The sequence below is a fragment of the Pseudomonas sp. genome, from assembly GCF_050739775.1.
Classification (GTDB): domain Bacteria; phylum Pseudomonadota; class Gammaproteobacteria; order Pseudomonadales; family Pseudomonadaceae; genus Aquipseudomonas.
Map to the genome: position 1 here is coordinate 1 of NZ_JBOICA010000004.1, position 56417 is coordinate 56417.

Below are 56417 nucleotides of genomic sequence, written 5' to 3' on the forward strand. Positions count from 1 at the left end.
AACGCTCAGCCCTGCCGGTACGTCTGGAGCGCGAAAGGTGAAGACATTTTGCGCAAGATCCAGCGTGCCCGAGAGGTCATGGCGGGTACGCCCGTAGAGAATGTTTTATCTGAGACAGAACACTAGCGCGTGATATTGGTTCTGGTGGAATGCGGGCTGGTCATTGCTATCAAAATAGCGAAAGGCAAGCGTATCGCCCAACGCTGAGCGTTCCATCACCACCAGGCTTATGCCCAGACGATTGGGTTGCGCCAATCCGTCAATACCCAGGTTCTTTATTCCTGTCGCCAGCAAGCCATTGTCATACAAGAACATCTGTCCAAAGATGCCCTCACCGTTGGCCCGTGGGTATTGATTGGCATTGCGATAACCAATACTTGCTACTCGTCCCTCTTCATCGTATTCGACACGATGTACCGTGATTTCCGAGCGTACTGACGAATCTGTAGTTTCCGCGAACCCCATTGCTCCAGTGTTTGTACTTAAACCGACCATCGCCCGCTGTTCCTTGCGAAACTCGATGTAATGCACCTTGCCCTGATCCGCTTTTTCAAGCTCGCTGAAGGTCTTCTGCAGCACCAGTTGGTTGTTGTGGTCACGCAACTCGGCTTTCTCGATAGCGCCGTCTTCACGGTAGAAAATGCTTTGTACCGCAGCGTTCTGATTGTCCTTGTCATCGCGCAAATGCCCGGCACTGTTGACGCGCAACACGCGCCGCACCTTGTAGTGGCGCGATTCAACCTGATAGTGCGTTTCACGGCCACGACGCACGTTCTGGTCAATTTCACCGACGCCTTGCGGGATACCCCAACGGGAGCCAAGGTTGGCGTAATAGCTCACCTGCAGACGGTTATAGTCCCAGACCCAGATCGAAGCGCCCACCAATAGCCCTGCTGCGATGCCGCCGAGCAGGCGGCGAATCTTCTGCCTGCGCCGCTCGCGCCGGGCAAAGGCGTCATAGCCCAGCCCCGTAATGCCAGCCATTGCCTTGAAAAAGGCGACTTTCCAGCCATCACCACCCTTGCGCAGATCACCCGCGATCGGTTCGGTACGCACGTTACCCAACTGCCCTGACGCGTCAAGCCGAAAGCGCAATGCCGGAGCGAAACACTCCAGGCTCACCTGGGCCGGATCGTCGCTGGCATTGGGCTCGCCATCGAGCATCAAGGCCAGAATGCGCTCCGAACGACCGAGCGACTTGAAATAGCGAATTTCTTCGTTGACCCAGCGCGAGGACGCCGCCGAGGGGGAGCACAGCACTATAAGGTAGCGAGAGGCGCGCAACGCATCTTCGATCGAGCTACCGAGATCGGCAGACATCGGCAGTTCTTCGCGATCGCGGAAAATCGGAAACAGCGTTTTCGGCACAGGCCCGTCACGACCGGGACGCCCGATCAGGTCACGGGGAATACGGTAGGTTTCCAGGCGTTTGTGCAGGCGCTTGGCGATCCGCTGGTCGCGGGACGAATAAGAGATGAAAGCCCAATAGCGAAAATCGCTGTGCGTCTCGGTCATACGCTCACCCAGGCAGGCTGGCCTTTACGTTACCGACGCCAGCCGCGCCGACGTCAGCGTCCGATGCTGGATAGGCCTACAAGGCATGGCTTCATGCGAAGCCTCTGGACTGACGACAGGCCAGAAGAAGATTAGAAGACTGCGGCACATCCTGCTAGGCGAGGCGCATACGCAACGTACCCTACGCACCGTTTCAAGGGCTGACCTGATAGCCCTTGCCCTGCAGGCAGCTGGTGTAAGCCGTGGCGTTGCTTGACGCACTGGCCTGGCGTTGGGCCCGGCGCTCCTGGCGTTGATGCGCGCCACCGACCACGGCACCGGCTGCCGCCGTTTCCTTGGCGCGGTTCTGCCGGTACTCCTGCTTCACATCGTCGTCGACACGGTCATAGACTTCGTCATGCTGACGGCCACGCACCTCGGCCCCTACCGCACCGGCGGCGGCGCCGACAGCCGCGCCCCTGACCCGCCCGCCCGCCACGGGCGGCGCGGTCGAGGCGCTGTTGGCGACATTATGACAATCGTTGATGTCCAGCTGAATCTGCTGTGAGCTCTGGCCCTTGAGGGGCACCACGGTTTCGGCCCACGCCGGGGCGCTGGACAATGACACGAGCAGGCAAAGACCGAGTGGCGATAATCTGAACATGATGGGTTCCGTTTCTTGTGGGAGCACCAGCCCCTGCCAGGATAGCTCAGCGCGCGCTACCCAGTTCGTCCTGGGTCAGGATCGCCCGGGCAATGTCTTCATCGCTGGCTTGCAAGCCGGGGTTGTCCTGGCGAATACGCTGCATCATCGACTCCAGGTAAACGCCACGAATAGCGCCGCCACTGGCAATGAACGAAGAGGCATCGTCACGGGCCGGGATGACGCGTTTGTCATCCTTGAAGGTGGAATACAGCGAAGCGGATATCCCCGCCGAGGTGGCCACATCTTTGGCGTCCACATCGGCCAGAGCGATGCCCACGGGCAAGCAAAAAACGAGCGAAGAAGCCATCAGTAAACGACGCATGGTGGTGCCTCCGGAAATAGAGTACCTACGTCAAATAGGATACTCGCAGTGGCACCCAAGTTCCCTGCTCTCGCCAGCTCCGGATGCTCGCATGTGCAGTTTCAGGCAGGAGCACATTTGTACTCCAGCGTATTCAAGGAGCATTGACCACTACATAAGTGACACTGCTGCCCTGGTACTGGGGCTGGAACCAGGTCGATCCGCATTGCAGGTAAGCCGTGTTGTAGCGCACCACCTGCACACAGTCGGCCGGCATCTGCGAGGGCCGGAAAATCGCCCCGACCACCGCCGCGGTGGCCACCACGGTGGCGGTCACTGCCGCAGCGGCCGCTATCGGGTGATAGTCATCGTCATAGCCATAGCGCCCGCCGCCATCGACATCGATATCGACGTCACGGTGGTTGTCGATGTTGACGTTGCGCGTCCCGGTGTTGACGTAGGCACGGTTGCCGGCATTGATATGACGATTGTTGCTATCGATCTGGCGATTGCTGTTGACCTGGCGGTTACTGTTGGCGCGGTTGCCCGCTACGTTCTGCCGGGTATTGATCCGTTGGGCCCGTGGCGCCCCCGCCGCTGGCGCGCGGTTCACCGAGGCTCGGGCATGGCCCATGGCCCGAGGGCCGGCGTCAGCCTCGAACACCGGTACCAGCGTCAACAACGACACGCTCAACAGCGACAACAGCACAGTGCACGAGGCGATCCTGAACATGGCGGCGCTCCCCTACTCGCTGGCTTTCTTCAATGGAATGGCAACATCGCCCTTACCCGGCACGAAGGTGAACTTCACCTGTTTGCTGTCCGGCTTGAGGTTCCAGCTATACACCGCGGTGTACTCGGGGGCGCTGGCCTCGCTGGTGGTGGTGATGACCAGCTTGCACGGCAGCGGTTGCTCCTCACGGGTCAGCCACAGCTGCCAGTCGACATCAGCCTGGCGAAAGGCCAGGTGATCGCAGAGCTTGCCGTTGATGGTCGAGGGGCCGATATACAGCGCGCTCTTGATCCCGTCGATCTGGGCCTGGTCGCTGCCGAACAGGAACAGGTCTTCGAGGGGCAACTGGATGCCGTAGTAGGTCTCCAGGCGGTGCAGGGTTTCGACCAGAGTCGGCGGCGCCTCGACCGTGGTGTAGTACTTGAGATAGGGCGAGTACTGGGTCAGCTGCTTGCCGTTGTAGAAAAACTCCAGGGTGCGAGTATCGCCGTCGCTCCTGGCGTACAGGTGGTTATGACCGTCCACCTGCAGCACGTTGAGCGACTCGCTTTTGATCTTCTGCCCCGAGTCCAGCACCGTGTCACGCGTGGACTGGGCGCTGACCTTGAAGGTTTTGAGGCCGCGCAGGTACTCGCCCATGTCGATGAGCTTGTCGATCACCCGGGGGTTGCGCACGGTTTGCGCGTCATTCGCCGCAGGGGCCTCTTCGGCCAGGGCGAACAGCGGTTGGGCCGTCAACAGCAGGCAAAGAACACAGTTCACTGGTTTCATCTGCGCACTCCGTGCGGGTGAGCCGAGCCAGTTAGGTATAGCCCAAGTTCATCGCCAGCCCCTTGGATGACGGAAAAATCCGCGGGCTTGCTCACACGCCGACTATATTGACCTAGTCTCCGCCCGCAGCCTGAGCGCGCACCATGCTGGATACCGATCAGCTGATCATTTGCGAACATTGCGACTGCGTGTACCACAAGGTCTCCCTCGGCAAACACCAGAAGGCCTTGTGCCGGCGCTGTGGCGCCGTGCTGCAACGTTACAACGGCCTCACGCTGCAGCAGCGCCTGGCCTTGAGCATCACCGCCGGGGTGCTGTGGCTGCTGGCCAATTTCTACCCGGTGATGAGCATCAGCCTGCAGGGTTTTTCCAACAGCGCCACCCTCTGGGACTCCGTTCGCGCCCTGGCCACCGGACCCATTACCTTCATTGCCCTGGTGGCGGCGATCTCGATCATCATCGCCCCGATGTTCCAACTCCTGTTGCTGATCTGGGTGCTGTGCTTTGCCTTGGCCGGACAGCGTTCGCCGGCCTTCAGCCTGTGCATGCGCTGGCTGGAAACCCTGCGGCCGTGGAGCATGCTCGAAGTCTGCCTGCTGGGCGCCATGGTCGCGGTATTCAAACTGGCCGGCCTGCTCGATGTGCTGCCCGGTATCGGCCTGTTGGCCCTGGCGGCGCTGAGTCTGTTGATCATCCGCGTGGCCGGCCGTGATATCCGCGAATTGTGGGACGCCCTGCCATGACCCGCCCGCCGTTGGCCTCGGAGCTCAACCTGGTGCTGTGCCACGCTTGCGGCAAAGCCTGCGATGCCAGTCACGCGGCGCATCACTGCGACCGCTGCGGCGCCCCGCTGCATGCGCGCAAGCCCGATTCGCTGACCCGCACCTGGGCCTACCTGATCGCTTCGCTGGTGTTCTATGTGCCCGCCAACCTGCTGCCGGTAATGAACACGAAAATGCTTGGCAGTGGCGACGACAGCACCATCATGAGCGGGGTCATCGAATTCTGGTCGCACGGCGCCTGGGATATCGCCCTGATCATCTTTATCGCCAGCATCGCCGTGCCGGCGACCAAATTTGTCGCCCTCGGCCTGTTGCTGGTAACCGTACAGCGTGGCAGCAATTGGGCGCAGAAGGAACGCTCCAAGCTCTACCGCTTCGTCGAGCTGATCGGTTATTGGTCAATGCTTGATGTAATCGTCGTGGCCTTGGTCGCCGCCTTGGTCAAGTTCCAGGCCCTGGGCGACATCGAGCCGCGTCCGGGCATCCTGTTTTTCGGCCTGGTGGTGGTGTTCACCATGCTCGCCGCCATGAGTTTCGACCCGCGAATGATCTGGGAAAGCCGTCAACCCGAGGAGTGCACGGATGAAGTCAGCAGCCACTGAAGAGCCGCCTGTGCCAGGCCCATCGACGGTCAAGAGCCGACGCCTCAATGTGTCGCTGGTATGGATCGTGCCGATTGTCGCGGTGCTGGTGGGCATTTCGCTGGTGGTACAAAACTGGTTGCAACAGGGGCCGACCATCCAGATCACCTTCAAGACGGGCGAAGGCCTGACCGCCAACAAAACCGAGGTCAAGTACCGCAACGTGGTGATCGGCCACGTGACGACAGTGGAATTGAGCCACGACCAGAAAAGCGTGACTGCCACGGTGAATCTGGTCAAACAGGCCGATAACTTCACCCGCGAAGACGCGACTTTCTGGGTGGTTCGCCCACGCATTGGTGCTGGCGGCATATCCGGCATCGATACCCTGCTTTCCGGCGACTTTATCGGTGCCGATTCCGGGCAATCGGATAACCGCGCCAAGGTCTTCAAAGGGCTGGAGATGCCGCCACCCATCACTTACGGCGAGCCCGGCAAGCGTTTTACCCTGCACACCGACGACCTCGGCTCGCTCGGTGTCGGCTCACCGCTGTACTACCGCAAGATTCCAGTGGGTCAGGTGGTGGCCTATGAGCTGTCCAAGGACGGCAAGGGCGTAGACATCGAAGTCTTCGTTCACTCGCCCAACGACGTCTTTGTCACCAACAACACCCGTTTCTGGAATGCCAGCGGTATCGACGTCGAGGTCGGCGCCAATGGCTTTGCGGTGCGTACCGAGTCGCTGTCGTCACTGCTGGTGGGGGGCATCGCCTTCCGTACGCCGCAATACAACCCCGAAGACCAGGTGGCTGCCGAAGACAAAGTGTTCGAACTGTTCGAAGACGAGAAAACCGCCCTCGCCCCGCCCAACGGCAAGCCCCAGTACCTGGCCCTGCGCTTTGACCAGGCCCTGCGCGGCCTGAAAGTGGGCGCACCGGTGGAATTTCTCGGGGTGGAAATTGGCCGGGTGGTATCAGTCAACCTGGATTTCGATGCCGAGCAGCGTTCCTTCCCGGTCAATGTCGGTATCGTCATCTATCCGCAGCGCCTGGGCCGGGCACACACCAAGCTGATCAAGGCGCTCAATCACAATCCCGATGACGAACAGGCCGCCGCCCACATCCTCGGCACCTTTGTCGATAACGGCCTGCGCGCCCAGGCCCGCAGCGGCAACCTGCTGACCGGGCAGCTGTACATCGCGCTGGATTTCGACCCGAAAGCGCCAAAGGTGGCCTTCGATCCGACGGCACGGCCCATCACCATCCCTACCGTCCCGGGCAGCCTGGAACAATTGCAGGAACAGTTCCAGGCCATGGTCGAGCGCATCAACCGCCTGCCGATCGAGCGCATCGCCAACAACCTGGACGCCAACCTGGTGGAATTGCGCAAGGGCCTGGCGCAGTTCAACAGCCGCACCTTGCCCGGGGTTCAGGGCACCTTGCAGGAGGTCAGCAAGACCCTGCAGTCGGCCAACTCGACCCTGGCCGACGACTCGCCCCAGCGTGAACAGCTGACCCAGACCCTGGACGAACTGGGGCGCATGTCGCGCTCGCTACGTGAGCTGGCCGATTACCTGGGCCGCAACCCCGATTCCTTGCTGCGCGGCAGACCCAAGGACGCTCCGGCCGACACCCTGAAACCCTCGTCGCGCAATTGACCGCAGGAGCATCGACCATGGCGCACGCCGCAAAATTCGCACTACTGGGCCTGGCAATGTTGCTGGCGGCTTGTCGCAGCGACCCGATTCACTACCACACCCTGATTCCGCAGCAACCGGCGCCTGCCAGCACAGTCGATGTGCAACTGGAGCGGGTCAGCGTGCCGCCCCAGGTCGACCGCCCGCAGGTGGTGATTCGCCAGAGCAACAGCGGCCTGGCGATCCTCGAAACCGAATGGTGGGGCGCAAGTCTGGCCGATGAGTTGCAGAATGCCCTGGTCAACCAGTTCGCCACCCGCAGTGGCCAGTCGCGCCTGAGCTTGCGGGTTGATGTGCAACGCTTTGACTCGGTGCCGGGGCAGTACGCCTTGTTCGATGCCAGTTGGCGCCTGCGCGCGGCCAATGGCAACGGCGGTGCCGCGCTCAACTGCCACAGCGTGATCCAGACCCCGGCCGGGGCAACCATCGATGACCTGGTGCTGGCTCATCAGCAGAACCTCAAGCGCTTCACCGAGCTGGTCAGCCAGACCGCCCGCAGCGGCGCCAGTCGCTGTCCGGCAGCGCGCTAACTCATCCACGTACAAGGAATCTGTCATGGCCGACAATCGACCGATACAGTTTGGAAACGGCAGAGAACTGCTGGATGTCTTGATCCGTGCGGGATTGATCGCGGTACTGGTGATGTTCTGCTTCGAGATTTTCAAACCCTTCCTGAGCCTGATGTTGTGGGCAGTGATCCTGGCGATCACCCTCTACCCCTTGAACCAGCGCCTGAGTGGCTGGTTCGGCAATCGCCCCGGCTGGTCTGCGGTGCTCTTGGTGATTGTCGGCCTGGCCTGCCTGATCGGCCCTTTGAGCCTGCTCGGTACCTCGGTGGCCGAGTCGGTCAGGCTGGGAATCCATGGCTTCGAGGACCACGTCATCGAGATCCCGGCGCCGCCCTTGAGCGTTCGCGACTGGCCCTTGATTGGCGCCCCGCTGTACGGCATCTGGGCGCATGCCAGTGAAGACCTGAGCTGGGCGCTGTCGCAGGTAGCCCCGCACCTCAAAGGCGTGAGCAAGACTTTGCTGACCCAACTGGCCGGCATCGGTTCGGGAATCCTGGTGTTTGTGCTGGCCCTGATCGTGGGCGGCGTGATCATGGCCAAAGGTGAAAGCGGCCATCGCACCGGCGTCGCCATCGCCACCCGCATCTCCGGCCCCCAGCGTGGCCCGCAACTGGCCGCGCTGTGCACCGCAACCATCCGCGCCGTGGCCCAGGGCGTAGTCGGCATCGCCTTCATCCAGATGCTACTGGTGGGCATAGGGTTAGTGGTCATGGGCGTACCCGCTGCCGGCGTACTGGCCTTGCTGGTGCTGCTGCTGGGGATCACCCAGTTACCGACCCTGCTGATCACCCTGCCCATCGTCATCTACGTATTTGCCCATGACGGCGTAGGCGTCAGCACGGTCATCTTCGCAATCTGGACCCTCCTCGCCGGCCTCTCCGACAACGTCCTCAAACCCTTGTTGCTGGGGCGTGGCGTAGCCGTACCGATGCCGGTAGTGCTGATTGGTGCCTTGGGCGGCATGTTGACCAACGGCATCATCGGCCTGTTCATCGGCCCGGTGTTACTGGCGGTGGGTTACGAACTGTTCATGTCCTGGGTAGCGCAGCCGATAGCTGCAGATAGCCAAGCCGAAGTGCACCCACAGGACAACGTCTAGACAATCAAAGCAAGAGCGGAGTGAGGGCGCAAAGGTGATTCAGCTCCACCCAAGCAAACGGATATGCTCACAAAATGTAGCGCTAGTGAAGGCCTCATCGCGGGGCAAGCCCGCTCCCACAGCAAGCGTCGCTCAATGAAACGGAAAGATAAAATTCATCCACGCAGCCATGCGCAAAAGGATCTTGCGCATCGCCGCAATATGATGAAAGTGCTTACTGTACAGCGCCGCCTGACCATAAGCCCCCCCAGGCATCTGCGCACTGTACTTGGCAAACTCAGGATCAGTAATCTCAATGACCACCGGCACCCGCCCCGCCGGCGGCGAACCGGTAAAGCCGATCAGATTCCCCGACGGCTGCACCTGCCCTTCAGCGATCACCGCAATGACATTCTTCACCCGGCCCTTGAACACCTTGCCAGGTATACCGTCAAAGGCCACCTCCGCCTCATCGCCCGGCACCAACCGTAGTAAACTGTTCTGGCGCATCCAGGCAGCGAAGTAATGGCCTTCCTCGGGAATGAACACCATCGAAGGCCGCAGTGGCAACTTGCTTGCCATCATCCCCCGACGCAGCGACACATGCGTCACATACCCCTTGCTCGGCGCACGGACCACCGTATTGTCCAACTCGAACTGGGCGTTATCGATCTGTGCCTGCAAGTCGTCGACCTGGGCAATAGCTGCTTCCTGCTCACGGCGGGTGCCGAAGTTGCGCTTGATCAGCTCATTGATCCGGTACAGGTCACCCCTGGCCGCCAACTGTTGGGCCTTGAGCGACTGGAGCCGGTACTGAAACGGCGCAGGATCGATGCGAAACAGCACATCGCCCTCTTTCAGCGGCTGATTGCCCAATACCGGCACATCAATCACCTTGCCAGTGACCACAGGAATCACCGGCACCGAAACAAAATAGGTACGCGCCACTTCCGAATAGGGATGGTTGTAGTTCATGGTGAAGATCAACGCACCAATCAGCACCACGCCACCCAGCACCGCGGTAGGCACTGTCCATTTATTCAGAGGAATGCCAAACAGCTTGAAGATCGCCACACAGATCGCAGCGTAGGTGAGCACCAGCAGCAGGTCCATGGCCTAGGTCCCCCCGCCACACTCGAGCTTGGCATCACTGGGTCTGGCCTGAGCCGCCTCCAGTTGCGCCACCCGTTGCTGCAGTGCTTGTAGCTCGCGCTGCAGCTCAGCCGCTGAGGGTTGCCCGGCACTGCCTGTGCCAATGCCCCAGCCTCGGTCCTCGCGGTAGAGCATGGCCCAGATCCACAGGAACGGCCACAGCGCATGCAATGTGAACAAGCTGACCCAGCCGGTGGCATGAATAGCATCCTGATGCGGATGGTTACGGTGAACGGCGATCTCGTAGGGGATGTCGTGTAGCACGATGATGCCGTAGAACAGCACCAGACCGACGAAGATCAACAGACCCAATGCGAAGTAATCAAGCATGGCTGCTCCGGCTCGCACGTGGCATGGGTGCGATGGATTCAGTCTAGCCAATGAAACCTGCGCTACAGCAGGCTTTATCCAGTCGCTTCGACAGACGCGGCCTCGCGGCGCGCCTCAAGCAGTTGGACGAAACTCGACAGGTTCTGGGAGACGGTGCCACGCCGCCAGACCAGCCAAGTGTGTAAATAACGAAAATCTTCGGACAACGGCCAAACGCTGACCGTGGCGTAGCCTGGCATGCTCTGCAGCATGCTGCGCGGCATCAACGCAAGGCCCGCACCAGCACTGACGCAGGCCAACATGCCGTGGTAGGACTCCATCTCGTAGATCTTGCCCGGCACCGCCGCATCAGTGCTGAACCAGCGCTCGAAGTGATGGCGGTAGGAGCAGTTGGAACGAAAGGCATAGATGTTTTCGCCATTGACGTCCTGGGCACGGCTGATCGGCCCGTGGTTGAGCGGCGCGATCAGCACCATCTGTTCCTCGAACACCGGCACGCCGTCGAGGCTCGGATGCAACACCGGGCCATCGACAAAGGCCGCCACCAGACGCCCGGACAGCACACCCTCGATCATTGCCCCCGACGGCCCGGTGGAAAGATCCAGTTCGACCTTGCTGTACTGCTGGTTATAGGCAGCGAGCAAGGCCGGGATGCGCACGGCCGCGGTGCTCTCCAGTGAACCGAGGGAGAACGGCCCCTGGGGCTCTTCGCCCGCCACGGTTATCCGCGCTTCTTCAACCAGGGCGAGGATGCGCCGGGTGTAATCGAGAAAGTTCCAGCCCGCCGGTGACAGCCGCAGGCGGCTCTTCTCGCGGATGAACAACTCGACGCCAAGATCGCTTTCCAGCTGCTTGATACGCGTCGTCAGGTTCGAAGGCACCCGGTGGATGTGCTGGGCGGCAACGCTGATGCTGCCGTACTCGGCCACGGCTTTGAAGATTTCCAGCTGAACCAGGTCCACATCGTTCTCCATTCGTGAATGATAGGATCATTATTATTCAGTTTCCACAACATGCACAGCCCTCTACTCTGGCGCCGATCCCTACTTTCTTGCAGGACAGTGCCATGACCGCGTTTTCCAGCCATACCCATGCCGTGTCGATCAACCCCGCCAACGGCGAGGCCATTGGCCACTACCCTTACCAGTCCGAGGCCGACCTTGGTGCGGCGCTGGCACGGGCTGCGGCCGCTTTCGCCCAATGGCGGCGTACGCCAGTGGCCGAGCGCGCCCAGCTGATCCTCACCCTGGCCAGCGCCATCCGTGACAACGCTGCAGCCATGGCGCGGATGATCACCCTGGAAATGGGCAAGCCCTTGGCCCAGGCCCGTGGCGAAGTGGAGAAATGCGCCCAACTGTGCGAGTGGTACGCCGCTCAGGGCCCGGGCATGCTCAGCGCCGAAGCGACCCTGGTGGAAAACGGCAAGGCCCGTATCGAGTACCGTCCGCTGGGCCCGATTCTGGCGGTGATGCCGTGGAACTTCCCAGTTTGGCAGGTGCTGCGCGGCGCCGTACCGGCACTGATCGCCGGCAACACCTATGTGCTCAAGCATGCGCCGAATGTGATGGGCAGCGCCTACCTGCTGCTTGAGGTGATCAAGCAGGCCGGTCTGCCTGACGGTGTGTTCGAAGTCATCAACGTCACCCCAGACGGTGTTTCCCAGGCCATCAAGGACCCACGCATCGCCGCCGTGACCCTGACCGGCAGCGTACGTGCCGGCATGGCCATCGGTGCCCAGGCTGGCGCGGCCCTGAAGAAATGCGTACTGGAGCTGGGCGGTTCCGATCCGTTCATCGTTCTCAACGATGCCAACCTCGACGAAGCGGTCAAGGCCGCGGTGATCGGCCGCTACGCCAATACCGGTCAAGTCTGCGCCGCCGCCAAGCGTCTGATCATCGAACAAGGTGTGGTCGAAGCCTTTACCCAGAAGTTCGTCGAAGCCACCCGTCAGCTGGTCATGGGGGATCCGTTGTCGGAGCAGACCTACCTGGGCCCGATGGCCCGCTTCGACCTGCGCGACGAGCTGGATGAACAGGTCCAGGCCACCCTGGCTGAAGGCGCGACCCTGCTGTTGGGTGGGCACAAGGTAGACGGCGTGGGCAACTTTTACGCGCCGACCGTATTGGCCGATGTCACCGACCAGATGACCTCGTTCCGCCAGGAGCTGTTCGGCCCGGTAGCCTCGATCATTACCGCCCGCGACGCCCGCCATGCCCTGCAACTGGCCAACGACAGCGAGTTCGGCCTGGCCTCGACGATTTACACCCAGGACCTGGAATTGGCCGCCCAGCTCACCGAGGAACTGGACACTGGCGGCGTATTCATCAATGGCTACTGTGCCAGCGATCCGCGCGTCACCTTCGGCGGGGTCAAGAAGAGTGGTTTCGGCCGTGAACTGTCACACTTCGGCGTGCGCGAGTTCTGCAACGCCCAGACCGTCTGGCTGGACCGCCGTGGCTGAGTGACCATCGGTCAGGCCGTATTGGCGCTGGCGCCGGGGGCGTTGCAGGCAATGGGCTAAACTCTAGCTCGGGGGCTGGCAATGCAACGCGACCGGAGGTGCACCATGAGCCAGTACCAACGCCTGTTCCTGATGGTCGGTGGCGATATGCGTCACACCCCGGCACTGGAGCGCGCCGCCGCCCTGGCCCACGCCACCGGTGCCGCCCTGCATATCTGTGCCTTTATCGAGGAGGTTGACACCCTCGGCGTGATCAGCGGCGACGAGTTCCTGAACCAGACCCGTGAACAGGACACCCGTCAGTGGCTCGCCGACGAAGCCACCTTGCTGCATGACAACGGCATCCGGGTCAGCACTGACGCAATACTGACCCGTGACCTGATAAACGCTGTTCTGGCGCAAGTGAAGGAAATCGACCCGGACCTGCTGATCAAGGATGTGCAGCACGAGCCGGCCTTCAAGCGCCTGCTGTTCACCCCGCTGGATTGGCAACTGCTGCGCGAGTGCCCGTGTCCGCTGCACCTTGTCTCTGCTATGCACTGCCCGTTGCCCCGTGTCGTGGTGGCCGCCGTCGACCCGACTCACCCCGAACATCCCCATGACGACCTTAATGAAGCGGTGATACAAACCGCCAGCGATCTGGCACGCCAGTGCAACGCCGAACTGCATTTACTGCATGTGTGCGACAGCGCCCGCACCCATATGGCCGATTTCGGTGCCGGTACCGTGACCATGCCAGGCTTTGGCAGAGATGTGCGCAAGTCGATCCACAAGGCTTTCGAACACCTGGCTGTGCGTCACGGCGTGCCGCAGGAGCGTCAGCACTTCCTCTCGGCGCCGATTACCCGCAGCATTGCCGACTTCGTCGAGCACAGCCGCACCGACGTGCTGGTGATGGGCAATCATCCACGCAAACTGCTTGAACGCTTGACCGGCAGCACCACCGAGCATCTGCTCGATCACACCTTGTGCAATGTGCTGGCGGTCAAGGCCGTGACCTGAGCATCAGTCGTATTCGGCTTCGGCATGCTCGCCGAGCAGGCGCCGCTGGCGAGGCGTCGCAGCGGCGAGCACTGCCGGGTTGAACTGCCAGTGCAGGTAAGGCGAAAACTTCTGCGCAACCATGCGTCGGCCGTAGTGCACCTGCAGCATCGAGCGGCTGCGGCCAGCGCTGCGGTTGTCGCTGCCGCCGTGCCAGAGTTCGCTGCGAAACATCAGGGCATCGCCCGCCCGGCAGAGAATGCTTTGCGCTGACTGCCCCTGCCACTGCTGCTCCCCGGGCACAGGCTTGCGCCCTGCACGGTGGCTGCCAGGCAACACCTGGGTCGGGCACAGCTCGGCGTCGATGTCGTCCAGGTAGAACTGCACGGTACACACCTGCATCGGCAGCTCGAAGCCGGGGTCGGCCAGCAGTGCCGGAGGCAGCTCCATCACCAGATAGTCCAAGTGCAGCGGCATGCCCTGATAGCCAGGATGGCTGCGCCAGGCGGTCTGGCCGATGATGTGGCAATCCTCGCCCAGCGCCGCCTCAGCCAGTTCGATAACCCCCGGCAGGTCGAGATAGGCCAGCCACAACGGGTCGCGGTTGAACACACACTTGTAGTGCTCCAGCAAGCCGTTGTAATCCCAATGCATAGGCGTAAGCGTGCTGATCGCCGCTTGCAACTGGGCGACCTGTGAGGGCGCGAGCAATCCGGGCAATAGCAGGAAACCGTCACGCTGCAGCGCGCTCAGGCCCAGGCTCAGCAACGGTTGATCGTCCATGCTGGCGCACTACTCGCGCCAGTGCAAGTTGACCTTGACCGGTGCGCTGCCGTCGATCACCACCTGCTGGCGCAACTGTTGGCCATCAAGCGTGGCAACAACCTGGTAATGACCGGCCGGGACCTTGGCGTAGAGCATCGGGCCGATGTCCTGCAGGGTCAGCACCGGCTGGCCGCTGGCAGACTCAATGCGCAGTTCGGCACCGCTCTGGTACTTGTTGTCCGGCCCCGACGACAGGGTGATCTGCAGGTTGTAGCCGCGGGTCTGCTGCAAGGCCCGGGACTCATCGATGCCGATGCCGCCCTCCAGGTAGCTGATGCCATTTTGCTCCTTGGGCTGCAAGTGCACCGCAGACATATCGATGGGTTCTTCAGCGCTCGGTTGTGCCGCTACTGCCGGCACCACGCAGAGCATGGCCAAGGCCAGGGCGAAGCCGCTCAGAAGGCGTTGCTGATCGCTGTTCATGGCTTGTCCTCCACACAGGGACTGGTGCCCCTATTATCCCGTGCAATGCACAGCAGCGGCCCTGTGCCTGACACGCGGCTCAGCCCTGGCGCAACCAGTCGATAAAACGCGCGAACAGCTCCGACTGGGAGTTGATCTGCAGCTTCAGGTAGAGGTTCTTGCGGTGCATGCGCACGGTTTCGGGGGAAATACCCAGTTCGCTGGCCGTGGACTTGGCCGAATGACCACGCAGGATCATGTGCGCCACTTCCCGCTCGCGGTCGGTCAGCACCTGGCAGCCAAAGCTATCAAACGCCGCCTGGATACTGTTGTGCCCAGCATTGTTGCTGGTTTGCGCGAGTCCATGGCGGGCGAAGCGCACCAGCAACTCGCGGACCATCGGCTCGACCGCGCGCAACAGGTTAACTTGCTCGCCGTTGAGGCGCGAACCGCTGCAGCCCTGGAACAGGCTCAAGGATATCTTGCGGGCATCCCCCATGTCGGCAATGAAATAGCTGTCTTCACTGCAGCCAGTGCCCAGGTAATAGGTCTTGTAGTAGTCACTGTCGAAAAAGTGATCCGGGGCGATGTCTTCCAGGTGGTAAAAGCCCTCGGCCAAGCCGCTTTCCACCGCCAGGCAAAAAGGATCGAGCAGGTAGCCCGCAGCGAAATAGCGGTTGAGGATGGCATCGCGGTGCGGCTCGGGAATGCCCTGCTGATACAGCAACTGTGGCGCCTGACCCTGGCATTCGAGGCTGATCATCATCGATTCAACCGCCACCAGTTGGCTGATGGCGGCAGCCAGATGGCCAAGGCCATCCGCTGCTTCGATATGGGCAAAAGCGCTCTGCAGCGCTGCATGCCATTGCTGCAGAGCGCCCAAAGACAGGCAGATAGGGGTTTCAGGAGGTGCGTGGCTCATGCTCCGCAGTCTAACGGCTGGAGCATGAGCCTGCACGCTTGCTCTTACACTCATGTGCCGCTGTACAGGCCATCGCGACGCAGCTCATTGGCCGTCTCGATAATGCACTGACGCAAAATCTCGACAATCTCGTCCACCTGGGCATGGGTGATGATCAAAGGCGGCGACATCACGTTCAGGTGCATGATCGGCCGCACCAGCAAACCCTTGTCCTGGGCACGGCGGTGGATGCGTTCGCCGATGTTTACCGCGTCGGCAAACAATGCCTTGCTGCGCTTGTCAGCGACGAATTCGACGCAGGCCATCAGTTTCATGCAACGCACATCGCCTACCAGTGGCAGCTCGCGCAGGCTTTGCAGACGTCGCTCCAGGTAGCTGCCGACATCTTTGACGTGGGCCAGCAGGTGCTCCCGTTCGATGATCTCGATATTCTTCAGCGCTGCAGTGCAGCACACCGGGTGGCCACTGTAGGTAAAACCGTGGGTGAAGCAACGGCCCTTGCCCGGCTCGGCAATGACCTTCCAGATTCGATCAGAGAAGATGCACGCGCCCAGCGGCAGGTAGGCCGAGGTCAGGCCCTTGGCCGTGGTGATGATATCCGGTTGCACGCCAAACAGTTCTTCACTGGCGAAGAAAGTGCCCAGGCGGCCGAAGGAGGTCACCACCTCATCGGCGACGAAGAGGATGTCGTAGGTCTGGCAGACCTGCCACATGCGCAGGAAATAGTCCTTGGGCGGGATGATCACCCCGCCTGAGCCCATGATCGGCTCGGCAAAGAACGCCGCGACATTGTCGGCACCCAGCGAGAGAATCTTGTCTTCAAACTCGGCCACCAGGAAATCGAGGAACTCGGCCTCATCCATGTCATCTGGCGCCCGGTACGGGTTGGGATTGGACACGTGGTGAATCAGATCATGCGCGTAATCGAACTCTGGCACCCGGTCGGCAGCCTTGTTGCCGATCGACATGGTCAGGGTGGTGGAGCCGTGATAGGCGTTGTAGCGCGCGATGACGTGCTTCTTGTGCGGCTTGCCCCGGCAGTTCTGGTAGAACTGGATCAGGCGGTAAGCGGTATCGACCGCCGTCGAGCCGCCAGTGGTGAGGAACACGTGGTCCAGATCACCCGGAGCAAGCTGGGCGAGTTTTTCGCACAGTTCGATGGCGACGGTGTTGGCCATGTCCGAGAAGGGATTGGAGTAGGCCAGCTTGCGTACCTGGTCGGCGATGGCCAGGGCCATTTCTTCGCGGCCCAGGCCAATGTTGGTGCACCACATGCCGCCTACCGCATCGAGGAAGCGGTTGCCCTCGGTGTCACGGATATAAGCACCCTCCCCGGCAACAATGTTCAGCGCACCCTGCTCGCGGTGCTCGTCGAACATGTGATAGCCGTGCATATAGTGGGCCTTGTCGGCCTCCACCAGCGGATCATGGGCAAAGGGGGTTGCGACAGCGTTGTTTGACGTAGCCATGGTCTGTTCCTTGGCAATGGGAATTGAGGTAAGTCAGAAACCGGTCTTGACCGTGCTCCAGACCCGGGTGATCGCGCGCATATCCCGGGCGTCCTGGGTTTTCTGGGCAAACAGACGTTCGCGGGTGGCGTCATCGGGATAGATCGCCGGATCGTTGCGGATGTCCGCCTGCACCAATGTCGTGGCCGCTGCATTGCTGTTGGCGTAGCGGATATAGTTGGTCACCTGGGCCATGGTCTGCGGCTGCAACAGAAACTCGACGAAACGATGGGCGTTGGCGCTGTGCGGGGCATCCTTGGGCAGGTAAAGGTTGTCGAACCAGATCAGCGAGCCTTCCTTGGGGATGAAGAACGACAACTTGATGTCTTTTTTCGCTTCTTCGGCGCGGGCCTGGGCGATGGCGTAGTCACCCGACCAGGTCAGTGCCATGCACACATCACCATTAGGCAGGCTGGTGAGGTAGTTCACCGAGTCGAATTTCTTGATATAGGGGCGAATGTCCAGCAGCAGCTTTTCGACTGCCTTGAGGTCAGCAGGCGCAGCGCTGCGTGGGTCTTTGCCAAGGTATTTGAGCGCCAGCGGGATCACCTCGGTGGGCGCGTCCATCAGGGTCACGCCGCAGTCGGCAAAGCGCGAGACGATCTTGGGGTCGAACAGCATGGCCAGCGAACCGATCGGCGCATCGGGCATACGGGCTTTGATCTTGTCGACGTTGTACGTCACCCCGTTACTGCCCCAGGTATAGGGCGCCGAGTATTTCAGGCCCGGATCGTAGCCTTGCAGCGCCTGCACCACCTGTGCATCGAGGTTGTGCCAGCTGGGCAGTTGCTGTTTGTCCAGCGGCTGGAATACGCCGGCCTTGATCAGCGGCGGCACCAAGGAGGCGTTGAGCATGACCAGGTCGTAGCCGGAGCGGCCGGTCAGCAGTTTGGTCTGCACGGTTTCGTAGCCATCGAAGGTGTCGTAGATCACCTTGATGCCCGTGGCTTTTTCGAAATCGGCCAGGGTGGTTTCGCCGATGTAGTCCGTCCAGTTGTACAACCTGAGGGTGTTGCCGGTGCCCACTTCAGCGGCCAGGGTAGCCGTGGCAGTGGACGCCAGCAACAGACTGCACATCACCTTCAGTGCCTTGCGCATAGCAACTCCGTCGTGTGACTGCTCCGGGTGAGCCGATGGACTTACTATCAGGTGATTCGGTGGCGGCGACCATAACCCGAATGGGTGGGTAATCGCAGCCGCTACGCATCAGGCCAACGGATACAGCGCCTCGTCAAACTGCGACAACCGCACAAACTCCAGCGGCTGGTCGTCCGACAGGTGCTCAAGACGCTGCTGATAGCTGCGCAAGAAGTCCTTGCGCGCATCTTCACTGATGTACGGCACATGCCAGGCCACAAACGGCTCCAGCACATCGAAACCGACATAAGCCAGGGTGCCTCGCAAGATCGGCCGCAACATATCCTCCAGTGGCCCATGGATCGCGCCTTCGCCAAACATATGCTCGCGCCCGCCAAGGGTCACGGTAACCAGGGCCTTTTTGCCGACCAGCCCGCCCTGGTCGTAGAAACGCTTGCCGCCATAACAGACGCCAGACACCAGCACCCGGTCGATCCAGCCCTTGAGCATGGCCGGGGCCGAGAACCAGTAGATCGGAAAGTTCAGCACCACAAGGTCGGCCCACAACAGCTTGTCCAGCTCCTGCTGGATATCCGCGGCAAGCGAACCGCTCTTGACCCCCAGGCGCTGCTCCAGGGCATAGACCAGGTACTCGGGGTTTTCCCGGGAGCCGAAGTCCTCGGCGCTGGCCACCGGATTCCAGTTCATCGCATACAGATCACTGACCTGCGCCTGATGGCCCTGGGCCTGAAAGGTCTCCACTGCCTTATCACGCAGCGCGGCGGTGAAAGACTGCGGCTCGGGATGAGCGTGAACGATCAATACATTCATCAGGGTTTTCCTTAAACAGGTTGCAACGTAGAAGGGGCGGCGCGGCTGGCCAGCAGGCGATTGAGCCAGTCAGGGTCCATTTCCGGCTCCGAGGAGAACAACAGTCCGGTGTAGTCGCGATACGGCGGGCTGAAGATGGCATCGCGGCTGCCGTGATCCACCACCCGCCCGCGTTGCATCACCAGCACTTCATCGGCGATGGCGCGCACCGTGGCGACGTCGTGGGTGATGAACAGGTAGGCCATGCCCAGTTGCTGCTGAATGCGGTTGAGCAGTTTGAGCACACCTTCGGCGACCAGTTGGTCCAGCGCCGAGGTCACCTCGTCGCAGATGATCAATTGCGGTTCGGCGGCCAGTGCCCGGGCAATGCAGATGCGTTGTTTCTGTCCGCCGGAGAGTTCGCGGGGCTGGCGTTCCATGTACAGCGCCGGGTCCAGTTCGATCATCTCCAGCAGCTCGGCCACCCGTTTGCGCATGGCCTGGCCCTTGAGCCCGAGGTAGAAGGTCAACGGCCGACCAATAATGTCGACGATGCGCTGACGTGGGTTCAGGGCTGTGTCGGGGATCTGGTAGATCATCTGGATACGCCGCAGTTGCTCCTTGCTGCGCTGGCGAAAATCGGCCGGCAAGGCTTCACCGTCATACAGCACTTGCCCCGCCGTCGGCGGCAGCAGGCCGGTGATCAGCCGCGCCGTGGAGCTCTTGCCACTGCCGGACTCACCGATCACCGCCAGGGTCTGGCCGCGATGGAGCGTCAACGAAACATCGTGCAGGACCGGCTGCTGGCCATAACTGGCGCACGCCTGGCGCACCTCTAGCAAAGGTAGCTCCTGCGCCGGGCTAGGCTTGGGCTCGGTGCGAAAGCTTCGCACCGCCCACAGCGATTTGGTGTAGTCCTGCTGCGGCGCGTCGAGCATGCTGCGGGTGTCGGCCTCCTCCACCAACTTGCCGTGGCGCAAGACCATGATGCGGTCGGCCATCTGCGCCACCACCGCCAGGTCGTGACTGATGTACAGCGCTGCGCTGCCGTAGGTTTTCACCGCATCACGAATCGCCGCCAGCACTTCGATCTGGGTGGTGACGTCCAGCGCGGTGGTCGGTTCGTCGAAGATGATCAGGTCGGGATGGCAAGCCATGGCCATCGCGGTCATCACCCGTTGCAACTGACCGCCAGAGACCTGGTGCGGATAACGCTGGCCGATCTGTTCGGGGTTGGGCAGACGCAGCACCCGGTACAGCTGCACTGCTTCGGCCTCGGCCTGGGCACGGTCGATGCCAGCGTTCTTCACTGCGGTTTCAATATGCTGGTCGATCAAGCGGTGGGCCGGGTTGAACGAGGCCGCGGCGCTTTGCGCCACATAAGCGATGCGCAGTCCACGCAGCTTGCGCAAGGTTTCGGCACGGGCACCGACCAGTTCCATGCCGTCAAACAGCACTGAACCGCCGGTGATCCGGCAGCCATCGCGCACATAACCCATCGACGCCAGGCCCAGCGTCGACTTGCCGGCCCCCGACTCGCCGATCAACCCCAACACTTCACCGCGTTGCAGGGTCAGGTCGATGCCTTTGATCAAAGGATGCCAGGCGTCTTCATAATGCCCTTCGATGCGCAGGTCGCGGATTTCCAGCAGCGGCTTTTCACTACTCACTCGGGTCATGCTCAGCACTCCTTGAGGCCGCTGGATGCGTGCAGCACCCAATCCACGACGAAATTGACACTGACGGTGATCAACGCCACCGCCAGCGCCGGCAACAGCGGGCTGATATCACCGAAGGTAATCAGTACCGCGTTGTCGCGCACCATGCTGCCCCAGTCGGCGGTTGGCGGCTGGATACCCAGGCCCAGGAACGACAGCGCGCTGATGAACAGAAAGACAAAACAGAAGCGCAGGCCAAACTCGGCGATCAACGGTGCCGCGGCATTGGGCAGCACTTCGCGGCTGACCAGCCACCACAGCCCTTCCCCACGCAACCGCGCCGCCTCGACAAAGTCCTGGACCACCACGGTCATGGCCACCGCCCGTGACAGACGAAACACCCGGGTGGCATCCAGCAGTGCAATCACCAGCACCAAGGAGGTGGCCGTGGTACCGACCACGCTGAGGATCAGCAAGGCGAAGATCAACTGCGGGATGGCCATGAGAATATCCACCACCCGCGACAGGCCCTGATCGATCCAGCCGCCCTTGATCGCCGCCACCAACCCACAGAAGCCACCCAGGGCAAAGGCCAGAACGGTAGTCAGAAAGGCGATGCCCAGGGTGTTGCGGGCGCCATAGACCAGACGGCTGAACATGTCGCGCCCGAGGTTATCGGTACCCAGCAGAAACTCCCCGCCCCAGGGCGCGAAGCCCTCGCCCACCACCTGGGTCTCGCCATAGGGCGCCAGGACCGGGGCGAACAGCGCCACCAGCACATACAGGACAATCACCAGCAGGCCGAACTTGGCGCTCAAGGGCGCGCGCAGCAGTTGTTTGATCAGGCTCATGGCTTACCCCTTCGGATGCATCAGGCGTGGGTTGCTGGCAATCGACAGCACATCGGCCGTGGTATTGAGCAGGATGTAGGTCGCGGCAAAGATCAGACTGCAGGCCTGCACCACCGGGATGTCACGCTTGGCCACCGAATCGACCAGCAGTTGGCCGAGGCCGGGGTAGACGAACACCACCTCGACCACCACCACGCCGACCACCAGGTAGGCCAGATTCAACGCCACGACGTTGATGATCGGGGCCAGGGCGTTGGGCAAGGCATGGTGGAAGATGATCCGCGCCGGGCTGATGCCCTTGAGCCGCGCCATCTCGATATAGGGGCTGGCCAGCAGGTTGATCAGCGCCGCGCGGGTCATGCGCATCATCTGTGCGATCACCACCAGGCTCAGGGTCAGCACCGGCAACAGCGAACGCTCCAGCACTTCGGCAAAACTTGCCCCCGGGGCCAGGTTGGAGATGCTCGGCAGCCAGTTGAGCTTCACCGCGAACACCAGAATGAGGATGTAGGCGACAAAGAACTCGGGGAACGACACTGCACTCAAGGCGCTGGTGTTGAGCAGCCGGTCGAACCAGCTGTTGCGGTACAACGCCGCGAGCATGCCGAGCAGCAGCGCCACCGGTACCGAAACCAGCGCTGCCAGTACTGCAAGGCTGAAGGTATTGCCCAGGCGGCTGCCGATCAGTTCAGCAATCGGCCGCTGGTTGGCCAGAGACACGCCGAGATCACCGTGCAACAGTTGCCAGGCCCACTGGCCGAAGCGAGTCAGTGCCGGTACATCCAGGCCCAGTTGCGTACGTAGCGCCGCTACGGTTTCTGGCGTGGCGGCTTGGCCGAGCATGGCCTCGGCCACGTCGCCAGGCAGCATGCCCACGGCCAGGAAGATGATCACCGCCACCGCAAACAGCGACAACAGGCCCAGGGCCAGACGCTGCACAAGCAGTTTGTAAAGACTATTCACCGGACAGCTCCTCGAACAGACACAACGAAAGGTGGCACTGCAGGTTCAGCCCTCAGGCCTGCCACCAACGCTCGATCAGGCGCAGACCGTCCAGCTCGCCGTAGGGCGCGGTCACCCCGCCATGGGCGACGCGCTTGGAGCGGGCCGCCACGGAGCTGGCGAACAGCGGCACGATCGCCCCGCCATCGTCGCGGCACAGGGCCTGCATTTCGTTGTACATCTCCTGGCGCAGCGGCGCGTTCATCTCGCCACGGGCGGCATTGAGCAGCTGGTTGAAGCGTGGGTTGTCCCAGTGTGTCTCGTTCCAGGCCGCGCCCTTGGCGTAGCCGATGCTGAACATGCGGTCGGCGGTCAGGCTGCTGTAGAAGAACGAAGTGGTGAAGGGTTGCTTCATCCACACGTTGGTGAAGAAGCCGTCGGCCGGCTCGCGCACAACATCGATGTCGATACCGGCCTGCCGCGCCTGCTCCTTGAACAACACCGAAGCATCCACGGCGCCGGTGTAGGCCGCATCGGAGGCTTGCAGACGCACCTTGAGCGAATCGACGCCGGCCTGACGCAGGTAGAAGCGCGCCTTGTCCGGGTCGTAGCTGCGCTGCTCCAGAGCGTTATTGATAAAGCGGCTGCCGGGCTGGATCGGATGATCGTTGCCGATCTGGCCGTAGCCGTAGAGCACCGAGGCGAGCAAGGTCTCACGGTTGATCGCATGCTTGAGGGCCAGGCGGATGTTGTTGTCCTGGAACTGCGTGCTGTCGGTCAGCATCGGGAAGGTGTAGTGCTGGGCGGCTTTGGTTTCTTCGATGGCCAGGTTCGGGTTGCGCTTGAGCAAGGCCACGGTTTTCAGGTCGACCTTGTTGATCACATCGACTTGACCGGTGACCAGAGCATTGACCCGCGCAGCGCCATCGGCGATGGCCAGCAGCTCGGCACTGGCGAAATGCGCCCTGCCCGCTTTCCAGTAATCCGGGCTGCGCTCCAGGTCCATGCGCACGCCGGGCTCGAAGCCCTTGAGACGGTAACCGCCAGTGCCCACGCCAGACTGCCAGTCGGCTGCACCGTCCTTGGCCGGCATGATCGCCAGGTGATAGTCGGCGACCACATAGGCAAAGTCGACGTTGCCCGAATGCAGTTCGAACACCACGGTATCGTTGCCCTCGGCGCGAACCTGGGCGACGTCACCGAGCACGGTCTTGGCCGCCGACGTGGATTTATCGCCCAGGTGATGCTGGATCGAAGCCACTACATCGTTGGCGTCCAGGGTCTTGCCGTTGTGGAAGGTCACGCCCTTGCGCAGGGTGAAGGTCCAGATCCGTGCATCGGGGCTCAGTTCCCAGCGCTCGGCCAGTTCCGGAATGGCGCTGCCATCCACGCCGATTTCGCAGAGGGTGTTGTACACCGCCGAGAAGCCAACAAAGGTGAAGGTGTCGCTCCAGGAGCCCGGATCGTGCGAATCGGTGGTACTGCCACCGGCCAGGCCCATACGCAGCACGCCACCGGCTTTTGGGGTGGCCTCCTCGGCCCAGCCACGCATCGGCAAGCCAAGACTGAAGGCCCCGGCCACCGCTGCTACGGTGGCGCTATATTTGAGAAAGTCGCGACGCGGCAAGCCGCCGTCGTGCATCGCTTGAGTAATTTTGTTGTTGTTATCGCTCATGGCATTGCCCCTGTTGAAGCGCAGAGAAAAGGATTCAGCCGACTTCGCACGCATCGATGCTGCAAATATTTGTATTTGTCATCGTGACAATTACATTAGACTCAATCACACACCGCTGCCAAGCCCCCTTCAGGATGGATTTTTTCAAAGGACTCTACCGACCATGAGCCAGTCGACTCGCCTGATCACCGCCTCGTACATTCTGTCGTTCGTGGCTGCCAACGCCCCGCAGAAACTGCGCACCGAGACCATTGCCAAATGGGTCAAGACCCACCCCACGCGAGTGCGCAGCCTGGTCTCGCTGATGGTCAAGGCCAACATCCTCAAGTCCTGGCGCGGCGCCCACGGCGGCTTGACCCTCGCCCGTGCGGCCAGTGAGATCACCTTGCGCGAGGTATACGACGCGGTGCAGGAAAGCTCGTTGATCGCCGAGAAGATCGACAACCCCTTCTCCGGCCTGGAAGACCACTGCAAGGTGTTCGAGGTGTTCACCCGCCTGTTTGCGATGCTGGAGGCCAACATGCGCCTGGACCTCGGTGCGATTACCGCTGACCAGTTGTTTGTTGCGTTCGATAAGCCGCTGGAAAAGGCCGAGCAGGCCTGAGCCTGCCCGGAGTACCTCAGATCAGATCTGCATGGCCTTGATCTCGACGAACTCGGCCAACCCCTCCTCACCCCACTCACGGCCGTTGCCCGACTGCTTGTAGCCGCCGAACGGCGCCTGGTAGTTGAAAGCTGCGCCATTGATGAAGCATTGCCCGGTACGCAGTTGCCGCCCTAGTTGCAAGGCCCGCTCGCGGTCAGCCGCCCAGACGGCGCCGGACAAGCCAAAGGGTGAGTCGTTGGCCAGGGCAATCGCCTGGGCCTCATCGACATAAGGGATCAGGCACAGCACCGGACCGAAGATTTCCTCCTGGGCAATGCGCATGCGGTTGTCGACATCGGCGAACAGGGTTGGCTGCACATAGAAACCCCGCTCGAAGCCCGGTGCGCTGTCACCGCCACACAGCAAGCGCGCGCCCTCCTCCTGGCCGATGCGGATGTAATCCTGCACCGTGCGCCGCTGCGCCGCCGAACACATCGGCCCGAGGAAGCTCTGCGGATCTTGCGGATCGCCCATGACCAGCTTGCGGGTCTCATCCACTGCAATCTCCAGCGCCTCGTCATAGCGGCTGGCGGGCAGCAGCATGCGGGTCAAGGCGGTACAAGTCTGCCCGGAGTTGATCATCACGTCCTGCACACCATAACGCACGGCGGCTTCAAGGTCGGCGTCGGCGGTAATCAGCAACGGCGACTTGCCGCCCAGTTCCAGGCACACGCGTTTCACCGTCGGCGCAGCGGCCTGGGCCACGCGGACACCGGCGCCGGTGGAACCGGTGAACGACACCATGTCGACCTGCGGATGCCGGGCCAGGGCTTCACCGACTTTCGAGCCCGGCCCACTGACCAGGTTGAATACCCCGGCAGGCAAGCCGATGGCTTCGATCATCTCGGCCAGCAAGAAGGCGTGCAACGGGGTTTCCTGGCTTGGCTTGACCACCACCGTGCAGCCCGCCGCCAAGGCAGGGGCCAGTTTGCCGATCAACTGGTGCAGCGGATAGTTCCACGGGTTGATGAACGCGCAGACGCCAACGGCTTCGCGGTACACCAACGAATTTCCAACCCCACGCACTTCATCCATCAGGCCAGTCAGTCCAACGTATTGCTCAAGCCCGGCAATCGGCCCATCCACCTGGACGCTACGACACCACTGCACCGGCATGCCCAGCTCGGCGGTGATGACACTGGCCATTTCCTCGGCACGCGCTGTCAGTTGCGCGACCAAGGCCTGGAGGTAGCCCGCCCGCACGCTCGATGGCGTGCGCGACCAGTCGGCAAACGCTTGACGCGCTGCCGCTACCGCACGGTTGACGTCCTCTTCGTCACCCAGCGGCACGCGGCCGGTAACCGTTTCGCTGGCCGGGTCGATCACCTCGGCCATGCCCCGCCCGGACGGCACCTGCCAGGTGCCATCGATAAACAGACGCGAATATTCACGCATGGGCCTTGGCCTCCATCAGCTCTGCCGCGCAGCGGGCAATACGCTGGCAGGCATCCTGCAGCGGCTCGTCACCCAGCACCAGGCCCAGGCGAATATGCCCTGCCGCACTCGGGCCGAAGGCTTCACCGGCGAGCACCGACACGCCGTGGCGGTCCAACAACTGATTAGAGAATGCCTGGGCGCTGAGGCCGGTTTCGCGGATATCGACCATCACGAACATGCCGCCATCAGGCTTGAGCGCCTTCAGTCCCGGACAATCGGCCAGGCACTGGCAGACCAGGTCGCGGCGCTGGCGGTAGGCTTCGCGCATCGCCAGCAGTTCCGGTAATTGTTGCTCCAGGGCCACCACGGCGGCGTCCTGGATGAAGTCCGGCGAGCCGTAGAGCATGCACAAAGCGAGGTTCTCCAGATGCGCAGCCAAAGCCGTTGAGCCCACTACCCAGCCTACCCGCCAACCGGTCATGGCATGGGACTTGGACAGGCTGTTCAAGGTCGCCGTGCGTTCTGCCATGCCCGGCAGGCTGCCGGGGCTGATGTGTTCGCCTTCGTACAACAGCTCGCTGTAAACCTCATCGGAAATCAGCCACAAGTCATGGCCTATGCACAGTTCGGCCAGCGCCTCCCAGGTCGAGCGCGGCAGGCTCGCACCTGAGGGGTTGTGCGGGCTGTTCAGAGCCAGTGCGCGGGTGCGTGGGGTGATGCGCGCGGCAACATCCTCGGGGCACACACGAAAACCGTTCTCCGAACGCACCGGCACCGGTACCACGGTCGCGCCACAGGCGCCGAACACAGCTTCGTAGGTGACATACATCGGTTCGGCGACAATCACCTCATCGCCAGGGTTGAGCACGCATTGGGCAACACAGAACAGCGCGCACTGGGCACCCGCCAGCACCGTCACCTGATCAGCGCTGACCGGCTGGCCGCTGCGCTGCTGGTGACGCCGGGCAATGGCCTGGCGCAGAGCCAGTTTGCCGCGTACGTCCGAATAGTGCGTGTGGCCGTTGTGCAGGCTGTCGATGGCGGCCTGGACGATGGGCGCCGGAGTGTCGAAGTCCGGGTCGCCGACCGACAACAAGAGGATGTCCTGGCCTTGCGCTTGCAATTCGAGGGCGCGGTAGTGAATATCCCAGGCGGCGGCGCCGTCACCGGCAATGCGTTGGGTCAGATCGGAAAAGCGCATGGCAATCTTCCTGAATAGGGTTGGACGTCAGCGAGCACAGGCGTGCTTGAGCTCGATCAGGGTCACGCTGTTGCGGGCAAAACCTGCGCGCAGGTCCTGTTGCAGTTCATCGAGGCTGCGTGGCTGGGCCACGGTACAGCCGAACGCACGGCCCAGCCCGGCAAAGTCGGGGTTGCGCGGTAGCACACCAATGGGCTCGATATCCAGGCTGAGCATGTCGTCGCGGATCTGCCCCAGCGCATCGTTGTTCCACAGCAGCACGACCAGGGGACGGTCCAGCTCTTCGACGGCTGTGGCCAGTTCCTGAGCGGTGTACAAGAAGCCGCCATCGCCGACCAATACCAGGCCCGGACGATCCTCGGTGGCGAACATGCCACCAATACCCGCTGGCAAGCCGTAGCCCAGGGTGCCGTAGCCAGTGGGGTGCAGCCAGCTGCGCGGCGCCCGGCTGGCAAAGGCATAGTTGCCGGTGTAGGCCAGCTGGGTCATGTCGGTACTGATGAAGGCGTTGTCGGGAAGCTCGGCCGCCACCCGGTCGAGAATCGCCTGATGGACCGTCTGCAGCGGGCCATGCCCGGCCTTGACCGCCTGACGCAAGGCAGAGACCGAAGCGATAGCCGCCTCGGGGTCGCGCTTGATGTCCGGCAAGTGTTCCAGCAAAGCGCTGACGGTCAGCCGTGCATCGCCCTGCAAGGCCAGCGCACAGGGATAGAAATCGTTGAACTTGCGTGGGTCGATATCCACCCGCAGCAGCTCGCCATTGAGTTCCAGGCGTTCACGCCAGAAGTCGGTGTCGGCCATCTCGGTGCCCACGGCCAGGACCACATCGGCCTCGGCGATCAGCTTCCAGCCCGGCTCGACACACAGGCTTGCACCGGCGTTGAGCGGTACATTCGGGGCCAATAGGCCTTTACCGGCGACGCTGGTGAACAGCGGCGCTGCCAGCCGGGTACTCAGTTGTTGCAGCACATCGGCAGCCTGCAACGCTCCGCCGCCGGCGATGATCATCGGCCGTTTGGCCGCCGCCAGTTTGGCCGCCACCTGCTCCAGCACGTTGCTGGCTGGCAGGCCACGGCTTGGGCGGCGGACCACTTCATTGCTCCAGTCCCGCTTGACCGGCGCCGCCAGCACATTCAGTGGCACCGAAATATGCACCGGCCGCGGCCGCTCACTGTCAAACACCGCATAGGCGCGGGCAATCAGTTCCGGCAAGTCCTCGGCACTCAAGGCCACGGCGGAAAACGCCGTGATCGGCGCGGTCATGGCGCGCTGGTCCTGGGTCTCGTGCAGACAGCCCCAGCCCTTGCCCAGGCTTGCGGTGTGGTTGACGCTGGAAATCACCAGCATCGGGATCGAGTCGGCGTACGCCTGGCCGATGGCAGTGGCGGCATTAGTTACGCCTGGGCCGGTGATGACGAAACACACGCCGGGCTTGCCGCTGACCCGGGCATAGCCGTCAGCCATAAAGCCTGCGCCCTGCTCATGGCGGGTAAGGACGTGACGAATGCCGCTGCCGGGCAGGCCGCGGTACAACTCCAGGGTATGCACCCCGGGAATACCGAACACCGTGTCGACACCGTAGTTGGCCAACAGGCGAACCAGGGCCTGGCCGCCGGTCAATGGGCTGTTGTGCATGTTGTTCTCCTTACGCCTGGCCGAGGCGAATCAACGCATCGACCGCGGTGGTGCCCTGGGCACCGACCATTAATGGGTTCACATCCAGTTCCAGCAGTTGCCCGGCGTTTTCGCAGGCGTAGTCGGCCACGGCGCGGATTGCCGCTACCAGTGCATCCAGATCAGCGTGCTCGCGACCACGGAAGCCCTGGAGCAGACTGGCGCTACGCAGACCGAGTACGGCCGCGCGAATGGCACCGTCGGTGGTTGGCAATAGAAGGGTCTTGCTGTCCTTGAGCAGCTCGACGAGGATCCCGCCCGCACCGATCAGCAGGGCCAGGCCGAAGTCGTTTTCACGCTTGATACCGACGATCAGCTCGGCCAGCGGCGCGCTGGCCATAGGTTCGAGCAGCACCTGCTCGAACGGCACATGCGGCGCATAAGCGCCAATTCGTGCGCGCATCTGTTGCAGTGCACTGACCAGCGCTTGCGCGTCGCGCAGGTTGAGCGCCACGGCACCGGCTTCGGTCTTGTGCGGCAACTGCGCGCTCACGGCCTTGAGCACCAGTGGGTAGCCCACGGCCTCTGCGGCTTTGACTGCCTGATCAGCTGTGGTCAGCACGCCTGCCGGAACAGGCAAGCCGAACGCCTTCAGTGCCTGTTTGGAGTCCCACTCATTGAGCAATTCGCTGTCACCTTGCAGCGCTTGTGGACACACCGGCACCAGCGCCGACTCGCCGAGGTCGAGCAAGGCCTGACGCCTGCTTTGGTAGGCGGCGATACGCCCCCAGGCCGCCAGCCCATCCTCAACCCCTTGCAGCGCCGCAATGCCATGGCCATGCAGGCGCTCGCGGGCACTGGCCGGGAGCAGTTCAGGGAAGGCCGAAGTGACAAAGCCGATCTTACCGTGGCGCTTGAGCGCGGCGCTGTACAGCTCAAGCAGCAGGTCGCACTCCTTGCGCTCGCCGGTATATTCGGCCGGATAGTCGAGCACCAGCATGGCCGCGTCGGCCTCGCTACGCAGGGCGCTGTCGAGCATGCGCTCAAGCGCTGCACCGTCGCCCCAGATTGCCGTGGTGAAGTCCAGCGGGTTGACCAGGTTGGCGTAGGCCGGCAGTACCTGGGCCAGCTCATCGACCTGACTGGCGTCGAGTTTGGGCAGGCTCAGGTCGTTGCGTTCGGCGTAATCGGCAATCAGCCCGGCGTCGCCACCGGAACAGGCCAGGGCAATCAGGCTGCGGCCCTTGGGCAGGTTGCCGCAGGCCACGGCCTTGAGGGTTTCGGCAAAGCTCACCGGACCGCTGACGCGGATCACTCCCAGGCGCTGGAACAGACTGTCGTAGAGCGCATCGGAACCGGACAGCGAGCTGGTATGACTCAGGGCCAGCTCGGCACCGATCTGCGACACCCCGGTTTTCAGGGCGATGATCGGGATGCCCTTCTCCAGCGCCTTGTGCGCCGCACGGGCAAAGCCAGGCACATTCTTCAGACCTTCAAGGTGCAGGCCGATGGCAGTCACCCGCGGTTCATCCAGCAGCACATCCATCAGCTCGGCGATGCCCAGCTGTGCCTGGTTGCCGACCGAGGCCATGTAGGCCACCGGTAAGGAGCGGTCGCTCATCGACAGGTTGTAGGCGAAGTTGCCGCTCTGGGTCAGGATCGCTACGCCCTTCTCGACTGCCTTGCCGCCGTGCGCCACCGGCCACAACGCGCTGTTGTGCAGGTAATCGAGCAGGCCATAGCAATTGGGGCCGAGCAACGCCATGTTGCCGGCGGCGTTGAGCAGTTGCTGCTGCAGCGCCTGGCCTTCGGCGCCGGCTTCGGCAAAGCCCGAGGCATAGCAGATCGCCCCGCCGGTATCGATGGCGGCCAGTTCAGCGACGCAGGTGAGCGTCAGTTCGCGGTTGGTGGCGATGAATACAGCGTCCGGGCCGCAGGGCAGCTCGTCGACACTGCGCACACAGGGAATACCATCGATGCTGTCGTGCTGTGGGTTAACCAGCCACATCTGGCCTTGATAACCGCCTTCGGCACAGCGTTTGAACGCCCGCGCCATGCTGCGTCCACCGACAAAGGCCAGGTGGCGCGGCGCCAGCAGACGCTTGAGGTTGTCACGAATCGACTGCGACATAAGAGTTCTCCGACCCGATCAACGCAACAGGGGACGCAACAGTTCGCGGGAAATAATGTGCCGCTGGATCTCCGAGGTACCCTCCCAGATCCGCTCGATCCGCGCATTGCGCCAGATCCGCTCGACCGGGCCTTCATCCATCAGGCCCATGCCGCCGAAAATCTGCACGGCTTCGTCGGCGACCTTGCCCAGCACTTCGCTGGCAAACAGCTTGGCCATGCCGGCCTCGCCATCGGTCATGCTGCCCTGGTCCATCTTCCAGGCGGTGTGCAGGGTCAACAGCTCTGCGGCGCGGATCTGCGTGGCCATGTCGGCAAGCTTGAACGACACGCCCTGATAGGTGCCGATCGGCTGGCCGAACTGCTTGCGGTCCGCCGCCCATTGCAGCGACATGTCCAGCGCCCGCTGGGCCTGGCCGACGCAGTTGGCGGCAACCATCACCCGCCCGGCGGTGAGCCAGGCGTTGGCCACTTCCCAGCCCTTGCCCACTTCGCCCAGCACCTTGCTGGCCGGCACCCGGCAGTCGTCGAAGAACATCTCGTAGGTGTGATAACCGCGGTTGCTCACGCACTTGGGGCCGCGGCGGATAGTCATGCCGGGCGTGCCACGGTCGACCAGGAAGGCGGTTACCGCGTTGCGCTTGCGGCCGCTGTGCTCGTAGGTGTCGGTCACGGCGAAAACAATGGCGAAATCGGCGTGCCCGGCATGGCTGATGAAATGCTTGCTACCATTGAGGACAAAGTCATCACCTTCGCGCACCGCACGGGTCTTGATCGCATTGGCGTCGGAGCCTGCACCCGGCTCGGTCAAGGCAAAGCAGTCGACCTTCTCGCCCTGGATACACGGCAGCAGGTAGTCGTTGATCTGCTCATCCTTGCAGGCCATGAGAATCTTCGAAGGACGCGCGACAAACACATGCACCGCCCAGGACACCTTGGATAGCTCACGTTCGATCAGCGCCTGGGACAGGTAATCGAGACCGCCACCGCCGACTTCCTCGGGCATGTTGAATGCATAAAAGCCTGCAGCGATGGCCTTGCCGCGAATCTGCGCAGCCAGTTCCGGCGACACCTCGTCGGCGCGGTCCACGGCCTCCTCATGGGGCAGCAACTCTTTGGCGACAAAACTGCGTACCGCTTCCACCAACATTTCTTGTTCTTGGGTCAGTTGGAAATTCATGGAATGTTCCTGAAGAAGGTCGTGTAAGTTTTTATTTGCCAACAAATTTTGCGGCGCGCTTTTCGACAGATGCACGCAAGGCTTCGGCGCCATCCTCGCTGCGTCCACACAGCAACCCGGCGGCAAGCTCGGCCTGCAGTTGCTCGCCGAGGGTGCGCTGGGCGCCGTCACGGATCAGACGTTTGGTCTGGGCGAAGGCGAAGGTCGGGCCATTGGCCAGGCGCCCGGCCAGTTCCGCAGTGACGGCCAGCAACTGCTCATCGGCGCACACATCGCCCACCAGCCCGGCGGCCAGCGCACGCTCGGCGCCCCAGAGTTCATCGAGAAACAGCAGGCGCTTGGACTGTTCGCTGCCGATCAGCCGCGGCAGATGCCAGCTGGCACCGGCATCGGGGCTGTAGGCCATGCTGGTATAGCCCGCCTTGAACCGGGCCGACGCGCCTGCCACGCGCAAGTCGCAGCACAGGGTCAGGTCCATCCCGGCGCCGACGGCGGTACCGTTGATGGCGGCAATCGTCGGTTTGTCGAGGCTGTGCAGGCGTTGCATCAAGGCGTGGGCGGTCTCGGTCCAGCCATAGTTTTCCAGCGCGCCACGGGCCTCGGCTTCAGCCCATTCGGCCAGATCCGCCCCGGCACAGAAGCTACGCCCGCTGCCAGTCAGCACCACCACACGCACCGCGGGGTCGGCGTTACAGTCGTCGAGCAAGGCATGGAGCTTCTTCAGGCTGGGGATGTCCAGAGCGTTGCGCTGCTCGGGACGGTTGAGGGTGATCCAGGCAACGCCGGCTTCGACTTTGCTCAGCAGTGACGGGGAAGTAGTCATGGGAGGCCTCGAATTATTGTGGTTGGCGTGAGGGGTAGGACTTGAGGCCATACTAAACGACTGTTCAACAAGGAGACAATCGGAGATAAAAAGTGATGTAACAGATGAAGTTACCTATACATCTATTTGTTTTTATTGAAATTTAATGAACACACACATAGAACGAGCCGACTGCTGTTACAACTTCGCACAACTGGCCGCCCAGCCGCCGAAAGCAAGAGCGAAGCGAATTGTGCTTTTGATCTTGATCTGCTTTTGATCTTGATCCACCTGCCCCGTTAACCAGTAGGGCTGAGTGGAGGTGTCGTGAAGGGGCTAGCGCGTAGCGCCTTCGGCGTAGCCGAAGTTGCGAAGCGTAGAGTTGCTTGCAACTCGTAGCTCGCAATGCCCGTAGCGACACCGGAAGGAGGGGACCCGAAGCGCAGCGTAGGGCCCCTGGTGGGGCGAGAATTTTGCTTACTTTTTTTCGACTGAAAAAGTAAGCCGCCGTAAGGGCGGAAAGGTGACTCAGCGCCACATTGGCAAATGGATATGTCCACAAACCGGAGGGCCTCATCGCGGGACAAGCCCGCTCTCACCTCAGATTCTATGCCTACCTCAAGACACAAGCGGGTTTATCCGCGAAGGGGCGCAGCGCGGCCCAGAAGATGGGACCGCTGCGCAGTCCTTCGCGGATGAATCCGCTCCCACAAGATAGTCGCTCCCGCCGGGCCTGGGTGGGAGCGGGATGCGTTAAACCGACGGGGCCAACACCACCTGCCGTTTGCGATTGATGATGAAGTACGCCGCATAACACACTGCAATAAAACCAAAACCCCAGTACAACGAAGGCCGCTGTGTCTCATCCAACGCCAGGAACACAAACAGAGAGCTGCACAGAGTGATGCACAACAGCGGTACCAGCGGATACAACGGCGCCCGGTACTTGAGCTCGCTCAGCTTGCCGCCTTCGCGCAGAAACGCCTTGCGGAAGCGGTACTGTGCCAGGGCAATCACAATCCAGGTCACCGTCCCGGACATCCCGCTCACCGCCATCAACACCATGAACAGCGTGTCGGCAGCAACGAAGCTGGTCATCAACGACACCAGGGCAAAGCACAGGGTGATGCTCAGCGCCCGCAGCGGCACACCACGCTTGCTCAATGGCGACAGGCTCTTGGGCGCCATGCCGGTCTTGGACATCGCCCAGAGAATCCGCGTCGAGGCATACAGCCCGGAGTTGCCCACCGACAGAATCGCCGTGAGGATGACAAAGTTCATCAGGTCCGCCGCATAGGGAATGCCGACCATGTCGAACACCTGCACGAACGGGCTTTCCATCAAACCGGCCTGCTGCCACGGGACGATGGCCGAGAGCACCACGATCGCCAACACGTAGAAGATCAGCACGCGGAACACCACGTTGCGCACCGCGCGCGGGATGCTCTTTTCCGGCTGGTCGGTTTCACCCGCCGCCACACCCATGATCTCGCAACCCTGGAAGGCATAGACCACGGTCATCATCACCGCGAACACCGCCGACAAGCCGTTGGGGAACAGCGAATCGCCAATCAGGTTGCTCATCATCGGCGCCGGCGCGCCACTGGAAAGCGGGATGGCACCGAAGATCACCAGCACGCCAACAATGATGAAACCGAGGATCGCCGCCACCTTGATCCCCGAAAACCAGTACTCGGCCTCACCAAAGGCACGGGTGGCCAGGGCGTTGAGGCCGAACAGCACCACCACGAACAACGCCGACCAATACCAGATCGGCACCTCGGGGAACCAGCGCACCATCAGCATGCCCGCCGCGGTGAATTCCAGGCCGACGGTGGTGGCCCAGCTCATCCAGTACACCCAGCCGATCATGAAGCCGGTGGCCGGACCGATGTACTTGGTGGCATGGGCCTGGAACGAGCCGGATACCGGCATCTGCACCGACAGCTCGCCCAGGCAGACCATCACCAGGTACATCAGGAAACCTGCCACCAGGTAGGCCAGGATCGCACCCACCGGCCCGCCCTGATTGATGGTCACCCCCGAGCCCATGAACAACCCGGTGCCGATCACGCCACCCAGTGACAGCATGAAAATATGCCGGCTCTTCAAGGCGCGAGTGAGATGAATACCTTTACGGTCGATAGATTCGCTCATGTCGGCACCTCAACAGTGGCGCAGGGGCGAAAGGGACAGGCGATAACGCGGGGACGGATCAGCTTTACGGCAGTTCATTATTATTATCTCCAATAAGCTTCGAAGACCGCGTGCAGTGCGGTTAGCGTTGATTATTGGAAAGCGATGTAAGGTGCAGTTGTACGTAAAGATCGAAGATGTAAAAAGTCGTAAGATTTTTGTACATCAGTGCTGGAGCAAGCGCTCCAGTGTCTGCTGCGCCCGCTGCATCTGCACCTGTAGAGGCCCTTGCAAGCCGTCGATGGCGGTCATGTCACGCGCCATCGCGGCCTCCTCCAGGGCCCGCAACACTCGGGCCAGGCCACAGAAGCCGAGGGAGTCACTGCTGCCGGCCAGGCGATGGGCCAGATGGACAATTTCGGTGTAATCGCGCGCCTGCAGTGCCTCGCTCAAGGCGCTGCGGTGCTGGACAATCAGCGCCTGCAGCACCGCGAGCAATCCTTGCAGTTTCTGCTCACCCAGTAACTGGCGATGGGTCTGCAGCAGCGCCTGGTCAAGATCCAGGTCTTGCGCGCACGCCTCAGGCAGCGGCCCTTCTGCGGCCAAGGCCTGGCGCAGACTTTCCAGCTTCAAGGGCTTGGCCAGCACCCCGTGCATACCCGCCTCGAGAAAACCTTGCACCAATGCTGGCTGGACACTGGCGGTCAGCGCCAGGATCCGCGCATGACGGTTCGGTCCAGGGCTGTTGCGAATCTGCCGGCACAGCTCGACGCCGCTGATGCCTGGCAAATGCACATCGAGCAGGATCAGGTCGAAACGCCGCTGACTACACAGCGCCATGCCCTGCTCAGCCTCCTCGGCCAGCCAGACCCGGTGACCATCGCGTTTGAGCAGGCCGTGCACCACCTCGCGATTCAACGCCACATCCTCGACCACGAGGATATCCAGGGCGGCGACCACCTGTGTCGGCGCCAGCGCCAGGGGCTGCTGCTGCCCGGATGCCAGGCTCAGTTCGAACCAGAAACAGCTGCCCTGCCCCTCGACACTGTGCAGACCAATACGTCCTCCCAACTGCTCCACCAGGTGTTTGCTGATTGCAAGCCCCAGACCCGTCCCCCCATAACGCCGCGCCACGACTTCGCTGGCCTGGGTGAAGCGGTCGAATATTTTCGCCTGCACCGCCTCGGCGATACCGATGCCGTTATCGGTGACACTCACCCGCACCTGCTGCTGGCCGTTCTGCTCGCCCAGCACCTGGACCTGGACACTGACCTGCCCGCCTTCGGTGAACTTGATTGCATTGGCCAGCAGGTTGCTCAGCACCTGGCGCAGGAACTGCTCGGCACCCTGCTGACGCTCGGCCAGTTGCGGATCGATGTGGCACTCCAGGGTGCTGCCGGTGGCCAAGGCCTTGGGCTCAAGCAGGGCGATGACTTCGTCGCACAGTTGGCGCAGGGAGAAATCCACAGACTCGGGATGAGTCTCGCCTTCTTCCAGGCGGGCGAAGTACAGCACTTCGTTGAGGATGCTCAGCAGCCCCTCACCGGCCTTGTATAAGGCCTCCAGACGTTTGCTGTCCTGCGCCTGGAGCCCGGCACCGCGCAGCAGTTCGGCCATGCCGAGAATGCCATTGAGCGGCGTGCGCAGTTCATGGCTCATGGTTGCCAGGAAACGGGATTTGGCCAGGTTCGCCGCTTCCGCCTCATCTTTGGCGCGCATGAGGCTGGCGGTACGTCGCTCGACCATTTTTTGCAGTTCGTCGCGCTTGTCCTGCAAGGCCAGGCGGTCCACTTCGCGCCGCTCGATATCGCTGAGGATCGCTCGGCGCATGTCGTCCAGGGCATGGGCCACAGTGTCGATTTCGTCGAAACGGGCGCAGCGGCGCTTGTCCAGGCGCAGCGGTTCCTGCCAGTCACCGGCAGCGATGCGCCGGGCGAACTCGGCCATGACCTGCAGATGGCGGGTCACCAGGCGATAGAACAAACCCGACAAAGCCACCGCCAGGCCACAAAGGAATACGCTCATCCACAACAGGCTGGTCAACCCGGTGGCGAACAGACGCCGATGCACGGCGCCCAGGTCGATGCTCACTTCAAGCTCACCCAGATGCCGCAACGGCCCCGACGGCGGCTGGAAGTCCAGGGCAAAGCGCTCAATGCGCAGCGGTCCCGGCGGATTGGCTTGGCCCTGCAACAGGTTGAAATCGGCGCTGCTCAGGCGCACCCGAGCCACATCGGAAAAATCCACCAGGCCACGCAGTTGCACGCTGATCTGCTCCTGGTTGAGGTCCCAGAGGCTGCGCTCAAGGCTGGCCAGGTAGCCAACGCGGATCAGTGCCATACGCGCATCGATATCACGCATTTCCCGGCGGTACTCGAAATACAGCTGCACGGTACTGGCCAGCACCGTGAAGCACAGGCTGAACAACAGGATGAACAGCAACAGGCGGCGCAACAGGCCATCCGCATGCAGGCGGATCATCGTGCGTCTGCCGGCAGGTTGGTCATGTCGCGGTAGGTCACTTCGCTCTGCTGCAGCCAGCGTTCGATCTCGCCAGAATCCGTCATGCGCTGCAGCTGCTCATCAATTTTCGCCATGTGCTGACTCAACTCGGATTGGCGCGAGACGGCGACGCGCAGGTAATCGACGCTAAGGGCCGCAGGCAACGCCTGGATATCCTCGGCACCGGGCAGGTGTTCGATGAACAGCTGGCCGGTGCGCCGCTCCTGAATGACGAAGTCGATGCGCCCGAGAATCAGCTTGCCGAAGTTCTGCTGGCTGGATGACACCCACTCGATATTCTGGTGTTTGGCAACAAACTGGTCGAACTCAGGACCGTAGCTTTCGCCAAACAACAGGCCACCACGATAGCCGGCCAGATCTTGCAGGCGTTCGAATTTCACTGGCCGCTGGCGGTTGACGAACACCGCCACCTCTTCGCGCAACACCGGCACCGTGGAAAAACGCATGCCCTGGTCGCGCTGGTCACTGTTGTAGGCCAATACCACATCCACTCGGCCTTCAGCAGCGTCCAGCAGGCAGCGTTTCCAGTTGCCCAGCACGACCATCTCGACCTCGTAGCCCAGGCGCCCGAACAACTCGCGCACCACGGTCGGCGCCAGGCCGCGCACTTGCTTGCCGTCGCTCCAGGACACTGGCGGGTACACCGGATAGTCGCAATAGCGGATGCGCTCGCCGGCCTGCAGCAGCGGGGCCAGCAACAGCACTACCAGGCCCAGCCACCGCGCCATGGCGATCAGGCCGCCACGCTGGCGGTAAACAGGTAACCGGCGCCGTGAATGGTGATGATCAGCTGCGGTTCGGCCGGATCATCGTGCAGCTTGCGCCGCAGGCGACCGACCAGGACGTCGATGGAGCGGTCGTTGGGCACCCATTCACGGTTGCGGATCTGGTCCATCAACTGGTCGCGACTGAGGGTGTGGCCACTGTTGCGCAGGAACACACTGAGCAGCTGGAACTCTCCGTGGGTCAGCAGGGTTTCGCCGCCCTGCGGATCGATCAGGCGCCGGCGGTCGGTGTCCAGCGCCCAGTCGGCGAACTGCTTGAGGGCCTGGGTGCTGGCCGCTGGCGGCTTCGAGGCCTGGGCATGACGCACGCGGCGGATCAGGTTCTTGGCCCGCGACACCAGCTCGCGGGGATTGAGGGGTTTGATCACATAGTCGTCGGCACCACATTCCAGGCCGACGATACGGTCGATGTCGTCGTTGCGGCCGGTGATGAGGATGATGCCGACTTCCGAGCGTACCCGCAGCTCGCGGGTCAGGGTCAGGCCGTCCTTGCCCGGCAGGCGGATGTCGAGCATCACCAGGTCGACGCTGTGGCTGGCCAGGAAACTCTCGGCCTGCTCGGCGGTGTCGGCGCAGTGGACGTCGTAGCCTTCCTGGGACAGGTAGGCGTGCAGCAAGTCGCGAATAAGCGGATCGTCGTCGACGATCAGTACCCGAGGCGTCATTGCGTGTTGTCTCTTATAGTCGTTGTTATGTAACTCGCGACAGCAGCCTACCCATTACTGAACGACCGATCAACAGCCCTCGGTCAGGGTAAAGCGCCGCCGTCCACCGGCTTGCAGGCCATCGACCCAGGCCTCACAGATCTGCACGCCCTGCTCGGGCGTAAAGGTGCCGGGGTTGAGCCCGGACTCCAGCCACAGGCCGTCGAGCAAGGCACTGAGGCTGATGGCCGCCAGATCGGCATCGAAGGCCTGCCAGCCCTCCTCCCGGGCCAGATCGCTCAGCAGGCGGCCCAGTTCATTGCGGTACTCACCGTAGGAATGATCGTGCACCTGGTTGATCGCTTCGGCGGTCTTCACCGCGCCCCAGAATGCCAGCCAGGCATCGAGCAATTGCGGGTCAAGCAATTCAGCGCAGAACGAGGCGCGAAAAAACGCCGATAGCCGCTCGCGGGCATTGGGTGCGGCCTGGGCCATGGCCTCGCGGATCAGGCCCATGACCCGCCCGGTGACCGCCATGTAGGCTTCGGCCACCAGTTCGTCCTTGCCCGAATAGTGGTGACTGATCAGCCCCACCGAGACCCCGGCCTCGGCCGAGATCTTGCGAATCGAGGCGCCCTGGAAGCCGTGGCGCTTCAGACATACCAGCGTTGCTTCGACCAGGTTGGCCTTGCGCAACTCCGGGACCATACGGCTGTAACGGGCTTCCTGGGTCATAGGCGCTTCTCATGGCGTGAGGGATCTTGTTGAACAACTGTACAACAAGTCTTGCTCAGTCGCGATAATCCGGCGCCACTCGCTGTACCAAACGCAGCAACGCCGCCCATGCCAGCTGCATACCGTCCGGGTCGCTCAGCTCGCCCTCCTTCAACGCCCGCGCCGGTTCGTTGAACTGCCGCTCGGTATGGGCGCAGACCGCATCAGGCGGCAGCACAATCTCGCCGGCCGCTTGCGCCGCCAGCTGGATTTCGCAGGCTTTCTCCAGGTAATACATACGCAGGAAGGCCTGGCTGACGCTCTCACCCACGGTCAGCAAGCCATGGTTACGCAGCATCAGCACCGGCTTGTCGCCCAGGTCAGCAACCAGGCGCTGCTGCTCGTCCATGTCCAGGGCCACGCCTTCGTAGTCGTGGTAGGCAACCTTGCCGTAGAACTCCATGGAGATCTGGTTGACCGGCAGCAACCCGCACTTGAGCGCAGCCACCGCGCAACCGGCCTTGGTATGGGTGTGCAACACGCACTGGGCATCTTCACGGGCGCCGTGAATGGCACTGTGGATCACGAACCCTGCGGGGTTGACCGGGTATGGCGAAGGCTCCACGGCATTACCTTGCAGGTCGATCTTGACCAGCCTGGAGGCAGTGATTTCATCGAACATCAAACCGTAGGGATTGATCAGAAAGTGATGCTCGGGGCCGGGAATGCGCACCGAGATATGGGTGAAGATCAGATCGGTCATGCGAAAGTGCGCGATCAGCCGGTAGCAGGCCGCCAGTTCCTGGCGCAGGCGCAGTTCACTTTCAGTCGGATTCATTGTTGTTGTTCTCAGACAAATGGCTGGCCAGACAATAGGGCTGGACACCTGGCGGTGTCCAGCCACCGGGGATTACTTGCTGGCCCAGGCATTGAAGCGCTCTTCGAGCTCATCGCCGTGATCGACCCAGAACTCGACGTTCATCGCCAAGGCGCCTTGCAGATTCTGCTTGGAGGTCGGCACCCAACTGGCCAGCTTCGGATCGAGCTTGGCGGCAGCCTCGGTGTTGGTCGGCCCGTAGGGGATCGCATTGACGTAGCGCACCTGAGTGTCGGGCTGGTTGGCGAAGGCGATCAGGCGCTTGGCCTGGTCGACGTGCCTGGAGCCCTTGATGATCGCCCAGTAGTCCATGCCATACAGGCTGCCCGGCCAGACCACGGCCAATGAACTGCCCTCCTGCGCGGCGACAGCGATCCGACCGCTGTAGGTCGAGGTCATCACCACGTCGCCGGCGCTGAGCCATTGCGCCGGTTGCGCACCGGCTTCCCACCACTGGATGTAAGGCTTAAGCTCGGTGAGTTTGGCAAAGGCCCGGTCGACCCCCTGTGGGGTCGCCAGCACCTTGTAGACGTCCTCGACCTTGACGCCGTCAGCCATCAGGGCGAATTCCAGATTGTACACCGCGCGCTTGCGCAGCCCACGCTTGCCGGGGATCTTCTGCACATCCCAGAAATCAGCCCATGACACCGGCACCTGGGCCAGTTTGTTACGGTCGTAGGCAATCGCCACGCTCCACACCAGCACCGCTGAACCACACTCCTGAGCGGCATCGGGGATCAATTGCTCGGCGCGGCCGAGCTGGGTCCAGTCGAGGCGTTCGTACATGCCCTCATCACAGCCGCGCATCAAGTCCGGGGCCTCGATCATGACCAGGTCCCAGTCGACGTTGCCGGTGTCGGCCATCACCTTGATCCGGGCCATTTCACCGTTGTATTCACTCTGGATCAGTTTGCTGCCGTCCTGGGCGCTGAAAGGCTGGAAAATCGCCGCATCCTGGGCTTTCTGACCAGCGCCGCCATAGGCGACGACGACCATGTCCGGTGCGGCCTGGGCGCTGCCAAGTCCAAGGGCGAGCAGCCAGGGAGAAAGTTTGAGCAGGGTTGAAGTCATGCGTGGTTCCTCATGCTGGTACCGCGCCAGGCGCGGTCCGTTTTCTTGTTGTTGTGAGGTGTGCCCCAGGACTCGGGGTGAATCGAAAACTAGTCAATGCCAAGTAAAAAAACAAGTTGATTTTTTACTTGCAGTACACTTCTATAGAAAAATAAAAACAACATCCCGCTGGAGCCTGCACCGCATGTCGACCTTCACGCATCTGTTCGAACCGCTGCAAATCCGTGGCAAACGCCTGAAGAACCGCATCATGTCCAGCGGACACGATACCTCGATCCCCACCGACAACCTGGTCAACGACCGCCTGATTGCCTACCACAAAGCCCGCGCCGAAGGCGGCGTCGGCCTGATCGTGCTGCAGGTGGCCGGAGTGCACGACAGTGCGCGCTACACCTCGCATGTGCTGATGGCCACCGACGATGCCTGCATCGAGGGTTACCGCCAACTGGCTGAAACCTGCCATGCCCATGGCACGGTGGTGCTGTCGCAGATCTTTCACCCCGGCCGGGAAATCATGGAGTCCAGCGACGGCCTGCTGGCGGTGGCCTATTCGGCGTCGGCGGTGCCCAACGAACGTTTCCGGGTGATGCCGCGGGCCCTGGACCAAGCGATGATCGACGCAATCGTACAAGGCTATGCCGATGCCGCCCGGCGCCTGTATCAGGCCGGGCTCGATGGCGTCGAGGTGGTCGCCAGCCACGGGTACCTGCCGGCGCAGTTCATCAACCCACGGGTCAACCGCCGCACCGATGGCTACAACGGCGGGCTGGAGCAGCGCTTGCGCTTTGTGCGTCAAGTGATTGCTGCGGTGCGTGCCGCCACCTCGCCAGACTTTATTGTCGGCCTGCGCATCAGCGCCGACGAGCGCGATGCCGAAGGCCTTACCGAGGACGAATCCCTGGCTGCGGTACAGGTCCTGCAAGAGGCGCTGGACTATGTACATATCGTCGCCGGCACCTCGGCCTCCCTCGGCGGCGCGGTGCATATCGTCCCGCCCATGGCCATCGAGGCGGCGTACCTGGCGCGCGAGGCCGGCACCTTCAAGGCCAGCCTGTCGATTCCGCTGTTCGTCACCGGGCGCATCAACCAGCCCCAGGAAGCCGAACTGATCCTTGCCCGTGGCCAGGCCGATGTCTGCGGCATGACCCGCGCGCTGATCTGCGACCCGCAGATGCCGAACAAGACCGACAGCGGCCATGCCGAGGATGTGCGCGCCTGCATCGCCTGCAACCAGGCCTGTATCGGCCACTTCCATCGCGGCCTGCCGATCTCCTGCATCCAGCACCCGGAGACCGGACGTGAACAACAATTCGGTCAGTTGCAGCAAGCGCCACAGCGCAAGCGCATCATGGTCGCCGGTGGCGGCCCGGCCGGCATGAAAGCAGCTGCGGTGGCTGCGGCACGTGGGCATGAGGTCACCCTGTACGAGGCCAGCGCGCAACTGGGCGGTCAGGTGCTGCTGGCGCAATTGCTGCCGCGCCGTGCCGAGTTCGGCGGAGCGAGCACCAACCTGCAACGCGAAATGCAGCTGGCCGGAGTCGAGGTGGTGCGTAACACCCGGGTCGATCGCGCCCTGGTGGAACGTGAACAACCTGACCTGGTTATCGTTGCCACCGGTGCCGAACCTTACTGGCCGGCCTTCGAGCGCGCAGGTGATCTGCAGGTCGTCGATGCCTGGCAGGTGCTGCGCGATGAGGTCACTCTGGGGCGCTCGGTACTGGTGGTGGACTGGCGCTGCGACTGGAACGGCCCGGGTATCGCCGAACGCCTGGTCCGCGCCGGGCACCAGGTGCAGTTGGCAGTCAATGGCACCCACTGCGGCGAAAGCCTGCCGTTGTACGTGCGCGACCAGATGGCCGGTGAGCTGCATAAGCTCGGTATTCCCATCACCCCCTATGCCCGCCTCTACGGCTGCGATGACAACACCGTGTACCTGCAACACACCGCCAGCGGCGAGCCGATGATCTTCGAAAACATCGACACCCTGGTGTTGTGCCAGGGTCATCAACCGGTCGATACCCTGGTGGACGAGCTCAACGGCCTGGTGCAAGTGCAACGGATCGGCGATTGCCTGGCCCCACGTACTGCCGAAGAGGCCATTTACGAAGGATTGAAGGTCGCCTGGACGCTCTGAGCCTGTTTATACTCCGGGGCTTTGCAGCGTGCGGTCCGGAGCACCCCATGAGCAACAGCAGCAAGATGCCGCCCGCCGGCGCCGTTCCCAGCCAGGAAGGCGCCGCCGCCCCGCAGTTTCTCGGCACGCGCATTCGTGGCCTGCGTAAACGCAGGGGCATGACCCTGGCCGAGCTGGCCCGGCAGAGCGAATTGACCGCCGGCTACATCAGCCAGCTGGAACGCAACCTGTCCTACCCGTCGATTCCGGCGCTGTTCAACATCGCCCGCAGCCTGGGCGTGACCATCCAGTGGTTCTTCGCCAGCGAAGCCAGCACCGCCCCTGAAGACAACGGCTACGTGGTGCGCAAGAGCAGCCGCCTGAGCGTTCATTACGAAGATGGCATCGTTGACCAGTTGCTGACCCCGCAGCCTAACCGTGAGCTGGAGATGCTCCACTCGCGCTTCCCGCCTGGCACCTACAGCCAGCAAAGTTACAGCCATGAAGGCGAAGAAGCCGGTTACCTGCTGTCAGGCAGTTTCGAGCTATGGGTGGGCGATCGCTACTTTCAGCTCAACGAAGGCGACAGCTTCAGCTTTTCCAGCCAGGAACCGCACCGCTACGGTAACCCTGGCGAAGTCGATGCCGTGGTCATCTGGGTGATCACGCCACCGACCTTCTGACCCCTACGACAAAAACAATAAAGGCTTGCCATGAACGACCTGATTATTCGTGACCTGAACAACGGCCTGTTGACCCTGACATTCAACCGGCCAGACAAGCTCAACGCCTTGAACAGTGCCATGTACAGCCAGCTGGGCGACCTGTTGCTGGCGGCGAGCGATGACCCGCAGGTCGAGGTTCTCGTCATCACCGGCGGCGCCCAATGCTTCAGCGCTGGCAACGACCTGAAGGATTTTCTCGACCACCCGCCCAGCGACATGGACAGCCCGGTGTTTCGCCTGATGCGCATTGTCATGGCACTGGACAAGCCACTGATTGCCGCGGTCTCCGGTGCCGCTATAGGTATCGGCACGACCCTGCTGCTGCACTGCGATCAAGTGTTGGTCAGTCGCACGGCGAAACTGCGCATGCCTTTCGTGCCCCTGGGCCTGTGCCCGGAGTTCGGCTCCAGCCTGCTGCTGCCGCGCTTGCTGGGGCACGCCCGAGCTGCCCGACTGCTGCTGTGCAATGAACTGCTTACGGGTGAACAAGCGCTGCAATGGGGTTTGGCCAACGAGTTGCACGACGACGGTGAACAATGTCTGAGCGCCGCCCGGCAATTGGCGCAGCGCCTGCAAAGCCTGCCGCAGGAAGCACTGCGCGTCAGCAAACGGTTACTCAAGGATGCCCACCGGGAAGAGCTGGAAGCCACTGTTCGCCGTGAAGGCCTGCTGTTTATCGAACGCCTGCACACCCCGCAAGCGAAAGCGGCATTACGGGCATTGGTCAAGGATTGACGCCCTGGGACGGCCAGGTTGTTTTTAGCGAAAGTCTGTGCATTGCGTTTTCGTCTACTGGTCCGGGTCAGTGAGTTGTGCACGAACAAAATTTGTCGTGCTGCACTGGCCAAGCACCAACCAACTGCTAGCGTTGCTAGCAAGCCAACTGCCGAGTGTCCAGCTGATATGAACCCAACCCTGCGCTCTACCCTGCTTTGCGCCACACTCATTGCCTTGGCCGGTTGCGCCAGCTCCCGCGTCGACCCGAGCCAGTACTCCGGTTTTCTCAAGGACTACAGCCGCCTGAAGGAGGCCGAAAGTATCTCCGGTGCACCGGTAATGCGCTGGATCGACCCCAACCTCAAGACTGCCCGCTACACCCAGGCGTACATCGAACCGAGTCAGTTCTACCCCAAACCGCAGCCCACGGAAGTGATCTCGACGCAAACGCTGCAAGAAATCACCCGCTACTACGATACGGCACTCAAGCGCGAGTTGGGCGCTGTAGTACCACTGGCCACAGGTCCGGGCCCGAATGTGCTGGTGGTGCGCCCGGCAATTACCGCAGTCGCCACTCACACTGAAGGACTCAAGCCTTATGAAGTGATCCCGATCGCCCTGGTGGTGGCGGCCGTCAGCACCGCCGCCGGTGGTCGTGACCAGGATGTCGACATCGCCACCGAAGCTGCATTTCTCGACGGCGGCAACAACGCGGTGCTGGCCCAGGTGGTGCGCAAAGGCGCTGGCAAGGCGCTTGAGAACAAAACCACCCAGCTGACCGTGCAGGACGTAAAACCGGTGCTCGACGGCTGGGCCTCGGACATGCGCCGCAGCTTCGTCAAGCTCAAGAGCGAGTCGCGTTAGGCGCTCAACTGACTGTCGATGACAATGCTGCCGCTGAGCAGCTTGTGCACCGGACAGGCATTGGCCACACCCAGCAGGCGCTCACGCTGGGCCGCATCGAGATCACCGTGCAGTTTGATGACACGCTTGATCTCGGTGCGCATGGGCGTGGTTTTCTCTTCCTTGATAATGTCCAACTGCACATCAACATGCTGCAGCGGCCATTCTTTGCGCCGGGCATACATCGACAAGGTGATAGCGGTGCATGCTCCCAGGGCCGAGAGCAACAGCTGATGAGGATTGGGGCCAGCGTCGCGGCCACCGAGCGCCTGGTTTTCATCGGCCAGCCACTGGTTCGCACCAGCGCACAGGTTGACGGTATAAGGGATCTCACCCAGCTTGGCGTGGACAGTAGAATCGGTCATCTGCGGGGCTTCCATTGCGCTGGCCAAGCCAAAAGGGCCTGGCGCGAGTGTGTTCACACTAGCGTCAGACCCTGCGCAGGGGAAGGCGCAATCACGGCCTGCAGTGTCCTGCATTTAGAACAACGGCGAAGCAACCCGTGGTTCAGGCAAAGAAAGAATACAAAATCGCCGACAGGGTGATCAGGCCGATCAGCACCACAAAGACGTTGGACACCTTGCCCGAGTACTTGCGCAGCGACGGCACCTTGTGGATGGCGTACATCGGCATCAGGAACAGCAGGCACGCGATGATCGGCCCGCCGAGGTTCTCGATCATGCCCAGAATGCTCGGGTTGAGGGTGGCCACGGCCCAGCAGGTCAGCACCATGAACAGCGCGGTCAGTTGCTCCAGACGCTTGGCTGGCAGTTGCTTGCCGCGGCTGCGCAGGCTTTTCACGATCATGCCCTGGAAGCCTTCGCTGGCACCGATGTAGTGGCCCAGGAATGACTTGGTGATCGCCACCAAGGCAATCAGCGGTGCGACGAAAGCAATGACCGGTGTCTGGAAGTGGTTGGCCATGTACGACAGGATCGAGATGTTCTGTTGCTTGGCTGCCGCAAGATCTGCCGGGCTCAGGGCCAGCACGCAACTGAAGCAGAAGAACATGACCGTCAGCACCATCATCACGTGGGCACTGGCCAGGATCCGGTTGCTCTTCTGGTCGGCCTGCTCGCCGTAGCGGTGTTTCTGCTCAACGGCGAAGGCCGAGATGATCGGCGAATGGTTGAACGAGAAGACCATCACCGGGATCGCCAGCCATAAGGTCTTGAAGAACAGGTCCAGCGGCATGCCTTGCGACGCTTGGGCGAAGAAGGCGCCATTCCAGTTGGGGATCAGGCTCAGGGCCAGCAACAGCAACGCGGCGACAAAGGGATAGACCAACAGGCTCATGACCTTGACGATGATGCCCTGGCCGCTGCGGACCACGATCATCAGACCGCAGATCAGCAGCAAGGCCAGCAGCGCCCGCGGTGGCGGGGTCATATGCAACTGGTGCTGCATGAAGCTGCCCAGGGTATTGGTCAGCGCTACGCTGTACACCAGCAGGATGGGGAAAATGGCCAGGAAGTACAGCAAGGTGATCAGCTTGCCAGCGCCGACGCCGAAGTGTTCTTCCACCACTTCAGTGATGTCTTCGCTGGCGCCACGCTTGCCGGACAGCACGAAGCGGGTCAGGCCACGGTGCGCGTAATAGGTCATCGGGAACGCCAACAGCGCCAGCACCAGCAGCGGCCAGAAGCCCCCTACCCCGGCATTGATTGGCAGGAACAGGGTGCCGGCGCCAATGGCGGTGCCGTACAGGCCCAGGACCCAGGTGGTGTCGTGACGGTTCCAGGTTTTGCTTTGCGCGGGCGCAGCCGTGCTCGCACCCAGGTGGGTGGTGGTGTTTACATCAGTCATCGATATTGCCTTGTAGTTGTTTTTGTTGCTTATGAATAACTTGGAACGGTGGTAGCAGCAGTGCAGTAAACCTTTGTTGTGGGAGCGGATTCATCCGCGAAGAGACGCAACGCGTTCCCAATGGGACCGCTACGCAGTCCTTCGCGGATGAATCCGCTCCCACAAAAGCTTTTGGGTTTCAACACTCGACAAAAGCGACCGCCAGGCCGCCGCGCGAAGTCTCCTTGTAGTTGGCATGCATGTCGGCACCGGTATCGCGCATGGTACGGATCACCCGGTCCAGGGAAATGAAGTGCTCGCCATCACCGCGCAAGGCCATCTGCACGGCGTTGATGGCCTTGACCGCAGCAATTGCGTTGCGCTCGATGCACGGGATCTGGACCAGGCCGCCGACCGGGTCGCAGGTCAGCCCCAGGTTATGTTCAAGGGCAATTTCGGCGGCGTTTTCCAGCTGCATCGGGGTCGCCCCAAGCACTTCGGCAAGCCCCGCCGCAGCCATTGAGCACGCCGACCCCACCTCACCCTGGCAGCCCACTTCAGCGCCGGAGATCGAAGCGTTTTTCTTGCACAGGATGCCGACAGCGGCAGCGCTGAGCAGAAAGTCGATAACGTCGTTGTCGCAGGCATCGGGGTTGAACTTCATGTAGTAATGCAGCACCGCTGGAATGATCCCTGCGGCACCGTTGGTGGGCGCCGTGACCATGCGTCCGCCGGCAGCGTTCTCTTCGTTGACCGCCAGGGCGAACAGGTTGACCCATTCCATGGCGCTCAATGTCGAGCCGATCACGTTGGGCTTGCCCAGTTCCTGCAGGCTACGGTGCAGCTTGGCCGCGCGGCGCTTGACTTTGAGGCCACCGGGCAGGATGCCTTCGTTGCGCAGGCCGTTGTCGACGCACTCGCGCATCGCCGCCCAGAGTTTGAGCAAGCCACAGCGCACCTCGGCCTCGGAGCGCCAGGCCAGTTCGTTGGCCATCATCAGTTCACTGACGCGTAACTGGTGTTGCTTGCACAGCGCCAGGAGTTCAGCGCCACTGTCGAAGTCGTAGGGCAGCTTCACCTGCTCGGCGCTGTCGCCTGCAGCGCCAATCTGCGCAGCCTCGACGATAAAACCACCGCCGACCGAATAGTAGGTTTGCTGCAGCAGTGAACCGGTCGCGCTGCTGGCTTCCAGGGTCATGGCATTGGGGTGGTATGGCAGGCTTTCGTCGAGCAGCAGCAAGTCGAGATTGCAATCGAACGCAACGCCATGATGCCCATCGAGCAGCAGCACCCGACTGTCTTGCAACTGGGCGATGAGCGGCTCGATACGCTGTGGGTCGATCTGGTCGGGCCATTCGCCCATCAGCCCCAGCAGGCAGGCGCGGTCGGTGGCATGACCGACACCAGTGGCCGACAACGAGCCATACAGACGAACCTCCACTCGATTGACCTGCTCCAGCAGGTCCTGCTCGCGCAAGGCCTGGACAAAGGTCGCAGCCGCCCGCATCGGGCCTACGGTATGGGAGCTGGACGGCCCGATACCAATCTTGAAAAGGTCGAAAACACTGATAGCCATGCTAATGCCTGCACGCTCAAGCGACGAATGTCACCCTGCGGCGTTGTGAAAAAATTGAAGGATGTCGCGAAGTTGCGCGATACTGCCCGGTCACTGTGGCATTGACCAACGAAACTTTCTAAGCAAGCCTTTAGTAGAACTAAACGATGAGACGACAGATGAATGGCCAGATGTATGTCTGGTTGCATGTGTTTTCCTGTGCGGCACGCCACCTGTCGTTCACCCGCTGCGCCGAAGAACTGCACATCACTCCCGGCGCGGTGAGCCAGCAGATCCGTCAGCTGGAAGAGCGCTTGGGCTTTCGCCTGTTCCTGCGCCGCGCCCGTGGCGTAGAGCTGAGCGCCGAGGGGCAGCGCTTGGCGCAGACGGTCAGCGAAGCCTATGGCAGTATCGACGCCGAGTTGCTGCGCCTGGACGCCGGCGAGATTCGAGGCACCCTGCGCCTGCGCTCGATTCCCTCGTTCCTGGCCAAGTGGCTGACCCCGCGCCTGCCGCGCCTGCAACAACGCTACCCGGACATCCAGCTACGCCTGGTGGCCGAGGACAGTAGCCAGGCCCTGCATGAAGGCGATTTCGACCTGGCCATCGACCTTAACGACGGCAGCTACCCGGGCATGCATTCAACCCCGCTGCTCGATGAGCAGATTTTCCCGGTCTGCTCGCCGACCCTGCTACGTGGGCGTCCGCCCCTGCATGGCCCAGCCGACCTTGCGCACTATCCGTTGCTGCACGACATCACCGCCTGGCGGGGCAGTTCGGAGTATGCCGAGTGGGAGTTCTACCTGGAGGGCATCGCTGCCGGGGGGCTGGACGTGCGCCGCGGGCACACCTTCAACCGCAACCACCTGACCATCGAAGCGGCGATCGCCGGCATCGGCGTGGCCATTGCTCGGCGTACCCTGCTCAATGACGAGCTGGAGCGCGGCACCCTGATCGTGCCGTTCGGTCTGCCGATCGCCAACCACAAGCGCTATGTGTTGCTCTATCCGCCCGGTGGCCTGGCGCATCCGAGCGCCAGGGCGGTGCATGACTGGCTGGTTGAAGAAGCCGAAAGCTTTCGCACCTTGCACGCCCCTGCGCTGTAAACAGCCAGCATCAGTCGGCCTGACCGAGCGGCATGTGCTCGGCGGCAGCCGCGTCAGTGGGGGTCACCACCTGGCTCAGGTCAATGCGCTTGAACACCGGCTCTGCCCCCAGCCTTGCGTTGAAGCGGGTGTTGAAACTGAAGTCGTCTTCGGTCGGCACCGCCAGCGAGCGCCCATAGATTGGCGTGAAGGCAGCCGGATCGTAGCCCAGCAACTGCAACAAGGTCGGGAAGATGTTGTAGTGGCTGGAGCGGTCCTTGTTGCCTGCCAGTTGCGCTTGCCAGTCGAGGGTCTTGAGTCCTGCCCCCTGGATCACCACCAATGGCACCAAGCCCTCCTCCTCCACCGGATCGCTGTCGCAATGGGTGTTGAGGCCGGGGTTGCCGCGCTCGTGCAGGTCCTGGCCGTGGTCGGAGGTGTAGATCAGCACGGCCTGGCTCAAGTCGGCCTTGGCGAACAACCGGTTGAAGAACTCGCCGACATTCCACAGCAGGCTGTTCTTGTAGGCGTTGCGATACAACACCCAATCCTCGGGCTGCCCGGAAAAACCATCGCGTCGACCCGTGTCGGTGATGTCGGCGTACTGCCCGCGAGGCAAGGCCGGGCGGTAGGCCATGAACTCATCGGGATATTTGTCGTGCACCGGAAAATGCACCCCGACCTTGTTCATCACAATCAACTGCGGCTGGCCATCGCCGAGCAGTTCGATGAGTGTTGCCACCGCCGCCATGTCGCGGTCACGCACCGGGGTGCTGTCGAACTGGATGAACTGGTCAATATCGCGTTTTTCGGTAGTGTTCATCAGGTTCTGCAAGTTGCCGCCAGTGCGCTGGGCGTCGATGTACACGGTGCCCAGGCCGGCATTCTTGGCGTACTGCCAGATCGACGGCAGGGTCGAGTTGATGCGCAGGTAATCACTGCGAGTACCGCCATAACGCAGGGTGACATTGGTGTCGGCACTGCAGTTGGCAATCGAGGCGGCATAGCCATAGTTGAAGATGCTCGCCCCGGGCTGGGTTTGGTTGAGCTGGCTGCGCACGCCATGCACGCTGTTCAGGTCCAGGTAGTTGCCGGAGACACTCTCGTCGATGATCAGCACAATGTCGCGGGCCAGTGCCGGCCCTGTGTGTGCCAGGCTCACCGGCTCGCGGGGGCCGACACGGTCGTGCAACGACTCATAGGCAAACAGGTTCAGGTACGCCAGCGACGTATACATGATCGGCAGGCCACGCGCGCCCTCGCCCGCGCGCACGAACAGAATCGCCGTCAACAGGGCGATAGCCAGCAGCGGCGCAGCCCAGGGCAGCATGGCCGGTCCCGGCACCGTGCGCCGTGGACGCAAGCCCAACCCGAGCAGCAACAGCACGGTCCGCGCCAGGCTTGCCAGGATCACGCTGTGGTACTGTTCCAGGGCCTCGCCGATAAAACCGCCGGAATAGACCATCGATATGAATGCGCTGTAGGTCAGGTAATCCGCGGTGATGCGGGTATAAGCGTCGAAAAACAGTGCACTGGCGGAAAACACCAGGGCAAGCGCCCAGCGCAACCAACCCTGGCGAATGTTGGCGCTGAGCAACAAGGCCAGCACCAGTAACACGAATACCCCGCCAAACAGCACCAGTGCCGGGCTCGGGCCGATCGCCTGCACGCGTTCAAGGTAGTAGGGGGAATGGCTGAGCAGGTAAACAACAAGCAGCAATTCCTTGAAGTATTGGCGCATGACTCCCCCGCAAAATAGCCCTTCGACCCTAGACGGCTTCTTCCACGTTAGCAGTGCTGCAACAAAGCGCAAACCAGAAAACGTCAAATTAATGACAAACTTGCGCACACTGATTCTGACACGTTGATAACGCAAAAGCGTTGCATTCGTGAAACAACCACATCCACAGAAGCCACGCCATTAGCGGTTTTCGACCGTTCATCGTTTTCATTGACGGCCATTTGCCACCCCTTGAGCAGCTAAAGCCCCGATTTAGAAAGGCTTGATGGCGAAAAGCCTAATTGGTAGGGAGTGTAAATCTGCCGAAACATGCCATTTGATTGACACGACCTTTCACAGGTGGGCTATACCGAGATCACATCACTGTTGCATTCCCCTTACTCCATACGAGGCGCGCCGACATGGACGTGAGCGTATTTGGCACCGGCTACGTCGGTCTTGTGCAAGCTGCCGCCCTGGCAGATGTTGGTCACCGTGTGTTGTGCGTCGATGTCGACGCCCACAAGATCAGTCAGTTGCGTCAGGGCGTTCCGCCCATCAGCGAGCCTGGGCTGTCGAGCATGCTCGAAGAGAACATCAAGGAAGACCGCCTGCTGTTCAGCACCCAGGCCAGCGACGCGGTCACTCATGCCGAGTTGATCTTCATCGCCGTCGGTACTCCCCCTGATGAAGACGGCTCGGCCGACCTTTCCCACGTGCTCGGCGTGACCCGGCAGATCGCCAGTTTGATGGAGGCTGACCGCACCCTGATCATCAAATCCACAGTCCCGGTCGGCACTGCCGACAAAGTCGCGCAACTGGCCCGGGAAGAACTTGAACGCCTGGGCAAAGGCGCCTTGCGGGTGCGGGTGGTGTCCAACCCTGAATTCCTCAAAGAGGGCAGCGCTCTGGCTGACTGCATGCGCCCGGACCGAATCATCGTCGGCACCGCCGATGACCAGGCCCATGACCAGCTGGCCGAACTGTACGCGCCCTTCTGCCGCAATCATGAAAAACTTATGTTCATGGACAACCGCAGCGCCGAGCTGACCAAGTACGCGGCCAATGCGATGCTCGCCACGCGAATCAGCTTCATGAACGAGCTGGCCAATCTCACCGAACGTCTCGGTGCCGATATCGAGGCGGTACGCAAGGGCATCGGCTCCGACCCGCGGATCGGCTACCACTTCATCTACCCCGGTTGCGGCTTCGGTGGTTCGTGCTTTCCCAAAGACCTGCGCGCCCTGCTGCACACCGCAGAACGCAGCGGCATGCCGCTGCGCCTGCTGCAAAGTGTCAGCGAAGTCAATGACGCCCAGCGGCAGATCCTCTTCGGCAAGTTGAAGCAACACTTTCCCGGCAGTCTGGCCGGTAAGTCCATCGCCCTCTGGGGCCTGGCCTTCAAGCCCAACACCGACGATATGCGCGAAGCGCCGAGCCGCTACCTGATGGAGGCCCTATGGGCCGAGGGGGCGACGGTGTGCGCCTTCGATCCGGAGGCCATGTCCGAGTGCCGGCGGATCTACGGCTATCGCAACGACCTGCGCCTGTGCGCCACCCGTGACGATACCCTGGAAGATGCCGACGCCCTGGTGATCTGCACCGAATGGAAGAACTTTCGCGTAGTCGACTTTGCCCTGCTGGCGAAAAAGCTGCGCAGCCGCCTGATCATCGACGGGCGTAACCTGTACAACCCCGATCAGGTCGCCAGCTTTGGCCTGAGCTACAGCGGCATCGGCCTGCGACAGGTTCAACCACAGGTGCCGACACCATGAAAATACTGGTCACCGGCGCCGCCGGTTTCATCGGTGCCCACTGCACCCTGCGCCTTTTGCGCGATGGCCATCAGGTAATCGGCCTGGACAATTTCAACGATTACTACGACCCGGCACTCAAGCAGGCGCGGGTGCGCTGGATCGAATCTCAAGCACAGGCCTTCGAGCTTTTTCCCCTGGACCTGAACGACGCTGCCGGCATGGCAGCGTTGTTTGCCCGTGAACAACCCGAGGCGGTGATTCACCTGGCCGCCCAGGCCGGGGTGCGCTACTCCCTGGAGAACCCCCGGGCCTACATCGACAGCAACCTGTGTGGTTTTCTCAACATCCTCGAAGGCTGCCGCCGTCATCCGGTGCAACACCTGCTGTATGCCTCCTCAAGCTCGGTGTACGGCGCCAACCAACACACCCCGTATCGAGTCCAGGACACGGTGGATCATCCGCTGTCATTGTACGCTGCCACCAAGAAAGCCAACGAGGCCATGGCCCACAGCTACAGCCACCTGTTTGGCATTCCTGCCAGCGGCCTGCGTTTTTTTACCGTGTACGGCCCCTGGGGCCGGCCGGACATGTCACCGATCCTGTTCGCCCGCGCCATTACCGAAGGCCGGCCGATTCAGCTGTTCAACTACGGTCAGCATCAGCGCGACTTCACCTACATCGACGACATCGTTGAAAGCCTGGTGCGCCTGATTCCGCTGCCGCCCAAGGCCGACCCTGACTGGAACCGCGGGCAACCGGACCCGGCCAGCAGCCACGCGCCCTGGCGCCTGTTCAACATTGGCGGCCAGCGCCCAGTGGAGCTGAGCGAATACGTCGCCTTGCTGGAAAAGCACCTGCAGCGCAAGGCCGAAGTCGAACTGCTGGCGTTGCAACCGGGCGACGTGCTGACCACCTGCGCCGACGCCAGCGCCCTGGAACAGGTTACCGGCTTCACCCCACAGATTTCTCTCGATGACGGGCTCGGGCGCTTCGTCGCCTGGTTTCATCACTACTACTCGCACATCGACAAGGACACTGTGCGGGTCAACGGGCAGATGCCCGCGCCTCAATGGAGGGCGGTATGACAGGACAACCTAAAAGTGCGCAACTGCAGGCACTGCACCAAGACAAACGCATGGACCCGGCGCATCGCCAGCGCATCGACGCTGCTATTCACATGCAAGGCCGTGGCTGGCTGACCGGCCGCGTCGGCGGGCGTCCCTGGACCCTGTCACGCACCAACCGGGTGGTCGCCTGTGTGGGCGCACTGGGCATCCTGGCGCTGATTTCGCCGCTGTTGCTGGTGCTGGCCATACTGGTCAAACGCAGCGGTCCAGGCCCGGTGTTTTTCGTGCAGAAACGCACCGGCTACCGCGGTCGCGTCTTCGGCATGTTCAAGTTCCGCACCATGGTTGCCAATGCCGAGGCGTTGAAGGATTCGGTGCGCCACCTGAACAAGCACGGCGCCGATGCCATCGATTTCAAAATCGACAAGGACCCGCGTGTCACCCCTATCGGCCAATGGCTGCGGCGCAGCAGCCTGGACGAGTTGCCCAACCTGTTCAACGTGGTGCTCGGCGACATGCGCCTGGTCGGTCCCCGCCCCACCTCGTTCAACGCCTACCGCTACAAGGACAACCACCTTGCCCGCTTGAGCATCCACCCCGGCATGACCGGCCTGTGGCAGATCTCCGGGCGCAGCGACATTGACTTCGACCAGCGCGTCGAACTGGACCTGAGCTACATCAACGAACAGAGCCTGATGCTGGATCTGAAGATCCTGTTCAAGACTCCGTTCAAAGTCTTCAGCGGCCACGGAGCAAGTTGAATGGACGGTTCTACTTCAAGAAGTCTGACCATCGCCACCCCCAGCGAAACCAACCTGACGTCTACCGTGCTCGACGCGGACCAGCGCATCTTGTTGCTGACCGCTGCCAACAGCGGCAGCGGCACCAGCACCAGCGCCCTGGCCTTCGCCAGCCAGTTGGCGCTGATGAGCGGCGGCCCGGTGCTACTGGTGGACAGCAGCCCCAGCAGCAGCAACCTCAGCCA

The 56417-nt window shown here is 62.0% G+C and carries 52 protein-coding genes (1 of these 52 running past the window's edge); 17 read left to right on the forward strand and 35 right to left on the reverse strand.

Translation table 11 applies throughout. The annotated features are described in order from the left end of the window. Positions 1–105: 105 nt before the first annotated feature. The 5 genes from ACRESH_RS03455 to ACRESH_RS03475 form a co-directional block, all read right to left on the reverse strand. On the reverse strand, positions 106–1515 hold the full coding sequence (locus tag ACRESH_RS03455) for a toll/interleukin-1 receptor domain-containing protein (protein WP_431740624.1): 1410 nt from the start codon (positions 1513–1515) through the stop codon (positions 106–108). Between the two features lie 193 nt (positions 1516–1708). Next, positions 1709–2158, reverse strand: coding sequence for a hypothetical protein (locus ACRESH_RS03460; protein ID WP_431740625.1), 450 nt, complete (start codon positions 2156–2158; stop codon positions 1709–1711). A 46-nt stretch (positions 2159–2204) separates the two neighbouring features. Continuing rightward, positions 2205–2522 carry a DUF2388 domain-containing protein gene (locus ACRESH_RS03465; protein ID WP_431740626.1) on the reverse strand — a complete coding sequence of 106 codons (318 nt, stop codon included), beginning with the start codon at positions 2520–2522 and terminating at the stop codon, positions 2205–2207. 133 nt (positions 2523–2655) lie between these two features. Beyond that, positions 2656–3234 (reverse strand): hypothetical protein, encoded by a 579-nt coding sequence (locus ACRESH_RS03470; protein WP_431740627.1) that lies wholly within the window; start codon positions 3232–3234, stop codon positions 2656–2658. A gap of 12 nt (positions 3235–3246) precedes the next feature. Next, the gene (locus tag ACRESH_RS03475; protein WP_431740628.1) at positions 3247–4005 is read right to left on the reverse strand and encodes a DUF2092 domain-containing protein; all 759 of its coding nucleotides are present in this window, start codon (positions 4003–4005) and stop codon (positions 3247–3249) included. A 143-nt stretch (positions 4006–4148) separates the two neighbouring features. Here ACRESH_RS03475 and ACRESH_RS03480 point away from each other — a divergent pair, with 143 nt between their 5' ends. Genes ACRESH_RS03480 through ACRESH_RS03500 form a run of 5 tightly spaced genes read left to right on the forward strand, consistent with a single transcriptional unit; the run spans position 4149 to position 8732 of the window. Further along, positions 4149–4748 (forward strand): paraquat-inducible protein A, encoded by a 600-nt coding sequence (locus ACRESH_RS03480; protein WP_431740629.1) that lies wholly within the window; start codon positions 4149–4151, stop codon positions 4746–4748. Beyond that, entirely contained in the window at positions 4745–5389 is a 645-nt protein-coding gene (locus ACRESH_RS03485; protein ID WP_431740630.1) for a paraquat-inducible protein A, read from the forward strand. The genes ACRESH_RS03480 and ACRESH_RS03485 overlap by 4 nt, the downstream gene beginning before the upstream one ends. Next, complete coding sequence (locus tag ACRESH_RS03490) at positions 5370–7025, forward strand: intermembrane transport protein PqiB (RefSeq protein WP_431740631.1); 1656 nt, start codon at positions 5370–5372, stop codon at positions 7023–7025. The genes ACRESH_RS03485 and ACRESH_RS03490 overlap by 20 nt, the downstream gene beginning before the upstream one ends. 17 nt (positions 7026–7042) lie before the next feature. Next, entirely contained in the window at positions 7043–7594 is a 552-nt protein-coding gene (locus ACRESH_RS03495; RefSeq protein WP_431740632.1) for a PqiC family protein, read from the forward strand. Between the two features lie 25 nt (positions 7595–7619). Continuing rightward, entirely contained in the window at positions 7620–8732 is a 1113-nt protein-coding gene (locus tag ACRESH_RS03500) for an AI-2E family transporter (RefSeq protein ID WP_431740633.1), read from the forward strand. 132 nt (positions 8733–8864) lie between these two features. Here the strand turns inward: ACRESH_RS03500 and ACRESH_RS03505 are convergent, their stop codons facing one another. The 3 genes from ACRESH_RS03505 to ptrR form a co-directional block, all read right to left on the reverse strand. Next, positions 8865–9824: an HlyD family secretion protein gene (locus ACRESH_RS03505; RefSeq protein ID WP_431740634.1), complete on the reverse strand. Its 960-nt coding sequence runs from the start codon at positions 9822–9824 to the stop codon at positions 8865–8867. Between the two features lie 3 nt (positions 9825–9827). Beyond that, positions 9828–10193: a DUF3302 domain-containing protein gene (locus ACRESH_RS03510; protein ID WP_431740635.1), complete on the reverse strand. Its 366-nt coding sequence runs from the start codon at positions 10191–10193 to the stop codon at positions 9828–9830. A gap of 74 nt (positions 10194–10267) precedes the next feature. After that, positions 10268–11155, reverse strand: coding sequence for a putrescine utilization regulator PtrR (gene ptrR / locus ACRESH_RS03515; RefSeq protein ID WP_431740636.1), 888 nt, complete (start codon positions 11153–11155; stop codon positions 10268–10270). Positions 11156–11259: 104 nt separating this feature from the next. Between ptrR and ACRESH_RS03520 the strand changes: the two genes are divergently transcribed. Next, entirely contained in the window at positions 11260–12654 is a 1395-nt protein-coding gene (locus ACRESH_RS03520) for an aldehyde dehydrogenase family protein (RefSeq protein ID WP_431740637.1), read from the forward strand. Between the two features lie 105 nt (positions 12655–12759). Next, a complete protein-coding gene (locus ACRESH_RS03525; RefSeq protein WP_431740638.1) occupies positions 12760–13656 on the forward strand; it encodes a universal stress protein in 897 nt (298 codons plus the stop codon). A 3-nt stretch (positions 13657–13659) separates the two neighbouring features. On the opposite strand, the gene ACRESH_RS03530 is transcribed toward ACRESH_RS03525, so the two are convergent. The 10 genes from ACRESH_RS03530 to ACRESH_RS03575 form a co-directional block, all read right to left on the reverse strand. Then, positions 13660–14418 (reverse strand): phytanoyl-CoA dioxygenase family protein, encoded by a 759-nt coding sequence (locus ACRESH_RS03530; protein WP_431740639.1) that lies wholly within the window; start codon positions 14416–14418, stop codon positions 13660–13662. A 9-nt stretch (positions 14419–14427) separates the two neighbouring features. After that, a complete protein-coding gene (locus ACRESH_RS03535) occupies positions 14428–14883 on the reverse strand; it encodes a carboxypeptidase regulatory-like domain-containing protein (RefSeq protein ID WP_431740640.1) in 456 nt (151 codons plus the stop codon). A 79-nt stretch (positions 14884–14962) separates the two neighbouring features. Next, complete coding sequence (locus ACRESH_RS03540; RefSeq protein WP_431740641.1) at positions 14963–15784, reverse strand: helix-turn-helix transcriptional regulator; 822 nt, start codon at positions 15782–15784, stop codon at positions 14963–14965. A 50-nt stretch (positions 15785–15834) separates the two neighbouring features. Then, positions 15835–17253 (reverse strand): aminotransferase, encoded by a 1419-nt coding sequence (locus tag ACRESH_RS03545; protein WP_431740642.1) that lies wholly within the window; start codon positions 17251–17253, stop codon positions 15835–15837. Positions 17254–17286: 33 nt separating this feature from the next. Beyond that, a complete protein-coding gene (locus ACRESH_RS03550) occupies positions 17287–18390 on the reverse strand; it encodes a polyamine ABC transporter substrate-binding protein (RefSeq protein WP_431740643.1) in 1104 nt (367 codons plus the stop codon). 108 nt (positions 18391–18498) lie between these two features. Then, positions 18499–19200: an NAD(P)H-dependent oxidoreductase gene (locus ACRESH_RS03555; protein ID WP_431740644.1), complete on the reverse strand. Its 702-nt coding sequence runs from the start codon at positions 19198–19200 to the stop codon at positions 18499–18501. 11 nt (positions 19201–19211) lie between these two features. Further along, positions 19212–20858, reverse strand: coding sequence for an ABC transporter ATP-binding protein (locus tag ACRESH_RS03560; protein ID WP_431740645.1), 1647 nt, complete (start codon positions 20856–20858; stop codon positions 19212–19214). A 2-nt stretch (positions 20859–20860) separates the two neighbouring features. Continuing rightward, positions 20861–21688: an ABC transporter permease gene (locus ACRESH_RS03565; RefSeq protein WP_431740646.1), complete on the reverse strand. Its 828-nt coding sequence runs from the start codon at positions 21686–21688 to the stop codon at positions 20861–20863. Positions 21689–21691: 3 nt separating this feature from the next. Further along, positions 21692–22651: an ABC transporter permease gene (locus tag ACRESH_RS03570; RefSeq protein WP_431740647.1), complete on the reverse strand. Its 960-nt coding sequence runs from the start codon at positions 22649–22651 to the stop codon at positions 21692–21694. A gap of 52 nt (positions 22652–22703) precedes the next feature. Continuing rightward, entirely contained in the window at positions 22704–24305 is a 1602-nt protein-coding gene (locus tag ACRESH_RS03575) for an ABC transporter substrate-binding protein (RefSeq protein ID WP_431740648.1), read from the reverse strand. A 163-nt stretch (positions 24306–24468) separates the two neighbouring features. Between ACRESH_RS03575 and ACRESH_RS03580 the strand changes: the two genes are divergently transcribed. Next, complete coding sequence (locus ACRESH_RS03580) at positions 24469–24909, forward strand: Rrf2 family transcriptional regulator (protein ID WP_431740649.1); 441 nt, start codon at positions 24469–24471, stop codon at positions 24907–24909. A gap of 21 nt (positions 24910–24930) precedes the next feature. On the opposite strand, the gene ACRESH_RS03585 is transcribed toward ACRESH_RS03580, so the two are convergent. The 13 genes from ACRESH_RS03585 to ACRESH_RS03645 all read right to left on the reverse strand — a co-directional run bounded on the left by ACRESH_RS03585 (position 24931) and on the right by ACRESH_RS03645 (position 42005). Further along, entirely contained in the window at positions 24931–26346 is a 1416-nt protein-coding gene (locus ACRESH_RS03585; protein WP_431740650.1) for an aldehyde dehydrogenase family protein, read from the reverse strand. Further along, positions 26339–27529 (reverse strand): pyridoxal phosphate-dependent aminotransferase, encoded by a 1191-nt coding sequence (locus ACRESH_RS03590; protein WP_431740651.1) that lies wholly within the window; start codon positions 27527–27529, stop codon positions 26339–26341. Before ACRESH_RS03590 ends, ACRESH_RS03585 begins: the two co-directional genes overlap by 8 nt. 27 nt (positions 27530–27556) lie before the next feature. Next, on the reverse strand, positions 27557–29164 hold the full coding sequence (locus tag ACRESH_RS03595) for a 5-guanidino-2-oxopentanoate decarboxylase (protein WP_431740652.1): 1608 nt from the start codon (positions 29162–29164) through the stop codon (positions 27557–27559). Between the two features lie 10 nt (positions 29165–29174). Next, positions 29175–31274 (reverse strand): acetate--CoA ligase family protein, encoded by a 2100-nt coding sequence (locus tag ACRESH_RS03600; RefSeq protein ID WP_431740653.1) that lies wholly within the window; start codon positions 31272–31274, stop codon positions 29175–29177. Positions 31275–31292: 18 nt separating this feature from the next. After that, positions 31293–32453, reverse strand: a complete 1161-nt coding sequence (locus ACRESH_RS03605) for an acyl-CoA dehydrogenase family protein (RefSeq protein WP_431740654.1) — start codon at positions 32451–32453, stop codon at positions 31293–31295. Between the two features lie 31 nt (positions 32454–32484). Further along, a complete protein-coding gene (locus ACRESH_RS03610; protein WP_431740655.1) occupies positions 32485–33276 on the reverse strand; it encodes an enoyl-CoA hydratase/isomerase family protein in 792 nt (263 codons plus the stop codon). Between the two features lie 732 nt (positions 33277–34008). Further along, the gene (locus ACRESH_RS03615) at positions 34009–35412 is read right to left on the reverse strand and encodes an amino acid permease (protein ID WP_431740656.1); all 1404 of its coding nucleotides are present in this window, start codon (positions 35410–35412) and stop codon (positions 34009–34011) included. A 204-nt stretch (positions 35413–35616) separates the two neighbouring features. Next, a complete protein-coding gene (locus ACRESH_RS03620; RefSeq protein ID WP_431740657.1) occupies positions 35617–37872 on the reverse strand; it encodes an ATP-binding protein in 2256 nt (751 codons plus the stop codon). Then, positions 37869–38642: a substrate-binding periplasmic protein gene (locus tag ACRESH_RS03625; RefSeq protein ID WP_431740658.1), complete on the reverse strand. Its 774-nt coding sequence runs from the start codon at positions 38640–38642 to the stop codon at positions 37869–37871. The genes ACRESH_RS03620 and ACRESH_RS03625 overlap by 4 nt, the downstream gene beginning before the upstream one ends. Positions 38643–38647: 5 nt before the next feature. Then, a complete protein-coding gene (locus ACRESH_RS03630; RefSeq protein ID WP_431740659.1) occupies positions 38648–39364 on the reverse strand; it encodes a response regulator in 717 nt (238 codons plus the stop codon). Between the two features lie 69 nt (positions 39365–39433). Beyond that, positions 39434–40078 carry a TetR family transcriptional regulator C-terminal domain-containing protein gene (locus ACRESH_RS03635; RefSeq protein ID WP_431740660.1) on the reverse strand — a complete coding sequence of 215 codons (645 nt, stop codon included), beginning with the start codon at positions 40076–40078 and terminating at the stop codon, positions 39434–39436. Positions 40079–40133: 55 nt separating this feature from the next. Beyond that, a complete protein-coding gene (locus tag ACRESH_RS03640; protein WP_431740661.1) occupies positions 40134–40895 on the reverse strand; it encodes a class II aldolase/adducin family protein in 762 nt (253 codons plus the stop codon). A gap of 72 nt (positions 40896–40967) precedes the next feature. Then, a complete protein-coding gene (locus ACRESH_RS03645) occupies positions 40968–42005 on the reverse strand; it encodes an ABC transporter substrate-binding protein (protein WP_431740662.1) in 1038 nt (345 codons plus the stop codon). A gap of 184 nt (positions 42006–42189) precedes the next feature. Between ACRESH_RS03645 and ACRESH_RS03650 the strand changes: the two genes are divergently transcribed. From ACRESH_RS03650 to ACRESH_RS03665, 4 genes are all read left to right on the forward strand, one after another. Further along, positions 42190–44139, forward strand: a complete 1950-nt coding sequence (locus ACRESH_RS03650; RefSeq protein ID WP_431740663.1) for an FAD-dependent oxidoreductase — start codon at positions 42190–42192, stop codon at positions 44137–44139. Positions 44140–44204: 65 nt separating this feature from the next. Continuing rightward, positions 44205–44801, forward strand: coding sequence for a cupin domain-containing protein (locus ACRESH_RS03655; protein ID WP_431740750.1), 597 nt, complete (start codon positions 44205–44207; stop codon positions 44799–44801). A gap of 30 nt (positions 44802–44831) precedes the next feature. After that, positions 44832–45578, forward strand: a complete 747-nt coding sequence (locus tag ACRESH_RS03660) for an enoyl-CoA hydratase (protein ID WP_431740664.1) — start codon at positions 44832–44834, stop codon at positions 45576–45578. Between the two features lie 168 nt (positions 45579–45746). Next, complete coding sequence (locus ACRESH_RS03665; RefSeq protein WP_431740665.1) at positions 45747–46424, forward strand: DUF3313 domain-containing protein; 678 nt, start codon at positions 45747–45749, stop codon at positions 46422–46424. Here the strand turns inward: ACRESH_RS03665 and ACRESH_RS03670 are convergent. The 3 genes from ACRESH_RS03670 to ACRESH_RS03680 form a co-directional block, all read right to left on the reverse strand. Next, positions 46421–46828 carry an OsmC family protein gene (locus tag ACRESH_RS03670; RefSeq protein WP_431740666.1) on the reverse strand — a complete coding sequence of 136 codons (408 nt, stop codon included), beginning with the start codon at positions 46826–46828 and terminating at the stop codon, positions 46421–46423. The two genes, ACRESH_RS03665 and ACRESH_RS03670, sit on opposite strands and share 4 nt — an antisense overlap. 142 nt (positions 46829–46970) lie before the next feature. After that, on the reverse strand, positions 46971–48269 hold the full coding sequence (locus ACRESH_RS03675) for a serine/threonine transporter (protein WP_431740667.1): 1299 nt from the start codon (positions 48267–48269) through the stop codon (positions 46971–46973). A 178-nt stretch (positions 48270–48447) separates the two neighbouring features. After that, positions 48448–49824, reverse strand: coding sequence for an L-serine ammonia-lyase (locus ACRESH_RS03680; RefSeq protein ID WP_431740668.1), 1377 nt, complete (start codon positions 49822–49824; stop codon positions 48448–48450). Between the two features lie 146 nt (positions 49825–49970). Here ACRESH_RS03680 and ACRESH_RS03685 point away from each other — a divergent pair, with 146 nt between their 5' ends. Beyond that, positions 49971–50909 carry a LysR substrate-binding domain-containing protein gene (locus ACRESH_RS03685; RefSeq protein WP_431740669.1) on the forward strand — a complete coding sequence of 313 codons (939 nt, stop codon included), beginning with the start codon at positions 49971–49973 and terminating at the stop codon, positions 50907–50909. A gap of 10 nt (positions 50910–50919) precedes the next feature. Here ACRESH_RS03685 and ACRESH_RS03690 read toward each other — a convergent pair whose 3' ends face one another. Next, on the reverse strand, positions 50920–52629 hold the full coding sequence (locus ACRESH_RS03690) for a sulfatase-like hydrolase/transferase (protein WP_431740670.1): 1710 nt from the start codon (positions 52627–52629) through the stop codon (positions 50920–50922). A gap of 401 nt (positions 52630–53030) precedes the next feature. On the opposite strand from ACRESH_RS03690, the gene ACRESH_RS03695 reads away from it, so the two are divergent. The 4 genes in view from ACRESH_RS03695 to ACRESH_RS03710 are tightly spaced (each overlapping or abutting the next) and all read left to right on the forward strand, a layout consistent with a single transcriptional unit that may run on beyond the window. After that, positions 53031–54383 carry a UDP-glucose dehydrogenase family protein gene (locus tag ACRESH_RS03695; protein WP_431740671.1) on the forward strand — a complete coding sequence of 451 codons (1353 nt, stop codon included), beginning with the start codon at positions 53031–53033 and terminating at the stop codon, positions 54381–54383. Beyond that, positions 54380–55450: an NAD-dependent epimerase gene (locus tag ACRESH_RS03700; protein WP_431740672.1), complete on the forward strand. Its 1071-nt coding sequence runs from the start codon at positions 54380–54382 to the stop codon at positions 55448–55450. The genes ACRESH_RS03695 and ACRESH_RS03700 overlap by 4 nt, the downstream gene beginning before the upstream one ends. After that, positions 55447–56193, forward strand: a complete 747-nt coding sequence (locus ACRESH_RS03705) for a sugar transferase (RefSeq protein WP_431740673.1) — start codon at positions 55447–55449, stop codon at positions 56191–56193. Before ACRESH_RS03700 ends, ACRESH_RS03705 begins: the two co-directional genes overlap by 4 nt. Next, a protein-coding gene (locus tag ACRESH_RS03710; RefSeq protein WP_431740674.1) for a CpsD/CapB family tyrosine-protein kinase crosses the window boundary here: on the forward strand, positions 56194–56417 show its beginning. It continues 424 nt past the right edge of the window; only the first 224 of its 648 coding nucleotides appear in the window; the start codon lies at positions 56194–56196; its stop codon lies beyond the right edge, outside the window.

Excerpts from the sequence above, each read along its gene's own strand:
- ACRESH_RS03475 (WP_431740628.1), bottom strand. The coding sequence starts at position 4,005 with ATGAAACCAGTGAACTGTGTTCTTTGCCTGCTGTTGACGGCCCAACCG.
- ACRESH_RS03665 (WP_431740665.1), top strand. The coding sequence starts at position 45,747 with ATGAACCCAACCCTGCGCTCTACCCTGCTTTGCGCCACACTCATTGCC.
- ACRESH_RS03460 (WP_431740625.1), bottom strand. The coding sequence starts at position 2,158 with ATGTTCAGATTATCGCCACTCGGTCTTTGCCTGCTCGTGTCATTGTCC.
- ACRESH_RS03580 (WP_431740649.1), top strand. The coding sequence starts at position 24,469 with ATGAGCCAGTCGACTCGCCTGATCACCGCCTCGTACATTCTGTCGTTC.
- ACRESH_RS03535 (WP_431740640.1), bottom strand. The coding sequence starts at position 14,883 with ATGAACAGCGATCAGCAACGCCTTCTGAGCGGCTTCGCCCTGGCCTTG.
- ACRESH_RS03635 (WP_431740660.1), bottom strand. The coding sequence starts at position 40,078 with ATGACCCAGGAAGCCCGTTACAGCCGTATGGTCCCGGAGTTGCGCAAG.
- ACRESH_RS03700 (WP_431740672.1), top strand. The coding sequence starts at position 54,380 with ATGAAAATACTGGTCACCGGCGCCGCCGGTTTCATCGGTGCCCACTGC.
- ACRESH_RS03640 (WP_431740661.1), bottom strand. The coding sequence starts at position 40,895 with ATGAATCCGACTGAAAGTGAACTGCGCCTGCGCCAGGAACTGGCGGCC.
- ACRESH_RS03585 (WP_431740650.1), bottom strand. The coding sequence starts at position 26,346 with ATGCGTGAATATTCGCGTCTGTTTATCGATGGCACCTGGCAGGTGCCG.
- ACRESH_RS03625 (WP_431740658.1), bottom strand. The coding sequence starts at position 38,642 with ATGGCGCGGTGGCTGGGCCTGGTAGTGCTGTTGCTGGCCCCGCTGCTG.
- ACRESH_RS03490 (WP_431740631.1), top strand. The coding sequence starts at position 5,370 with ATGAAGTCAGCAGCCACTGAAGAGCCGCCTGTGCCAGGCCCATCGACG.
- ACRESH_RS03520 (WP_431740637.1), top strand. The coding sequence starts at position 11,260 with ATGACCGCGTTTTCCAGCCATACCCATGCCGTGTCGATCAACCCCGCC.
- ACRESH_RS03530 (WP_431740639.1), bottom strand. The coding sequence starts at position 14,418 with ATGGACGATCAACCGTTGCTGAGCCTGGGCCTGAGCGCGCTGCAGCGT.
- ACRESH_RS03655 (WP_431740750.1), top strand. The coding sequence starts at position 44,205 with ATGCCGCCCGCCGGCGCCGTTCCCAGCCAGGAAGGCGCCGCCGCCCCG.
- ACRESH_RS03565 (WP_431740646.1), bottom strand. The coding sequence starts at position 21,688 with ATGAGCCTGATCAAACAACTGCTGCGCGCGCCCTTGAGCGCCAAGTTC.
- ACRESH_RS03630 (WP_431740659.1), bottom strand. The coding sequence starts at position 39,364 with ATGACGCCTCGGGTACTGATCGTCGACGACGATCCGCTTATTCGCGAC.
- ACRESH_RS03525 (WP_431740638.1), top strand. The coding sequence starts at position 12,760 with ATGAGCCAGTACCAACGCCTGTTCCTGATGGTCGGTGGCGATATGCGT.
- ACRESH_RS03500 (WP_431740633.1), top strand. The coding sequence starts at position 7,620 with ATGGCCGACAATCGACCGATACAGTTTGGAAACGGCAGAGAACTGCTG.
- ACRESH_RS03470 (WP_431740627.1), bottom strand. The coding sequence starts at position 3,234 with ATGTTCAGGATCGCCTCGTGCACTGTGCTGTTGTCGCTGTTGAGCGTG.
- ACRESH_RS03540 (WP_431740641.1), bottom strand. The coding sequence starts at position 15,784 with ATGAGCCACGCACCTCCTGAAACCCCTATCTGCCTGTCTTTGGGCGCT.
- ACRESH_RS03510 (WP_431740635.1), bottom strand. The coding sequence starts at position 10,193 with ATGCTTGATTACTTCGCATTGGGTCTGTTGATCTTCGTCGGTCTGGTG.
- ACRESH_RS03685 (WP_431740669.1), top strand. The coding sequence starts at position 49,971 with ATGAGACGACAGATGAATGGCCAGATGTATGTCTGGTTGCATGTGTTT.
- ACRESH_RS03650 (WP_431740663.1), top strand. The coding sequence starts at position 42,190 with ATGTCGACCTTCACGCATCTGTTCGAACCGCTGCAAATCCGTGGCAAA.
- ACRESH_RS03505 (WP_431740634.1), bottom strand. The coding sequence starts at position 9,824 with ATGGACCTGCTGCTGGTGCTCACCTACGCTGCGATCTGTGTGGCGATC.
- ACRESH_RS03495 (WP_431740632.1), top strand. The coding sequence starts at position 7,043 with ATGGCGCACGCCGCAAAATTCGCACTACTGGGCCTGGCAATGTTGCTG.
- ACRESH_RS03575 (WP_431740648.1), bottom strand. The coding sequence starts at position 24,305 with ATGAGCGATAACAACAACAAAATTACTCAAGCGATGCACGACGGCGGC.
- ACRESH_RS03485 (WP_431740630.1), top strand. The coding sequence starts at position 4,745 with ATGACCCGCCCGCCGTTGGCCTCGGAGCTCAACCTGGTGCTGTGCCAC.
- ACRESH_RS03600 (WP_431740653.1), bottom strand. The coding sequence starts at position 31,274 with ATGTCGCAGTCGATTCGTGACAACCTCAAGCGTCTGCTGGCGCCGCGC.
- ACRESH_RS03595 (WP_431740652.1), bottom strand. The coding sequence starts at position 29,164 with ATGCACAACAGCCCATTGACCGGCGGCCAGGCCCTGGTTCGCCTGTTG.
- ACRESH_RS03545 (WP_431740642.1), bottom strand. The coding sequence starts at position 17,253 with ATGGCTACGTCAAACAACGCTGTCGCAACCCCCTTTGCCCATGATCCG.
- ACRESH_RS03455 (WP_431740624.1), bottom strand. The coding sequence starts at position 1,515 with ATGACCGAGACGCACAGCGATTTTCGCTATTGGGCTTTCATCTCTTAT.
- ACRESH_RS03590 (WP_431740651.1), bottom strand. The coding sequence starts at position 27,529 with ATGCGCTTTTCCGATCTGACCCAACGCATTGCCGGTGACGGCGCCGCC.
- ACRESH_RS03610 (WP_431740655.1), bottom strand. The coding sequence starts at position 33,276 with ATGACTACTTCCCCGTCACTGCTGAGCAAAGTCGAAGCCGGCGTTGCC.
- ACRESH_RS03620 (WP_431740657.1), bottom strand. The coding sequence starts at position 37,872 with ATGATCCGCCTGCATGCGGATGGCCTGTTGCGCCGCCTGTTGCTGTTC.
- ACRESH_RS03705 (WP_431740673.1), top strand. The coding sequence starts at position 55,447 with ATGACAGGACAACCTAAAAGTGCGCAACTGCAGGCACTGCACCAAGAC.
- ACRESH_RS03605 (WP_431740654.1), bottom strand. The coding sequence starts at position 32,453 with ATGAATTTCCAACTGACCCAAGAACAAGAAATGTTGGTGGAAGCGGTA.
- ACRESH_RS03550 (WP_431740643.1), bottom strand. The coding sequence starts at position 18,390 with ATGCGCAAGGCACTGAAGGTGATGTGCAGTCTGTTGCTGGCGTCCACT.
- ACRESH_RS03465 (WP_431740626.1), bottom strand. The coding sequence starts at position 2,522 with ATGCGTCGTTTACTGATGGCTTCTTCGCTCGTTTTTTGCTTGCCCGTG.
- ACRESH_RS03480 (WP_431740629.1), top strand. The coding sequence starts at position 4,149 with ATGCTGGATACCGATCAGCTGATCATTTGCGAACATTGCGACTGCGTG.
- ACRESH_RS03615 (WP_431740656.1), bottom strand. The coding sequence starts at position 35,412 with ATGAGCGAATCTATCGACCGTAAAGGTATTCATCTCACTCGCGCCTTG.
- ACRESH_RS03645 (WP_431740662.1), bottom strand. The coding sequence starts at position 42,005 with ATGACTTCAACCCTGCTCAAACTTTCTCCCTGGCTGCTCGCCCTTGGA.
- ACRESH_RS03680 (WP_431740668.1), bottom strand. The coding sequence starts at position 49,824 with ATGGCTATCAGTGTTTTCGACCTTTTCAAGATTGGTATCGGGCCGTCC.
- ACRESH_RS03560 (WP_431740645.1), bottom strand. The coding sequence starts at position 20,858 with ATGACCCGAGTGAGTAGTGAAAAGCCGCTGCTGGAAATCCGCGACCTG.
- ACRESH_RS03675 (WP_431740667.1), bottom strand. The coding sequence starts at position 48,269 with ATGACTGATGTAAACACCACCACCCACCTGGGTGCGAGCACGGCTGCG.
- ACRESH_RS03670 (WP_431740666.1), bottom strand. The coding sequence starts at position 46,828 with ATGACCGATTCTACTGTCCACGCCAAGCTGGGTGAGATCCCTTATACC.
- ACRESH_RS03660 (WP_431740664.1), top strand. The coding sequence starts at position 44,832 with ATGAACGACCTGATTATTCGTGACCTGAACAACGGCCTGTTGACCCTG.
- ACRESH_RS03695 (WP_431740671.1), top strand. The coding sequence starts at position 53,031 with ATGGACGTGAGCGTATTTGGCACCGGCTACGTCGGTCTTGTGCAAGCT.
- ACRESH_RS03690 (WP_431740670.1), bottom strand. The coding sequence starts at position 52,629 with ATGCGCCAATACTTCAAGGAATTGCTGCTTGTTGTTTACCTGCTCAGC.
- ACRESH_RS03555 (WP_431740644.1), bottom strand. The coding sequence starts at position 19,200 with ATGAATGTATTGATCGTTCACGCTCATCCCGAGCCGCAGTCTTTCACC.